Annotated in this window: 47 protein-coding genes and 1 pseudogene (1 of these 48 cut by a window edge); 11 read left to right on the top strand and 37 right to left on the bottom strand. The window is 52.3% G+C overall.

The genetic code is table 11. From position 1 onward, the window contains the following. Positions 1–77 precede the first annotated feature (77 nt). On the top strand, positions 78–1,163 hold the full coding sequence (locus G5B42_RS07270) for a mechanosensitive ion channel family protein (protein ID WP_231133333.1): 1,086 nt from the start codon (positions 78–80) through the stop codon (positions 1,161–1,163). A gap of 93 nt (positions 1,164–1,256) precedes the next feature. Here the strand turns inward: G5B42_RS07270 and ychF are convergent, their stop codons facing one another. Further along, complete coding sequence (ychF, locus tag G5B42_RS07265; protein ID WP_181339788.1) at positions 1,257–2,354, bottom strand: redox-regulated ATPase YchF; 1,098 nt, start codon at positions 2,352–2,354, stop codon at positions 1,257–1,259. A 451-nt stretch (positions 2,355–2,805) separates the two neighbouring features. On the opposite strand from ychF, the gene G5B42_RS07260 reads away from it, so the two are divergent. Continuing rightward, positions 2,806–3,582, top strand: coding sequence for a PHP domain-containing protein (locus G5B42_RS07260; RefSeq protein WP_181339787.1), 777 nt, complete (start codon positions 2,806–2,808; stop codon positions 3,580–3,582). On the opposite strand, the gene fabZ is transcribed toward G5B42_RS07260, so the two are convergent. Further along, positions 3,561–4,007, bottom strand: a complete 447-nt coding sequence (fabZ, locus tag G5B42_RS07255; RefSeq protein ID WP_231133332.1) for a 3-hydroxyacyl-ACP dehydratase FabZ — start codon at positions 4,005–4,007, stop codon at positions 3,561–3,563. The two genes, G5B42_RS07260 and fabZ, sit on opposite strands and share 22 nt — an antisense overlap. A gap of 456 nt (positions 4,008–4,463) precedes the next feature. On the opposite strand from fabZ, the gene G5B42_RS07250 reads away from it, so the two are divergent. The 5 genes from G5B42_RS07250 to G5B42_RS07230 all read left to right on the top strand — a co-directional run bounded on the left by G5B42_RS07250 (position 4,464) and on the right by G5B42_RS07230 (position 11,042). Beyond that, a complete protein-coding gene (locus tag G5B42_RS07250) occupies positions 4,464–6,476 on the top strand; it encodes a methyl-accepting chemotaxis protein (RefSeq protein WP_181339786.1) in 2,013 nt (670 codons plus the stop codon). 15 nt (positions 6,477–6,491) lie between these two features. Then, the gene (locus tag G5B42_RS07245) at positions 6,492–7,028 is read left to right on the top strand and encodes a chemotaxis protein CheW (protein ID WP_231133331.1); all 537 of its coding nucleotides are present in this window, start codon (positions 6,492–6,494) and stop codon (positions 7,026–7,028) included. Positions 7,029–7,126: 98 nt separating this feature from the next. Continuing rightward, complete coding sequence (locus G5B42_RS07240) at positions 7,127–9,112, top strand: chemotaxis protein CheA (RefSeq protein WP_181339785.1); 1,986 nt, start codon at positions 7,127–7,129, stop codon at positions 9,110–9,112. Positions 9,113–9,135: 23 nt separating this feature from the next. Further along, positions 9,136–9,975, top strand: a complete 840-nt coding sequence (locus G5B42_RS07235; protein WP_181339784.1) for a CheR family methyltransferase — start codon at positions 9,136–9,138, stop codon at positions 9,973–9,975. After that, positions 9,975–11,042 carry a protein-glutamate methylesterase/protein-glutamine glutaminase gene (locus G5B42_RS07230; protein ID WP_181339783.1) on the top strand — a complete coding sequence of 356 codons (1,068 nt, stop codon included), beginning with the start codon at positions 9,975–9,977 and terminating at the stop codon, positions 11,040–11,042. The genes G5B42_RS07235 and G5B42_RS07230 overlap by 1 nt, the downstream gene beginning before the upstream one ends. Positions 11,043–11,110: 68 nt before the next feature. Here G5B42_RS07230 and G5B42_RS07225 read toward each other — a convergent pair whose 3' ends face one another. The 9 genes from G5B42_RS07225 to G5B42_RS07185 form a co-directional block, all read right to left on the bottom strand. Beyond that, positions 11,111–12,454 (bottom strand): uracil-xanthine permease family protein, encoded by a 1,344-nt coding sequence (locus G5B42_RS07225; RefSeq protein WP_181339782.1) that lies wholly within the window; start codon positions 12,452–12,454, stop codon positions 11,111–11,113. Positions 12,455–12,640: 186 nt separating this feature from the next. Continuing rightward, entirely contained in the window at positions 12,641–13,189 is a 549-nt protein-coding gene (gene pyrR, locus G5B42_RS07220) for a bifunctional pyr operon transcriptional regulator/uracil phosphoribosyltransferase PyrR (RefSeq protein ID WP_181339781.1), read from the bottom strand. Between the two features lie 182 nt (positions 13,190–13,371). Then, on the bottom strand, positions 13,372–13,911 hold the full coding sequence (locus tag G5B42_RS07215; RefSeq protein WP_181339780.1) for a hypothetical protein: 540 nt from the start codon (positions 13,909–13,911) through the stop codon (positions 13,372–13,374). Positions 13,912–14,083: 172 nt separating this feature from the next. Continuing rightward, on the bottom strand, positions 14,084–14,623 hold the full coding sequence (locus tag G5B42_RS07210; RefSeq protein ID WP_181339779.1) for a 2-oxoacid:acceptor oxidoreductase family protein: 540 nt from the start codon (positions 14,621–14,623) through the stop codon (positions 14,084–14,086). After that, a complete protein-coding gene (locus tag G5B42_RS07205; protein WP_181339778.1) occupies positions 14,613–15,371 on the bottom strand; it encodes a thiamine pyrophosphate-dependent enzyme in 759 nt (252 codons plus the stop codon). Before G5B42_RS07205 ends, G5B42_RS07210 begins: the two co-directional genes overlap by 11 nt. Beyond that, a complete protein-coding gene (locus tag G5B42_RS07200) occupies positions 15,368–16,432 on the bottom strand; it encodes a 3-methyl-2-oxobutanoate dehydrogenase subunit VorB (RefSeq protein ID WP_181339777.1) in 1,065 nt (354 codons plus the stop codon). Before G5B42_RS07200 ends, G5B42_RS07205 begins: the two co-directional genes overlap by 4 nt. A 42-nt stretch (positions 16,433–16,474) precedes the next feature. Further along, positions 16,475–16,675: a 4Fe-4S dicluster domain-containing protein gene (locus G5B42_RS07195; protein WP_181339776.1), complete on the bottom strand. Its 201-nt coding sequence runs from the start codon at positions 16,673–16,675 to the stop codon at positions 16,475–16,477. Positions 16,676–16,712: 37 nt separating this feature from the next. Beyond that, complete coding sequence (locus G5B42_RS07190; protein ID WP_181339775.1) at positions 16,713–17,390, bottom strand: P-loop NTPase; 678 nt, start codon at positions 17,388–17,390, stop codon at positions 16,713–16,715. Between the two features lies 1 nt (position 17,391). Next, the gene (locus G5B42_RS07185) at positions 17,392–18,732 is read right to left on the bottom strand and encodes a bifunctional folylpolyglutamate synthase/dihydrofolate synthase (RefSeq protein ID WP_181339774.1); all 1,341 of its coding nucleotides are present in this window, start codon (positions 18,730–18,732) and stop codon (positions 17,392–17,394) included. 158 nt (positions 18,733–18,890) lie between these two features. Between G5B42_RS07185 and trmL the strand changes: the two genes are divergently transcribed. After that, entirely contained in the window at positions 18,891–19,349 is a 459-nt protein-coding gene (gene trmL, locus G5B42_RS07180; RefSeq protein ID WP_181339773.1) for a tRNA (uridine(34)/cytosine(34)/5-carboxymethylaminomethyluridine(34)-2'-O)-methyltransferase TrmL, read from the top strand. A gap of 19 nt (positions 19,350–19,368) precedes the next feature. On the opposite strand, the gene G5B42_RS07175 is transcribed toward trmL, so the two are convergent. From G5B42_RS07175 to G5B42_RS07145, 7 genes and pseudogenes are all read right to left on the bottom strand, one after another. Further along, positions 19,369–20,304, bottom strand: a complete 936-nt coding sequence (locus G5B42_RS07175) for a diacylglycerol/lipid kinase family protein (protein ID WP_181339772.1) — start codon at positions 20,302–20,304, stop codon at positions 19,369–19,371. A gap of 238 nt (positions 20,305–20,542) precedes the next feature. Continuing rightward, entirely contained in the window at positions 20,543–20,770 is a 228-nt protein-coding gene (locus tag G5B42_RS07170) for a NifU family protein (RefSeq protein WP_181339771.1), read from the bottom strand. Positions 20,771–20,915: 145 nt separating this feature from the next. Then, positions 20,916–22,211, bottom strand: a complete 1,296-nt coding sequence (locus G5B42_RS07165) for a homoserine dehydrogenase (protein WP_181339770.1) — start codon at positions 22,209–22,211, stop codon at positions 20,916–20,918. A 360-nt stretch (positions 22,212–22,571) separates the two neighbouring features. Continuing rightward, a pseudogene (pyk, locus tag G5B42_RS07160) lies at positions 22,572–23,987 on the bottom strand (pyruvate kinase); the annotation flags it as partial. A 151-nt stretch (positions 23,988–24,138) separates the two neighbouring features. Next, on the bottom strand, positions 24,139–24,996 hold the full coding sequence (ytxC, locus tag G5B42_RS07155; RefSeq protein ID WP_181339768.1) for a putative sporulation protein YtxC: 858 nt from the start codon (positions 24,994–24,996) through the stop codon (positions 24,139–24,141). A gap of 119 nt (positions 24,997–25,115) precedes the next feature. Then, positions 25,116–27,371, bottom strand: a complete 2,256-nt coding sequence (locus tag G5B42_RS07150) for an alpha-amylase family glycosyl hydrolase (RefSeq protein ID WP_181339767.1) — start codon at positions 27,369–27,371, stop codon at positions 25,116–25,118. Positions 27,372–27,461: 90 nt separating this feature from the next. Next, complete coding sequence (locus G5B42_RS07145; protein WP_181339766.1) at positions 27,462–27,689, bottom strand: hypothetical protein; 228 nt, start codon at positions 27,687–27,689, stop codon at positions 27,462–27,464. Between the two features lie 208 nt (positions 27,690–27,897). On the opposite strand from G5B42_RS07145, the gene glgP reads away from it, so the two are divergent. Further along, entirely contained in the window at positions 27,898–29,511 is a 1,614-nt protein-coding gene (gene glgP, locus G5B42_RS07140) for an alpha-glucan family phosphorylase (RefSeq protein WP_181339800.1), read from the top strand. A gap of 113 nt (positions 29,512–29,624) precedes the next feature. Beyond that, a complete protein-coding gene (locus G5B42_RS07135) occupies positions 29,625–29,792 on the top strand; it encodes a hypothetical protein (protein ID WP_181339765.1) in 168 nt (55 codons plus the stop codon). A gap of 61 nt (positions 29,793–29,853) precedes the next feature. On the opposite strand, the gene G5B42_RS07130 is transcribed toward G5B42_RS07135, so the two are convergent. The 8 genes from G5B42_RS07130 to ruvC form a co-directional block, all read right to left on the bottom strand. Continuing rightward, entirely contained in the window at positions 29,854–31,182 is a 1,329-nt protein-coding gene (locus tag G5B42_RS07130) for a glycine--tRNA ligase (protein WP_407926905.1), read from the bottom strand. Positions 31,183–31,246: 64 nt separating this feature from the next. Next, entirely contained in the window at positions 31,247–31,873 is a 627-nt protein-coding gene (locus tag G5B42_RS07125) for a stage II sporulation protein M (RefSeq protein ID WP_181339764.1), read from the bottom strand. 57 nt (positions 31,874–31,930) lie between these two features. Continuing rightward, on the bottom strand, positions 31,931–32,704 hold the full coding sequence (gene recO, locus G5B42_RS07120) for a DNA repair protein RecO (protein ID WP_181339763.1): 774 nt from the start codon (positions 32,702–32,704) through the stop codon (positions 31,931–31,933). A gap of 4 nt (positions 32,705–32,708) precedes the next feature. Then, positions 32,709–32,936: a DUF2905 domain-containing protein gene (locus G5B42_RS07115; RefSeq protein ID WP_181339762.1), complete on the bottom strand. Its 228-nt coding sequence runs from the start codon at positions 32,934–32,936 to the stop codon at positions 32,709–32,711. Beyond that, on the bottom strand, positions 32,936–33,532 hold the full coding sequence (locus tag G5B42_RS07110) for an epoxyqueuosine reductase QueH (RefSeq protein ID WP_181339761.1): 597 nt from the start codon (positions 33,530–33,532) through the stop codon (positions 32,936–32,938). The genes G5B42_RS07115 and G5B42_RS07110 overlap by 1 nt, the downstream gene beginning before the upstream one ends. Positions 33,533–33,585: 53 nt before the next feature. Continuing rightward, positions 33,586–34,623, bottom strand: coding sequence for a Holliday junction branch migration DNA helicase RuvB (gene ruvB, locus G5B42_RS07105; protein WP_181339760.1), 1,038 nt, complete (start codon positions 34,621–34,623; stop codon positions 33,586–33,588). A gap of 23 nt (positions 34,624–34,646) precedes the next feature. Next, the gene (gene ruvA / locus G5B42_RS07100; RefSeq protein ID WP_181339759.1) at positions 34,647–35,246 is read right to left on the bottom strand and encodes a Holliday junction branch migration protein RuvA; all 600 of its coding nucleotides are present in this window, start codon (positions 35,244–35,246) and stop codon (positions 34,647–34,649) included. Beyond that, on the bottom strand, positions 35,243–35,743 hold the full coding sequence (gene ruvC / locus G5B42_RS07095) for a crossover junction endodeoxyribonuclease RuvC (protein ID WP_181339758.1): 501 nt from the start codon (positions 35,741–35,743) through the stop codon (positions 35,243–35,245). Before ruvC ends, ruvA begins: the two co-directional genes overlap by 4 nt. A 205-nt stretch (positions 35,744–35,948) precedes the next feature. On the opposite strand from ruvC, the gene G5B42_RS07090 reads away from it, so the two are divergent. Then, positions 35,949–37,091, top strand: a complete 1,143-nt coding sequence (locus G5B42_RS07090) for a M28 family metallopeptidase (RefSeq protein WP_181339757.1) — start codon at positions 35,949–35,951, stop codon at positions 37,089–37,091. Here the strand turns inward: G5B42_RS07090 and G5B42_RS07085 are convergent. The 11 genes from G5B42_RS07085 to G5B42_RS07035 form a co-directional block, all read right to left on the bottom strand. After that, the gene (locus G5B42_RS07085) at positions 37,088–38,830 is read right to left on the bottom strand and encodes an ATP-binding protein (RefSeq protein ID WP_181339756.1); all 1,743 of its coding nucleotides are present in this window, start codon (positions 38,828–38,830) and stop codon (positions 37,088–37,090) included. The two genes, G5B42_RS07090 and G5B42_RS07085, sit on opposite strands and share 4 nt — an antisense overlap. Before the next feature lie 133 nt (positions 38,831–38,963). Then, entirely contained in the window at positions 38,964–39,635 is a 672-nt protein-coding gene (locus tag G5B42_RS07080; RefSeq protein ID WP_181339755.1) for a TraR/DksA C4-type zinc finger protein, read from the bottom strand. Positions 39,636–39,656: 21 nt separating this feature from the next. Next, on the bottom strand, positions 39,657–39,947 hold the full coding sequence (locus G5B42_RS07075; protein ID WP_331274069.1) for a DUF5665 domain-containing protein: 291 nt from the start codon (positions 39,945–39,947) through the stop codon (positions 39,657–39,659). A gap of 87 nt (positions 39,948–40,034) precedes the next feature. After that, positions 40,035–41,036: a glycosyltransferase family 4 protein gene (locus G5B42_RS07070; protein ID WP_181339753.1), complete on the bottom strand. Its 1,002-nt coding sequence runs from the start codon at positions 41,034–41,036 to the stop codon at positions 40,035–40,037. Further along, positions 41,033–43,066: a hypothetical protein gene (locus G5B42_RS07065; RefSeq protein ID WP_181339752.1), complete on the bottom strand. Its 2,034-nt coding sequence runs from the start codon at positions 43,064–43,066 to the stop codon at positions 41,033–41,035. Before G5B42_RS07065 ends, G5B42_RS07070 begins: the two co-directional genes overlap by 4 nt. Before the next feature lie 111 nt (positions 43,067–43,177). Then, entirely contained in the window at positions 43,178–45,193 is a 2,016-nt protein-coding gene (locus tag G5B42_RS07060) for a DUF3794 domain-containing protein (RefSeq protein WP_181339751.1), read from the bottom strand. A gap of 131 nt (positions 45,194–45,324) precedes the next feature. Next, a complete protein-coding gene (locus G5B42_RS07055; RefSeq protein WP_181339750.1) occupies positions 45,325–47,838 on the bottom strand; it encodes a DUF3794 domain-containing protein in 2,514 nt (837 codons plus the stop codon). Between the two features lie 285 nt (positions 47,839–48,123). Further along, positions 48,124–48,531 (bottom strand): hypothetical protein, encoded by a 408-nt coding sequence (locus G5B42_RS07050; RefSeq protein ID WP_181339749.1) that lies wholly within the window; start codon positions 48,529–48,531, stop codon positions 48,124–48,126. Between the two features lie 66 nt (positions 48,532–48,597). Next, positions 48,598–48,789, bottom strand: a complete 192-nt coding sequence (locus G5B42_RS07045; RefSeq protein ID WP_231133328.1) for a hypothetical protein — start codon at positions 48,787–48,789, stop codon at positions 48,598–48,600. Positions 48,790–48,845: 56 nt separating this feature from the next. Next, positions 48,846–49,460, bottom strand: coding sequence for an MgtC/SapB family protein (locus G5B42_RS07040; protein ID WP_181339747.1), 615 nt, complete (start codon positions 49,458–49,460; stop codon positions 48,846–48,848). A 173-nt stretch (positions 49,461–49,633) separates the two neighbouring features. Next, positions 49,634–49,686, bottom strand: the final stretch of a protein-coding gene (locus G5B42_RS07035) for a zinc ribbon domain-containing protein (protein WP_181339746.1). 328 nt of this gene lie beyond the right edge of the window; the window shows 53 of its 381 coding nt (coding positions 329–381); the start codon falls outside the window, past its right edge — the gene reads right to left on this strand; its stop codon occupies positions 49,634–49,636.

Here is a 49,686-nt window from a genome sequence, read left to right as displayed (position 1 = left end):
TACAGTGTCTTGACACTATCACTTGCGGGTGTCCACAACCGCTTAATTATGATATATTATATAATATATTAAATATGTTGAAATCAAAACGGAACGGAGAAGTGATTGTTTTGTGGGCAATCCTGACCGAACGGCAGATCTTCCACAACAGTATCCTCGATTATCTGCTTTCGCTCGCCATCTTTGTGGTCGGCTCCTGGTTTCTGCGCCTGATCAAAAAATTCCTGCTGGCCAGATTAGGCCGCTGGGCCAAACGCAGAAAAAAAGAGTTTCTTTCGTTCTTAATTAACTGCGGGGAACAGAATCTTTTGCCCCTGATCTACTTGGGCGTCTTCTACCTAAGTATCAATCGCCTAACCCTGTCGCCGCTTTGGCATAAAATCATCAATAGTCTCTGCCTCGCTTTACTGGTGTTCTTCGTGGTCCGGTTTTTCCTCACTTTACTCAACCGCGGCTTGGATTATTATCTGATCAAACATGAAACGGCCGCGAGTAAACGCTACGCTTTCCGGATCGCCTCCAAATTCTTTTCCGTCCTGATCTGGCTGTTAGCTTTTATCGTTTTCCTCGACAACCTGGGGGTGGAAATTTCCGCTCTGGTTGCCGGTCTCGGGATCGGTGGTATTGCCGTCGCCCTCTCCGCGCAAGTTCTCCTCAGCGATCTCTTCAGTTACTTTACCATCTACTTCGACCGCCCTTTCGAAGTCGGTGATTTTATTATCGTTGACAACTTCTCCGGAACCGTCGAAAATATCGGGTTAAAAACCACCCGGATCCGCAGCCTGACCGGCGAAGAACTGGTCTTTTCGAATACCGATTTAATCAGCTCCCGCCTGCGTAATTACAAAACAATGAAACGGCGGCGCATCACCTTTACCATTGGCGTTAGCTACCAGACCGACGCCGCGCTGGTCAAAGAGATCCCGCAAATCCTCGCCGATATCGTGAACAGTATTCCCAATACCGAACTGAACCGGTCCCACTTCAGCGGTTTTGGCGAATACAGCTTCCGGTTTGAAGTAGTCTATTATGTCCTTACCAACGACTATATCAAATACATGGATATCCAGCAGGAGATTAATCTGAAAATAATCGAGGAGTTCGGTAAACGCGGGATTAAGCTGGCCTATCCCACCCAAACGCTTTACCTGCGAAACGGCTGAACAAAAAAGTCCGGCGGGGTCATCCCGACCGGACTTTTTCCTCTTTCAACCTAGCGATTTGATCTTGCGTGAAATACTTAAATAAAAACCCTGTTAAACATTAAAGCGGAACAGGGCCACATCCCCGTCTTGCATCACGTAATCCTTGCCCTCCAAACGGACAAGGCCTTTTTCCTTCGCCACGGTATAGGAACCGCAAGCCATTAAATCATCATACGCAACAATCTCAGCCCGGATAAAGCCACGTTCAAAATCACTATGGATTTTACCGGCCGCCTGCGGCGCCCTTGTCCCTTTTTTAATGGTCCATGCCCGCACTTCTTGGGGCCCGGCGGTCAGAAAACTAATCAAACCAAGGAGATCATAACCGGCCTTGATCAACCGGTCCAGTCCCGATTCTTTCAGCCCCAAGTCCGCCAGGAACACCTTTTTATCCTCCTCGTCCAACTGGGCGATCTCTTCTTCGAGGGCCGCACAGATCGGGAGCACCTCCGCTCCTTCCCGCGCCGCCAAGGTTTTAAGGGCGGCCACCCAGGGATTCTCTCCTCCTGCCGTCGCCAGTTCCTTTTCGGAAATATTGGCGGCATAAATCACCGGTTTTTCCGTTAGTAAAAAGAGCTCCCGGACCAGTTCCTGCTCCTCCTGGCTGAAGGATAGGGCGCGGACGGGAAGTCCCTCTTCCAACCCCTTCTGAATCTTCAGGTATAAATCCAATTCATCCAGGAATTTCTTATCCCCGGACTTCGCCATATTCCTGGTCTTTTCAATCCTTTTCCCCAGGGTTTCCAGATCGGCCAAGATTAACTCCAAATTGATAATCTCCACATCTCGCCGGGGATCAATGGAACCTTCCACATGAACAATATTTTCTTCGGCAAAACACCGGACAACGTGTAAAATGGCATCGACTTCGCGAATATGGGCGAGGAATTTATTCCCCAACCCTTCCCCCCGGCTGGCCCCTTTCACCAAGCCGGCAATATCCACAAATTCAACGGTGGCCGGGGTCACCCTCTTCGGGTTGTACAACGCCGCCAAGCCCGCCAACCGCTCATCGGGAACCGCAACCACCCCCACATTCGGTTCAATCGTGCAAAAGGGATAGTTGGCGCATTCGGCCCCTGCTTTCGTAATTGCATTAAACAAAGTGCTTTTCCCAACGTTAGGCAATCCGACGATTCCAATCTTCATTCCGGCCTTCCCTTCCTGTATAATCCTGAACGCTTAAACATTTTCTTATAATAGCAAATACCATAATTTTTATCAATCAGACCCACCGCAAAAAAATATAAAAATTTTGCTATAACCTGTTGCATTTGGATAAATTCTATGGTAATATAAGAGTACATTCTTCAGAGGTCACTGCCCTGAAGAATGGAGAGCGCCTCAGGCGTAAGGGCCCAACGACTGGAGCAGCTCGCCTCCCTCTTGACCACGCCGGCAGTCAGAGAGAGTGACCAACAACTATTATCCCTAATAATTCAGATAAACTTTAATTTTCGCCACCGTTTCGGGTGGCTCTTTTCTTTTTCTTCACATTCCTCCAAAGATTTTCCAAAACGAAGAAGCTTAGCTTCCGTCCCTCATATTTTCCCCCGGATGGCCAATAATAAAATAAACCTCTGTGCCATAGGAGCGAATCATGAAGTCATTTCGGATTGATCTCCATGTCCACACCCGGGAATCGAGCTTTTGCGGCCGCACCGAAGGGCGTTTGGTCGCCCAATTATATAAAAAAGCCGGTTATGACGGAATTGTCATAACCGACCATTATAATCGGGGATTTTTCCGCAAGTTTCCCAAGTCCGTACCCTGGCCGGCACGGGTTGACCACTTTCTGCAGGGTTACCGCGGGGCGCGGGAAGAAGGGGAAAAAATAGGTTTAACCGTTTTATTGGGCATTGAACTAAAGTTTATCGATTCCCCCCGGGAATATTTGGTCTATGGTATTGACGAATCATTTCTCAAAAAATACCCTGAACTATACAGGATGGGAATCGTCGAATTCCGGCGCTTGAGCAAACAGTTACCCCCCACCTCGGAAATTCTGATCTACCAAGCCCATCCTTTTCGCCCGGGCGTCACCCCGGCCCCGTTGGAACTTATTGACGGAATAGAGGTCTATAACGGTAATCCCCGCCAAAACTCCAACAACCAATTAGCGCTGGCCTTTGCCCGGCAGAACAACTTGCGCATGATCTCCGGTTCGGATTTCCATCGTCTCCCGGACTTAGCCCGCGGCGGCCTGATTCTCCCCGGACCTGTTGCCAACTCCCGGGAACTGGTTCGGGTCTTAAAGGAAAACGAAGGGATCCGCTTGATTACCAACGAACACCTCCCTTTCTCCTTTTTACGGCTGGTCACCGGGGCCGGCAATCTGATTAAAAAGTTGTATTACTACATAAAGGAGGATTTTTGATCCGGGGCCAGCATACAACTGAAGACCGCTTCACAAGTCTTCTTATCGCCGATGTAACAACAGCCTTTAAACTTGCCGGCACGCGCCCGTAAACGCACCAGTTCCACTTCAATACGGAGTTGGTCGCCGGCTAATGCGGGGGTGCGGAAGCGGACATGTTCAATATTGGAGAAGTAAGCAAGCTGTCCTTTGTTCTCTTCCGAGTTGAGAATCAAAAAGGCCGCCGTCTGCGCCATGGCTTCAACCTGGAGAACACCCTGCATGGGATAGAGTCCCCCGTAGTACTCCTGGGAAAACACTTCATTGACCGTAATATTTTTGATCGCGACCACCCGTTTCATCGGTTCCACCTCGATCACACGGTCAATCAGCAAAAACGGAAAACGGTGTGGTAAGACTTTTTTGATCTCTATGATATCCAGCAAATCATTCTCCCCCTTTGACAATCATGGTTCCCCTTCTTAGATGCTCGTATGAAAAGAGGATTTATATTAGTACTAGTTCTTGATACCAGGTTCTAATTCCTCTTTTTTCTCGAAATTTTAGTCCTCGCTTTTTACCCGCCGTTCAAATCTCCCCACTGCCGCTTGAGAAATTACTTGTCGTCCCTCGTTGTCCGTTATTCTTCCCTCGTTGCCCGTCATTTGTCCTTCGAACGTTTTGGTTATCCCTTCGTGTACGGACGGTCAACCGGTGGGCGCTTCCTGGCGCTCTATTTTCCGGCCGGATCGGACGTTAATTTTGACGAACTGGTATAAAGTATGTTCTGTAAAGACCGATATTATGTTGTAAGATGTCGATTATTATCCTCATTTTCCCCTGTAATGATTTATCCAGCTCAGATGCTTTTAACCTTTTATAGGCAAGGGGGTTGCCGGGAAATGTTGTTAAATAAAAAAAAACTAACCCTGAGGTCCAAGTTCATTCTGATCTTCTTGTTGATTGGCCTTGTTCCGGTCACCATCTTAGCGACAGTCGCACTGGTCTCCGCCAATAATGTGCTCAACGTCGAAATTGAGACCAAATTCAACATCTTCACAACGGAAAAAGAAAAGCTCCTGAAGACCTGGTTCACCGAACAGCAAAAAACCATCAGCCTCATTGCTTCGGTTCAAGATATTTATGAAAACCTAAACCTGTATTACTCTTTACGCGGTGGTTCCGAATGGCGAGATCAGAATGAAACCGTTGTCCTCCCCCTCCTCCAGCGGGTAAAAAACGAAAGTGGCTTTCGTGATCTATTTATTACCAATAAAAATGCCGAAATTATTAGTGCAACCAACCAAACCCACCTTAATCTGAACTTGGCAAACCGTGACTACATTCAACGCAGCTTAAGAGGGCAGGTTACCAATTCGGAAATCCACCCTTCAGAGCTGGCCGGCAACAATATCCTTGCGATCAGCGCACCAATTTACAAAGACCACACCAAGCGGGAGATTACCGGAGTCATCTGCGGTTACTATGACAGTAACCAGATTACCGAAATGACCCTAACCGGCCTTAATAACATTGGAACAACCGCCGATTGTTTTCTGATCAATGAAAACGGACAGCTCTTAACCCAGCCCAAACTGGGATACGGAATGGAAGTCCTAAAAAACAGGGTTGAACACGAAGGAATCAACAACCTCACCGCTGCCCTGCGCCGAAAAGACCTGAATTTCAGGGCCAATTTAATCTTCCGTAACCACTTGGGGAAGAAGGTTCTCGGAAACCTGAAAACCTTCAACCTGGGTACTTTCCCGGTCGGAATTGTTACCGCCATCGATTACGACGAGGCTTTTGCCGCCGTCAACAACTTTCGCACACTCTTTACCGGTATTTCCCTTATCATCAACCTCGGTATTTTGGTCCTCGGGCTCTTGTTTGCCAATTCGTTATCAAAACCGATTTTACGCTTAAATGCTGGCATAAAACGGATTAGCCAGGGCGATCTGACCATCCAATTCGATGTCAAACGCCATGATGAAATCGGGCTCCTGGCCAACCAGCAGAATAATATGGTGCAGCAAACCGCCCAACTGATTACCCAGATCGCTGATTCTTCCAAGCATATCAATCAATCTTCCCAGCAAATCGCCGTTGGTACCCAGCAACTGTCGCACCGGACCCAAGAACAGGCCGCCACTTTGGAAGAGATCTCCTCCACCATCGAAGCCATGAACTCCTCCATTCAAGAGGTGGCGGTCAACTCGGAACGGGCGGATGAACTTTCTCAAAGCACTTTACAAGTGGTAAACAGCGGAAAACAGAAGATCCAAGAGACCATCCGCGCAATGGCGGAGATCACCAAAAGTAGCAAACAAATTGCCGAGATCATTAAAGTTGTGAACGATATTGCCTTCCAAACCAATCTCCTGGCCTTGAATGCAGCGGTCGAAGCGGCCCGCGCCGGGGAGCAGGGCCGGGGGTTTGCGGTAGTCGCGGCCGAGGTGAGGAACCTGGCCAGCCGGACCGCTGAATCGGCCAAAGAAATTGAGCAACTGATCAATGAAAGCGTCAACCGGGTTGAGATCGGCAATGAACTGGTCAACAGCTCCTCGGAAATGCTCGAACAGATTGTGATCAACAGCAAGCGAACCTCCGACGTGATCATGGAAGTAGCAGCGGCAATGCGTGAACAGTCCAGTTCTTCCCAACAAATTAAGGCTTCGCTTGCACAATTAAACCAGGTAACCCAGGAAAATGCGGCCTTGGTTGAGGAGTTAACCTCTTCCTGCGAAGCGTTGTATGCCGAGGCTGAAACTCTCCGCCGGCAAATTGACTTCTTCAAACTCGAGGTGGACCACCAGGACGAAATTGAGTCTGACCGCCTCCCCAATCAGCGCTCTATCTTTCGAGCGATAAAAGACCGATTGTTTTTTAAAGAAGATAGTATTGCACATTTTTAATTGGGGGTGTACACCATGGCCAGAACAGATAACACCATGGATATTTTAAACTTGCAATTCACCAGCTCCGAAGCGGAGGAACAGCTTATTATCTTTTCCGTTGGCAACGAGGAGTATGGTCTGGACGTGCTCCGGGTACAAGAAATCATCCGGCATGTCACCCCGACCAAAATACCCCATGCTCCCGATTTCGTGGAGGGCGTCATTAATTTCCGTGGTGATGTGATCCCCACTATTTGCTTACGAAAAAGGTTCGGTCTTCCCCCCCGCACCGACCACGAATTCACGGTGATTATTGTTATTGAGATGAACGGGAAGATTGTTGGGCTTACCGTTGATCAAGTCTCCGATATTCTTAACATCCCCGCCGAACAGATCCAAGTCACCCCGGAGCTCTCCGCCCGTCCCGAAACACAGTACCTCAAGGCCATGGGAAAACTGGGCAACCGGCTGATTCTGATCCTTGATTTGGACAAGATCATGTCCATTAACAGTCAAGAGCAGTTGGAACAGATCATTGCCGAAACCAACCCGTCCGTCACCCAAGATTAATCTTTTCATTCGATAAGCATGCTGAACGGCCGATTGGTTAACCAGTCCGGCCGTTCTAAGTCCCGGAAGAAAGGGCAATGTTAAGGGGTTGAAATGAGATGACCGACCAGAGAGATGCCAATTTTATTGACAGTGATCTTTTAGCGGCCTTCATCGCCGAAACCAGCGAACAAATTGAACGCTTGGTGACGATCCTGCTCCAAATCGAAGCTGATAAAGAACGTCAATCCGAGTTTATTGACGAAATGTTCCGGCTTGCCCATAACATTAAAGGGTCCTCCGGATTGATCGGCCTCACTGAAGTAACAGAAGTTATGCACGAGATCGAGAACCTTTTTTCCGCCGTCCGCAATGGGCAGTACGCATTGGACAACGAAGCTGTTGACCTGTTGCTCTCTTTTACCGACGAGTTCAGTAATTATCTGACGAAAAATGTCATGACTACTCCTTTTGCGGGCGAAAAATGGTTGGAAAGAATAAAATCCCTTACGAACAAAGAATCCTCCACCCGCGAAACCAACCAGAAACCGGTCCCCCCGCTCATCCTGAGCGAAGAAGAAAAAGCAAAGGTCAATGCATGGCAGGAAGAAGGAAAATGCGTCTACGAGATCGACCTCAAGTTTTCATCCGACGCGCAAATGCGGAGTGTTTCCGCGGTCATCTTTCTCCGTTATCTTCGTACCCTCGGCAATGTGCTGACCACCGCGCCAAGTGAAGATTTAATTCCAGAAGAAAACTACGCGTCCTTTCGGGTGGTTCTGTTCACCGAAGACCAGTTGACACCGGAAATGGAACAGTCAATCCTTAATTACCCCCTAAATAACGGGGTCCAAGAGATCAATATCCGTAAATGGAATTACCGAAATGATGACCAAAAAGGGATTGACCCCAGTGCCGGCGATAGTTTGTCTGCCGGTCAGACCATCCGCGTGAAAGCAGAACGCATAGATAATGTCATCAATCAACTGGGCAAGCTGCTGACCATCAAAACCAGCCTCTCCCACCTTTACCAAAGTGGCTACCAAGGGAAACCAACCTGGGAACAGTTGGCCAAAATCCTCCAGGAGCTTGACCAAACCGTCTCCACCCTCCAAATTGGGGCAATGGACTTAAGGATGATCCCCGTCCGTCAGCTGTTTTCCCGTTTCCCCAAAATCGTACGGGACATCACAAAACTACTTGGGAAAAAGGTAGAGCTGCATTTTGTCGGAGAAGATACCGAGATCGATAAACACATCGGCGAGGAGCTGATTGATGCTTTAACACACCTCCTTCGCAACGCGGTCGACCACGGGCTTGAAGACATGGAGACCAGAAAAAAACTGGGCAAGGACCCCACCGGCCATATCACCCTTGGTGCCCGCCAGGAAGGTAGTCACATCGTGATCAGTGTTTCCGACGACGGACGAGGCCTTGACTTGGAAAAGATTAAAGAAAAAGCCATCGCCACCGGATTAATCAGCGAAGATAATAATTTGAGTGACGAAGAGATAATCCGTCTCATCTTTACGCCCGGGTTTTCCACCTCTTCACAAGTGAGTGAAATTTCCGGACGGGGCGTTGGGATGGACGTGGTCAAAACCAACCTGAAAAGACTGCAAGGCGATATTGATGTCCAAACCGAACCCGGCCGCGGGACAACCTTTTTGCTGCGTGTGCCTTTAACGTTGGCCATCATTCAATCGTTTATGGTCAAAGTCGGTGGCCAAATCTTTGGGATTCCCGTGACCGACGTGGTACAAAGTATAATCATTAAAGAAGAGGAGATTCATACGGCCGGTGACCAACTGATCTTTTACCGTTATCCCGAAACGATTCCTTTGGTTGATTTAGGCGAACATTTCCGCTTCCCCTTTGCCCGGGATAAAATGCGCATTCCCGTCGTGATCATCAACAGCGGCCGCGGTCATGTCGGTTTCATCGTCGAGGAACTGATTGGACTTGAAGATATTATGATCAAACCAATCAACAAAGCCATGGGTGAAGTCCAACAAATTGCCGGCGCAGCTCTGCTCGGCAGCGGGCAGATTGGTCTTATCCTTAACCACCAACTTATTGCCCAACAATTGTTGAACATAGATTAATCATCAGGCACGAGGGATCTCCTATGCTTAACAAATCTGTTTTACCTCCTACGGACCAAGAGATAAAGAAGATCTGCGGTATTATCAATGAAACACTGGGCTTTAATTACACGGCCCAAAAGAAATATCTGATTGAGAACCGTTTAAACAAACGCCTTCTCCAACTGGGGTTCGATAATTACCGATCCTACCTTGACCTCTTACAACAGGATCCGGAGGAACGGAACATCCTCTGCGAACTCCTGACCACCAATGTGACTTCTTTCTTCCGTGAACCGGTCCAATTTGAATATTTGGCTGGAACCGTCCTGCCCCGTTTTTCCGCCGAAAAAAAAGGCCCGAAAAAAATCCGGTGCTGGTCCGCCGGCAGCTCTTCCGGAGAAGAAGCTTATAGCATTGCCATCACCTGCCACGAAACCCTGGGACAAAGCTGGGATATAAAAGTATTGGCCACGGACGTCAGTGTCGAACAGCTGAAGATCGGCAGTTTAGGCAGTTTCCCCCGGGAAAAATTGGCCTCCGTCCCTGCCCACTGGCGTGTTAAGTACTTCCGCCCCGATAAAGCCAATCCCGACCATTTTTGCGTAGTTCCTGAACTGAGGAGAGACGTTCTCTTTCGCGCGGCCAATTTGTTGGATGTCAATTCACTCCCCTCCCACATCCGGATGGATATCATTTTCTGCCGGAATGTCTTTATCTATTTATCAAAGGAGGCCCGGGCGCAAATCCTCAACCACTTTTATTTTCGATTAAACGACGGTGGATATCTTTTTCTCGGCCATTCCGAATCGATCGATACCGCTTCCGACCAACGCTGGCTATCGCTGGGAAAATCAATTTACAAAAAAAGGCAGGTATCTTAATGAAGAAAAGAACATGCCGTGTTCTTGTGGTTGATGACTCGGCTTTTATCCGTCAGTATCTTAAGGAAATTATCAACCAGACCGAAGATCTGGAAGTCGTCGGGACCGCCGCGGATCCCTTAAAAGCCATCCAAATCCTGAAAAAAACGGATGTCGATGTGATTACCCTCGATGTGGAGATGCCCAACATGGACGGGCTGGATTTCCTCCGTTATCTGATGAAGTTCCGTCCCCTCCCCGTTGTCATGATCAGCTCCTGGACCCAAGCCAACAGCGACATCGCCGTCCAAGCCCTTGCTTTGGGGGCGGTTGACGTTGTCGCCAAACCGACCCTGGGTTTGCTCAGCGGGATGGAGAAAATCAAAACTGAAATCATTGAGAAGATCCGCACAGCGGCCCAGGCCAGCATCGTCCGTTCTCCTCTGGTTGCCGAACCGCCCGCTTCTCCTGATTCTACGGCCCTCTTGGTGAAGAGTGACGGCCTGAAGATCACAACCGATAAAATTGTCGCCATCGGCGCGTCCACCGGAGGAACGGTCGCTTTAACCGAGATCTGCAAGCAATTGCACCCAGACGTTCCCGGCCTCTTGATTATCCAACACTTGCCTGCCATGTTTACGTCGTCTTTTGCCAATTCCCTCAACCAGATTGCCCGCATCCGTGTAAAGGAGGCCGAAGACGGCGAACTGATCACTTCCGGTCTAGCCCTGATCGTGCCGGGAGACCGCTCCCTGACCATTCAAAAAAGCGGGGCGAAATATGTGGCCAAGCTTGGCCCGAAACTGAAAGATTCGATCTATAACCCTTCCATTAACCACACTCTCTTTTCCGTCGCCCAAGTCGCAGGGGTGAATGCCATGGGAATCATTCTTACCGGGATGGGCGATGACGGCGCGGCCGGGTTAAGAGCCATGCGGGAGAAAGGGGCTTACACCATTTGCCAAGACGAAAAGACTTCGGTCATCTACGGTATGCCCCAGAAAGCCTGGGAAAATAAGGCGGCGGTTAAACAAGTCCCTCTCTCCAAGATTGCCGAAGAAATCCACCGCTGGGCAGGGATAAAGTAAAAAAAGCGGCCATTATCAGGCCGCTTTTTTTATGCCTATTATTCAACTCTGCGCCGCCGTTCTTGGCTTTAGCTGTTGGTATTACCCTCCTGTTTGGCCTCGGCGGCCGCCTTCTCCTCTTTGTGGTTCAAGGTTTTCGGCAAAACAAGATTGAGAATGATTCCAACCAAAGCCGCCAAGGCGATCCCTTCCAAATTAAAGTTTAACTGGTCGGTCAAGGGGAAAAAGAGCTTACCGCCGCCGATCCCAATTACCAAAATAACGGAAGAGATGATCAGGTTTCTTTTGTCACCATAGTCAATCCCGCTCTCCACTAAGGTACGAATCCCGCTGCTGGCGATGATCCCGAAGAGCATCATGCTGATTCCTCCCATCACCGGCACAGGAATAGTCTGAATTAAGGCACCGAACTTGGTAAAAAGGGAGAGGATAATGGCAATGACGGCGGCCCCGCCGATCACCCAAACACTATAGACCCGGGTGATGGCCATGACACCAACGTTTTCCCCGTAGGTCGTATTGGGCGGACCACCAAAGAGAGCGGCCAAGCTCGTCGCCAGACCATCGCCGGCCAACGTCCGGTGGAGACCCGGATTTTTATAGAAGTCTTTACCTACTACTTTACTGGTGACCAAGGTATCGCCTAAATGCTCCGCAATGGTCGCCAGGGAAACCAAGGCAAAGGTCGCAATCGGCACAAACCCAAACTCCGGCTTGACTAGTCTGGGAAAGCCAAACCAAGGCGCCGTCGCCACCGCCGAAAAGTCAATTAAAGCGTGTTCCGGAAAGAACCAGCCGGTAAAGAGGGCAAACAAGTAACCGCCAATGATGCCGATCAAAACCGGAATTACAGTAACAAAGCCCTTAAAAACCACCGAGGCAATGATGGCGATGGCCAGGGTTACCGTCGCCACCAAAACATAGTAAAGGTTGTACGTGTCCCCTGACCCCTTCATCGCCATGTCCATGGCGGTCGGGGCCAGATTGAGACCGATGGTAACGATAATCGACCCGATTACAACCGGTGGCAAAATCTTGTCCAACCACTGCAAACCAAAAAACTTGATGATTAAGGCAAACCCTACATAAATCAAGCCCACAAAGAAGGCGCCACCCATGGCGTAGGGAAAACCATAAGCCGTCGAAATCGAGATTAAAGGCGCAATAAATGCAAAGGACGACCCGAGATAAGCGGGGACTTTTCCTTGCGTAATCAGGATGTAAAGCAAGGTCCCGAGCCCCGAGGTAAAGAGCGCGGTTGAGGTCAACATGACGGTATGTTCCGGAGTGTTAAGCGTCACTAGAAACGGAACCAAAACCGTCGCGCCAAACATCGCAAAGACATGCTGCAGACTGAGCGGAATCCATCTCCTGAGCGTTGGTTTTTCTTTTACATCGATAATTTTTTCCATACAGATCCCTCCGTTATTCTTTTTTAGAATCTAATTTCATCAGCTTCCGCCGGTTTACCCTACACTTTTACATTGGTAGTATTCCTATCTACACCAAAAAACCCCTGATTTAAGGCCAATCAGGGGTAAAGTTAACCTTTTCCGCCTTATTGACCTCGCTGGATCAATTTAAAGTCGGTTAATCTTCTATTCTCTCGTCAATTCTTCAATTATGACCCGATCTTCCCCGTCGGTTTCATTTAATCGAACCTGAACCACTTCCCGTTGCGACGTTGGGACATTTTTCCCGATATAGTCGGCACGGATCGGGAGTTCCCGGTGGCCGCGGTCGATCAATACCGCCAGCTGAATCATGCTGGGCCGGCCCAAATCCATTAAAGCGTCCAAAGCCGCTCGAACCGTCCGGCCGGTATAAAGCACATCGTCCACCAGCACAACCTTTAGTCCGTTGATATCGAAGGGAACGTCGGTCCGGTGTAAAACAGGCTGAGGAGAGATTAAGGTCAGATCATCCCGGTAAAAGGTAATGTCCAGGGTGCCGACGGGGATCTCGGTCTGTTCGTGTTCACCGATCAATTTCGCCAGCCGCTGGGCCAACGGTACGCCCCGCGTCCGGATCCCAATCAGGACCAGATCCTCGACCCCTTTATTCCGCTCGGTAATCTCATGGGAAAGCCGGTATAAAGCCCGGCGGATATTTTCGCCGTCCATGACCTGTGCTTTTACTTTGCTCACCCCATTCACCTCCTACGAAAAAAACCTTCCCACCGTAAGGCAGGAAGGTTCTGTTCTTATCCTTCAATTCCTAAAGCATAAGAATTATTCCTTACCGGCCTCACGGGACCAGTTTAAAGGGAATCTTTTCTTAGTAAGAATAGCAAAAGAAACAACCCGTGTCAACACTTTTTTTCCCTGTTTTACTCCGTCGCAACCTGCACCGGGATGGCCAGCAAGGGATGGGCATCAAAGTAATAGGTTTTTCCGGCCACCTCCTGGTTCAACACCTGCCGCGCTTTCGCCAGTGCTTCCTGGCCTATTTCTTCGACATAAGGAGTTAAATCTACCCGCTGCAAAAATTCGAGCACCGCCTCCACGGCCAACTGTTGAAACTTTTCCCGCGCAACCACCCCGATCTCCCGCGGCAGACTGACTGCGCCATCCTCGTAGGGAATGAACAAACTTTCCGGCGCCTGAAAAGCCCGTTTCAGCGCGGCCGGCAACTCCAACTTCAATTTTTCAAGTAAAAGATTGAACTCGGAAAAAGCCTCTGCTTTGATCTGGTCCCGCATAAAAAGCGCCGGCCGGTCCTGGTCCAATTGGATCCGAAAGCCGCCCACACTTAAATAAGTATAAACCAGCACCGTGGCCAGAAAGAGCGAACAGAAGACCCCGAGGCAGAGTCCGGACCAAAAACCGTTCTTTTGCGGTTCCGTATTGGTGCTTGGTGTCTTTTTCATCCCTTGTCCCCCTTCAGGAAATTTTAGGCTTATTATTCCTAAACCGGACAAGGTTTATGTGTCATGAAAAAAGCAGTGGCACGTTTGCCACTGCCTCTTGTTCAGGCTTCTTCAGAGTTCTTCTGTTTCCTTCAGGCTTTTCTTCAGACTTCTGTACGTTTCTTCAGACTCTTCATCCTTCGACCAGACTGAACCCTTTACGCAAAGCAGCGCTGTTTAAGGGGATCAAATGTTGCCGCCGGGCGGGTAAGACTTGCTGCAAGGCGGTTTCGATGCTGGCCACGGCCACCGCTTTCGTGAGCCCTAAAAAGGCCCCTAAGACCACCATGTTGCCGATTTTATCGTTCCCAAGTTCCCGGGCCAGCTCATTGGCGGGAACGGCACAGATCCTGACCCCGGGCCGCTCCGGAACATCGCTGATCAAAGAAGAATTGTAAACGATCACCCCGCCGGGTTTCACCGCGCCTTTAAACCGTGCCAGGGAAGGACCATTCATTGCAAGCAAACCATCGGGTTCGGCCACAATCGGTGAGCCGACCGGCTGGTCGGAGATGACCACCGAACAATTGGCCGTCCCACCCCGCATCTCCGGACCGTAGGACGGAAACCAGGTCACTTCTTTCCCTTCCAGCATCCCGCCGTACGCTAAAAGTTGGCCGATCAACATCACGCCTTGTCCGCCAAACCCAGCACAAATAATCTCATGCGTCACCGCCGGTCACCTCCTCCGGGGCACGGTATACACCCAGTGGATAATAAGGGATCATCGTTTCCTTGATATGACGGAGCGCTTGCACCGGGGTCATTCCCCAGTTGGTCGGGCAGGAAGACAAGACTTCCACCAGGGAAAACCCTTTCCCGGCGACTTGCAGGGCAAAGGCTTTCCGGATCGCCCGCCCCGCCTTCAGAATGTGCTGGGGATCGTGGACGCTGACCCGTTCCAGGTAAGCCGGGCCATCCAATGTGGCCAGCAGTTCACAGACGCGGATCGGATAACCAACGGTCGCCGTATCCCGCCCGTAAGGAGAGGTAGTGGTCTTCTGCCCCGGTAGGGTCGTCGGGGCCATCTGGCCGCCGGTCATCCCGTAGACGGTGTTGTTGACAAAGATCACCGTAATATTCTCACCCCGGCTTGCGGCATGAATGATCTCGGCCATCCCGATCGAGGCCAGGTCCCCGTCGCCTTGGTAGGAAAAGACGATCGCGTCGGGATGGACCCGCTTTATACCGGTGGCCACGGCCGGTGCCCGGCCATGGGCCGCTTCCTGAAAATCGACGTCAAAATAATCGTAAGCCAAAACCGCGCAGCCCACCGGAGCAATCCCCACCGTCCGTTCCTGAATCCCCAGTTCATCAATGGCTTCCGCCACCAAACGGTGAATAATCCCGTGGGTGCAGCCGGGACAGTAATGGGTCCGCTTTTTGGTCAGGGCGCGGGGGTAGGCAAAGATCTTCTTCATCCTTCTCCTCCTTCCGACAGCAAGGCGCCGATCCGGTCGTAAACCTCACGGACCGTGGGCACTGTACCGTTCAGCTTTCCGAAAAACGTCACCTTCGCCCGGTCGTTCACACTAAGGATAACATCCTCCACCATCTGACCGGCGCTCATTTCCACCACGAAAAACCGTTTCCCCGCCGCCGCGAGCTCCGCCAGGATTTGCTGCGGAAAAGGCCATAAAGTAATGGGGCGTAACAGCCCGACTTTCTTTCCTTCCTGCCGCAAACGGGTGATGGCCGACCGTACCACCCGGGAGGTGGTCCCGTAGGCCACCACGACCAGATCCGCTTCTGTCACCCCGTCGGCCTCATAGCGCACTTCGTCCGCGGCCATCCGCGCATATTTCGCCTGGAGTTCGGTGTTGATCCGCTCCAGGTCTTCACCAACCAGCCCAAGGCTGTTAATGATGTTGGGTTTGGTGCGCCCGCGTTTTCCCGTGGTCGCCCACGGTTGGTCCGGCGCCACTTCCCTAAGCGGGGGCAGCACAACCGGTTCCATCATCTGGCCCATGATCGCGTCGGACAAAATCATAACCGGATTCCGGTATGCTTCCGCTTTGTCAAAGGCCAAGCCGATTAAATCCACCATCTCCTGGGTGTTGCCGGGGGCATAGACCAATAAACGGTAATCACCGTGGCCGCCCCCTTTGGTCGCTTGAAAATAATCGGCTTGGGACGGGTTAAGCCCGCCCAAACCCGGACCGCCACGGGCGATGTTCACAATGACGCAGGGAACCTGCGCCCCCGCCAGGTAAGAGATGCCTTCCTGTTTCAAACTGATTCCCGGACCGGAGGAGGAAGTTAAAACCCGCGCGCCTGCGCCGCCGGCCCCGTAGACCATATTAATGGCGCTCACTTCACTCTCCGCTTGCAGGAAAACACCGCCTACTTCCGGCATCCGCCGGGCCATGTATTCCGGGATTTCATTCTGGGGAGTGATCGGATAGCCGAAGAAGAACCGACAGCCGGCGCGAATCGCCCCTTCGGCCAACGCTTCGTTCCCCTTCATCATAACTCGTTCCAAAAAGACCCTACCTCCTGTTCTATACCACTAATTGGGAAGCCTCTATTTATAGACCTCAATCACCACATCCGGGCAGATCCGGGCACAAAACGCACAACCGATACAATCGGTGCCAATTGTTTCGACAAAATGATACCCTTGACTGTTGAGCCGCTCCGACATGCCAAGTATCTTTTTGGGACAAACCGAAACACATAATTCGCACCCTTTACAACGCTCTTCATTAATGGTAATCCGCGCCAAAACGCCATCTCCTCTCTCCAAACTTGTTATGGCCAGCTTACTCCTCTTCCCAGGGGGGGAGCATGAACAACTTTAGCGAAAAAACCTGCTCTTGCCCGGCCCGTTCCGCCTCCGACAGCAAGGTTTCGTCAGTATAGGTGCGGAAAACCACCGGTATCTTTAACCGGTCGGCCGCGGCCTGCACCGGCACCGCTCCTTGTACCCGCACTTGCCGGTCGGTTAATTTCCCCAAATTACTGTTGTCGATGAGGCCGGTAATCTTAAGGCGGGAAGCCGCCTCCACCTCCCGGGCCAGGCCGATGATGCGCGCGGGGTCTTCGTAACCCGGACGGTAAGGGTTGACGACCAGCCACAGCTGATACGGGTTGGCCTGAAAATAGGGTTGAAAGCGGCCCAAAACCCGGGCCCCGACCGGATCGCCGCCGACGTCAAAGATCACCCGGTGGTCCGGGCTTTGCAAAAAACTGAAAATCCGGGGTGAAAGGGCGGGCAGATCCGCCATCTCCAGGCCGGGGTGGGTCGAGACCAGTTCAATCCCGTCCTCCTTTAAACGCTGGGTTAAAGTGCGGGAACGAAAGTAGGGATTGACGATATCCAAATCAATCAGTCCAACTTTTTGTCCTTGCCGCCTGAGCTGTAAAGCGTAATTAACCGCTACTTCCGTTTTACCGCTGCCGAAGGGTCCGGTGAAGATGGTGATTCTGTTCGCTTGCACACTACTTCCCCCCGGACGTTTCCGCAAAAAGGTCAACAATAAAGGGGCGTAAATAGCCCACTAAATATAGGGAACCGGTCACCACCAATAATTCATCGCCCTCCGTCTCCGCCAGGGCGGCTTGGAGCGCCGCCAGCGGATCGTCAATCGCCACGGTCTCTACCCCCAAATCCTGAAAACAACGGGCCAACCGGGTGCTGGGGGCTGTTTTTCCGTCCGGTACGGTTGTGGCGTAAACCCGGTGCAAATTGTCACCCAAAACGGAAGCCAAAAGCGTCCCCATCGTTTCCACCGGCCGGTTGTTGAGAATCCCCATGACCAGCCGGATCCGGTGTTCGGGAAAGATCTTCGTTAACCCGTGGGCAAGGTTAATCACCCCGTCCGGATTATGGGCGCCGTCCAGCAGAACTGAAGGTGGCCCCGGAAAATATTCCATCCGGCCGGGCCAGGTTACCGTGTTAAAGCCCGCCACCAAGTGTTCTTGACTCCAGGGTAAGCCCTGCGCTTTCACCAATTGTAGCAGGCCGAAGGCTACTGCCGCGTTAACCGCTTGGTGGGCGCCAAGAAGGTTGACCCGAACCGCCAGCGGCGGTTCCTCCTGCCACTGAAGCTTTAGATGGGTCCCGGATAAATCCGCCCGGGTAAGTTGACAACCTATCTCCTTCCCCACGCGATAATAGGGTGCCGACAACGACCGGGCAGTCTCTTCCAAAACGGCATTTGCTTCCGGAGCTTGTTCCCCAAACACCACCGGGATTCCGGGTTTGATGATCCCGGCTTTTTCGCGGGCGATGGAAACCAGATCCGCCCCTAAATACTCCTGGTGATCAAGGGCAATATGGGTAATCCCCGCCACCAAAGGAGTCAAGACATTGGTGGCATCCAGACGGCCGCCCATCCCCACTTCCACCACGGCCACATCCACTTGTTCTTCGGCAAAGTATTTTAAGGCTAAAAGGGTACCGAATTCAAACTCGGTCGGATGGCCAACCAGCGGATCCAGGGCGGCTGTTTCCACCACCGGCTGAACCGCACTGACCAGCGCCGCGAGCCTTTCCTCGGGAATCGGTTTCCCGTTAATCGCCAGACGCTCACAATAGGAACTCAGGTGCGGGGAGGTAAAGACCCCTACCCGGTAACCGGCCGTCTTCAACACAGAGGCCACCAGCGCCGTCGTTGAACCCTTCCCGTTGGTCCCGGCGATATGAATCACCGGGTATTGGCGCTGGGGCGCGCCCAAGATCGCCAGGAGCGCCCGCATCCGCTCCAGCCCCAACTTAATGCCAAACCGGTTACGGCTGTGTATATAGGCCAATGCTTGCTCGTACGTCAAAACCAGCACCTCTCGGCTTCCATTATAACATTTTAAGACCGGGTCGGGACCCGGTAAATCCTGTTCCTCCTCGGCGTATCACTCTTTACCAAAAACTAACATAGAAAGATTGCCAAAGGGTAACGGGAGAGTTAAAATTATAGAAAATAAAAAAAGGAGACGCTACCGTGAACGTCGTTTTGTTTCAACCCGAAATTCCGCAAAACACCGGCAATATTGCCCGTCTTTGCGCCGCGACCGGCTGTCGCCTGCATCTCATCGAACCCTTCGGTTTTATTTGGGACGACCGCCACTTACGCCGGGCCGGCCTTGATTACTGGGCGCTCGCTGATATTCATAGGTATCTTGATTTTGAAGCGTTCCTCCGCGCCAACCCGGAGGGCAATCACTTTTACCTGACTACCAAAGCCCAACGGTGCTATACCGAAGTCCGCTTTCAACCCAATGACTACCTCATCTTCGGCCCGGAAACCCGCGGCCTGCCGCCGGAGATTCTCGCGTTAAATCCCCACCATAACCTGCGCATTCCCATGCGGACGGCCGCCCGTTCCCTCAATCTGGCCAATTCCGTGGCGATTGTGCTCTATGAAGCCCTCCGTCAGCAGGGTTTTCCTGGTTTGGACTGAACTTGGGTTGCAAGTTTTTTTAAGCTTCTTGCACCCGGGCCGGTTTTTCGGCGGCAAAATCAAACCCGCCGGCCGGCTCCACTTGGGCCCCTTTGACCGCCAGTGCCCGCGGGATCAGACTAAAACGGAGGGTTTTATCGGTCAATATTTCGCCATCCACCTGATAGTAAAAGGATTCATTGCTTTCCAACGTGATATTGCGTCCTTTCATCATGCGGACCTTTTTTAAACTCCGGTGCCAGCCGGGAAACAGCAAGGGTAAACAGGCCAAAATCTCCGGCTTGCTCATATACTGGACGGCGCAGACATCAAATAACCCGTCGTTGATCCGGGCCTCCGGATTGATCTTCAAGCCCCCGCCGTAGGTGGGCGAGTTAGTAACCGCCACCAGCAAACTGTTGAATTCCATCACCAACCCGTCAATGGTTAATTTGATCCGCCGGGGCCGGTAAGAAAAAAGGGTCTTAAAAACACTGCATAGATAGGCCGCTTTGCCCCGGATCCAACGAAAACCCTGGTTGGTATGGAAAGCAACTTCGCCGTCAAAACCAACACCCACCGATGAAACAAAATAACTCTGGTTAACACGGCAAAGATCGATCTGCCGGGTCACGCCGCCCATAATCTGCCGGACCGCCGCCACCGGGTCGGCCGGCATCCCCAAAGCCCGGGCAAAATCATTGCCTGTGCCACAGCCAATTACCCCGAGGGGGATCCGTTCCTCGCCCATGCCATTGACCACTTGGTTGATCGTACCGTCACCACCCGCCACCACAATCAGATCAAAACCAGCCCGCACCGCTTGGCGGGCGATCTCCGTCGCATGGTTGATTCCTTTGGTCTCTTCCAGATGAAGCTCCACATCATACTCCAATAAAGCCTTTAAGATCTGGGGTTTCGCCTTTAAAGCCCGTCCGCGGCCGGCCACCGGATTCATGATGACTTTGACCTTCATTGTATCACCCCGTAATCTTCTTCGTCCCTTAGCCATGTTAAGCTTCATTGCTAATATAACTATCATAATATTCTTTATCCGAAAAAACAAGCATAAACAAGAAACCGGGTTGCCGAAAATCACGTCGGGCAACCCGGTTGTTATGACTAAAGAGGGGCGGTTAAACAGTTTCGAAAAAAACCGCCCAGCCTTTCGGCTAAACGGTTTTTTAACGGTATGGACTACAGGGCTAGAGGGGTTAGAAGACCTGCTCGACCGCTTTCACTTCCGGGATCTCCTCTTTCAAATACCTTTCGATCCCGTTTTTCAAGGTCATCATCGACATGGGACACCCGGCACAATGTCCTTGCAACCGTACTTGGACCACGCCGTCCTCCGTCACCCCGACCAACTCCACATCTCCGCCGTCCGCCTGTAAGGAAGGACGGATCTTGTTCAGTACTTCCTGGACCCGTTCTTTATTCATGCTCTCTCCTCCTCGACTTTATTTATACAACACTCCACTCGCTTTTCTTCCTTGCCCTTACCCAGCTTGTCAGCGTAGCCGACTGCCGGAAAAACCTTCTTTGTTGCTATTATAACCCGAAAACCCGGCCCTTGTCATGAAAACCTTATTTAAAAAGTCTTAATCTTAAGATATCCGGCCGGACAAACGGGAACTCCTTAATCGCCATGATCGCTTTCGACATGGCTTTTTCCGACGCCTCATGGGTCAGCAAAACAATCGGGACGTAGTTATCTTCACCATGGGTTTCCAACTGCACAACCGAAGAGATGGAGATGGCGTATCTCCCGAGAACACCGGCAATCTGCGCCAGGATGCCCGGTTGGTCCAGGGTAAACAGGCGCAGGTAAAAACGGTTAGTGATCTCTTCGAGGGAGAAGAGGGCCACCTGCTTTTCCGGATTGATCGTGGGGATCGAAGCCGGTTTCCCGCTCTGAATGATCTGGGCCAGATCCACCAAATCGCTGACGATCGCGCTGGCGGTCGGGGTTTGCCCCGCGCCCGGACCGTAAAACATCGTGTCGCCCACATAATCCCCGGTAATAAAGACCGCATTCAACTCGTTATTGACCGCCGCCAACAGGTGATCCCCCGGAACCAAGGTGGGATGAACCCGCAGATCGAGTTTTTCTTCACTAAAACGGTAGATCGCCAGTAGTTTTACGACATAACCGAAATCCTTGGCAAAATTGATGTCCAACGCCGTCAGCTCGGTAATTCCTTCTACGGGAATGGCGTTAAAGTCAACAAACCCACCCGCGGCTAAAGAAGCGAGGATCGTCAGTTTATGAGCGGCATCACCACCACCGACATCAAGCGTGGGGTCGGCTTCGGCAAAGCCTCGGGTCTGGGCCTCCCGGAGGGCGGCGTCAAAATCCAGTCCGTCCCGGTGCATCCGGGTTAAAATGTAGTTGGAGGTACCATTGATAATCCCGTACATGTTGATGATCTTGTTGGCCACCAAGCCTTCCCGTAAACTCTTGATAATCGGAATTCCCCCGCCGACACTGGCTTCAAAGCGCAGCTCAACCCCGTGCGCCTGGGCTTCCCTGAAGAGGGTTTGTCCCTTCAGGGCAATCAAGGCTTTGTTGGCGGTCACCACATGTTTCCCGGCGGCCAGTGCCCGCCGGACCATGGTGAAAGCCGGTTCGATCCCGCCAACCGTCTCCACGATAATATCAATCTCCGGATCGGTCACGAGCACTTCAAAATCGGTGGCGGTTTGCACCCCCGTCAGGTCCACTCCCCGCTCCCGTTCCCAATCCAGGTCAACAACGGTTTTTAAAACAAAGCGTGTACCGGTGCGTTCACTAAGCAAACGGCCTTGGTTGAGCAGAATTTTGGCCACACCGGTGCCAACCACACCCATGCCCACAATACCAACGTTAATTACTTTCTCCATTTCCATCACCTCAACCCAGTTTTTCGAACAGAAAACCCTCCATCCCAGCAAAGGACGGAGGGTTCCGCGGTTCCACCTTTTTTCACCGGGTCCCGATAACGGCACACCGGTGCACTTTTTTGGCGATAACGGTGCCACCGGGCTGCTCATCACAGCCGCTCCGGGGTGGTCTTCCCCACGGCTCCTCTCAGGCGGCTTCCAGCTATAGCCCCCTGTCTCTGGCAAAGGCAATCCGGGGTACTCTTCCCATCCTCACGTTCGACCGGATTAATTTGAAAACAGTATACCATTGACCGCGGGGAAAGTCAATCTTCATCGGTCTCCCCGTCCTTACGTAAAATCTTACTTTGCCTCATGGTTGCCGACGATATTTACCTTCATCGTGTTGGTTGTCCCGCTGACCCCAATCGGGACACCACCGGTGATCACAATCAAATCGCCGTTTTTAACATAACCGGATTCTAAAGCTTTCCGCTCCCCGATTTCAAACAGGGCGTCCGCCGTAAAAACTTCATCCACCAGAAAAGGAGAAACACCCCAAGACAAAGCCAGCTGGCGCCAGACCTTGACCACAGGCGTAATCGCAATGATCTCGCAGTCCGGGCGAAAACGCGAGATCATCCTGGCCGTATGGCCTGATTGCGTAAAAGCAACGATGGCCGCGGCATTTAAATCCATCGCTGTCGTACAGGTGGCGTGGCTAATCGCATCGGTGATGCTGTCCATGACCCCGCACTTCGATTGCGATATCGCGGCCCAATAGTCAATCGCCTTCTCCGCCTTCTCGGCGATCTTACCCATTACGATCAAGCTTTCGAGGGGATATTTCCCGATCGCCGTCTCTCCGGAGAGCATAATCGCGCTTGTCCGGTCGTAGATCGCATTGGCGATATCACTGGCTTCCGCCCTGGTGGGCCTGGGATTCCTGATCATCGAGTCCAGCATCTGAGTCGCTGTAATCACCGGTTTACCGTAGCGGTAGCACTTTTCAATCAGGGCCTTTTGCACAATTGGCACTTCTTCAACGGGAATCTCGACCCCCAAGTCGCCGCGGGCGACCATAATCCCGTCCGCCACCTTTAAGATCTCATCAAAATTATCGATCCCCTGCCGGTTTTCGATCTTCGCAATGATTTTTAGATCGGCCCCGCCGTACTCTTCCAGGACCTTCCGGATATTGAGTACATCCTCGGGTTTGCGCACAAAGGAAGCGGCAATAAAATCAAAATCATTTTCGATTCCAAAGATAATATCCTTAATATCTTGCGGGGTCAAGGAAGGCAGATTGATGTTGGCATCCGGCACATTGACCCCTTGGTTGTTCCGAAGAACGCCGCCATTGAGCACAACACAATGGATCTCTTGATCCTTGATCTCTTCCACCATAAGTTCAATTAGTCCGTCATTGAGCAAAATCCGGCCGTGTTTTTTAACATCCTTATATAAATCTTTGTAGGAAACCGTGGTTCTGGTCTCATCCCCAATGATCTCCTCACTGGTCAGGATGAAGCGCTGGCCCTTTTTTAAGGTGATCTCGCCGCTTGCGAACTTCCCAATCCGGATCTCCGGTCCCTTCGTATCCAAAAGCAGAGGAATCGGCAGTTTCATACTGTCTCTTACTTTTTTAAACCGGTCGACCCTCTGTTTATGTTCTTCGTGGGTCCCGTGGGAAAAGTTGAGCCGCGCCGCGTTCATCCCGTTGACCATAAGTTCCCGCAGGATTTTCTCGTCATCCACGGCCGGCCCCAAAGTACAGATGATCTTGGTTTTTCTCAAGAAAAAAACCTCCCTGTCGGCAAGTTTAAACAAAATATACCATTCCTTCCGCCATGACCAGGTTTAGTTATTTCGCCGTCGGGCTTGCGATCCCTTCCGTTCCGTGTGGAACCTCCGCCTTCCCCCCATAAAAAAACCCCTTGCGGGGTCGTTAATGCTTCTCAATACTACGGCACAGTTCGCAATCGCGGCAAAAGGTGACTCTTTCCGTAAAGACATTCAGGATGGTATTGACAATGTTGGTCTTCTCCGAATGGTGGAGGATAATCCGCTGGGGGGAAAGGGTAATCAAGGCGCTGAGCAGCAAGTCCTCATATCTTAGCCCTTCATCCTTCAGATCACCAAGGACCTTTAAGAGATACTCATGTTCCAGAGGTTTTTCCTCTTCATCCAAAAGGCGGAATTTTTCCTTCGAATAGAAGAGGACGTGGACCTCCAGAATCTTGGGTTCCTGAATCTCCACAAAATAACGGAGGAGTTTGATAAATTCCTGGTATTCTTTGTCCGCCAGGAGCTGATCGATGGCCTCTTCCAGGTTTTCCTTCAACTCATGTACATAATCCTTGAGCCGAAAGCGGAAAAAACCCTCCAAAAAAATGGCCTCATTTTCGCGGAGAAAACTACTGACTTCGTTCTGGACCCGGGAAACCCATTCTTTCTTCTCCACCGCCGACAAAGTTGCAATGACCTTCTGGGAAAGGGCATTTGCCTCTTCCGCGGTAAGATAAGGGTGGTCAATCCGGATCATGCGCCGCAACAGATTTTGGGATACTTGCCCCAAAAGCAGGTTGGTGACCACCAGCGCCAGATTATGCCGGAAAATCGCTTCTTCTTGTTTCGTGGTTTCCCGGCCGGATTTCCCCAGGGTCAGATTGAGGAACTTAAACTTCCCCATTTTTTGCTCTTGGACCTGAAACTTGAGGCCTTCCTTTTCCCAGCGGGTAAGCTCTTTTTCAAAACTTGATCTTAAATCAAAGAGGGACCCGGTACCGATCTGGATCGTGGACAAAAGTCTTCCCCCCTCGCAAAAGTATTATATGAGGAGAAGAAGAGGGGATATACAGTCCACTAAAAGTAAATAAAGCATAAACTCCCTGGGTTTTATGTTGACCGCCCGCCACCCGTCACTTAATCAAGGGCCGCTTCCCATTTATAGATGAACCCGCTAGAAGATGGCAGGAGAAAACCGCCGAAGTGGCCGCCGGTTTTAATGGTGGTCGGGTGGTTGATGGAATTGTTCCCCTCGGGGGGTAGATCATTGACTCCGTCGATATCCGCCAGTTTCACCCAGTAACCGGGGAGTGGAAACTCCAGATCGACCATGACCTCATAGGGCTCAAAATTTAAAAGAACAACCATCCGTTCCCACGGGTTACCGTTGGGATTGGTCGTCCACCCGATCACGTTTTTCCCGCCGCCGTATTTCTCGTCGAGCCAGGGCCCCAATAACCAGGCAAACTTCCCTTCCGGTTCAGGGTCATAACCGTAAACCCGCAGTCCGGGATAGCGGCGGCGTAAACGGATTATGCCAGCAGCCCACTGGTAATAGTGGTGCTTGCGCAAGAAAACCGGCCAATCCAGATCAATCCGGTTCCGCGGACGTTCCACGCCAAATTCCTGTCCCATGTAGATCATGGGCTGCCCCAACGCCACCATCGTGGCAAGCAGACCCAGCCGGGCTTTGCGTTCCTTCGCCGGGGCCCAGATTAAGCCATCACCACTAGTCGCCACCTCATAGGGGACGCTGTTTTCATCATGGCTTTCACAGTAGTTGACCACATTGTTGGTGTGGGCCGCAAAAAAGTCCTTACTAAAGTAAAAAATACTCCCTAAGTGGGTTGGGGAATTGTCCGTCCAGTCCCGGAAGATCCCCTCGCGCAACAAAGCTTTGATCTTGTCGTGAAAAGCATCGCACCACTGGGCATACCCGTTATACCCTTGGAGGTTCAGATCGGGCTCGTTCGGCAGGTTCTCGGCAATGAGAATGCAATCGGGTTTAAAACCCTTGTCCTTAATTTCATAGGCCAAGCGCCGGAGGAAGGTATGGTCCATCCACGAACTGTGGGTCGCATCAAAGCGAAAACCGTCGATCCGGTACTCCTTGATAAACATCTTACAGGCGTCGATCAACATATTTTGGACTTCTTCCTTCTCGGTGGCCACCCGGTTCCCCCACGGGGTCGACCCGGAAAAATAAAAGCCGCCTTCCGTCCCGTCGTGGATCAACTGCCAAAGCGGATTGAAATAGTTGGAGGTATGATTGAAGACTTGGTCGACAATGACCGCCAGCCCATGCTGGTGCGCGGTATCAACCAACGCCCGGAAATCGTCACAAGTACCAAAGTCCCGTTCAATCGTCATGAACCCGCTGGGGTCGTAACCCAAACGGTTGTCGCTTAAGGCCGTCGGCGCTTCCGAGGTCGGCATCAAGGCCAAAGCGGTAACCCCTAAATTATTGAAATAGCCTTCCTTAATGCGCTGGATGAGACCCCGGAAGGTCCCTGCGATCTCCGCGGGCAGGTCGGGCGCCTGGTCGGTAAAGCCGTACACGTTCAGCTCATAGAGGATTAAACGGTCCACCGTCGGCGTCCGCCAACCCGCATCCTGCCATTGGTAAGCCGAAGGATCGATGACTACACAGTTATTCCGGTTATAATCCGGCCCGTAGCGCCGGGCATAGGGATCCTGCGCCATTTTGACCGGTTGTTGCTTGTTGTTGAGGGGAACCCCGCCCACAACCAGGAATTGGTAGTTATTCTTCCTGGGGTCGGCCGGATCGGGCAAAGCGGTCCGGAGCGCCCAAATATTGGGCAGACCATGATAACCCCGGTATAACTTCATCGGCAGAAATTTGGCCGGGTCGGGCCGCCGATGGTAGGGCGATTGCCAGTCGTTAAAGTTACCGACCAAATAAACCTGAGCCGCCCGCGGATGGAAAAAGCCGAAAAGGGTCGTCCCATCCTTCAAATAAGTGGCCCCCAGCATGGAGACCACCCCCTGGCCACTGACATCCGTATCGGGCAAGTACTGGTTCTCTCGCAGTAAAGGGAAGATCTCGGCGTAAAGATCATTGATCGAGCCGGCCACATCCGCCGGTCGTTGGGGATAGACCTCATTATGGACGGAAACCGTCCAGACCTCCACCCCCAAGTGCTGACCGTAACAGCGCTCCAAGTCCTCCCATTTGATCTCCGTGCCGCTTTTGTCACCAAACTTGAAGCAGAAATAGTTCCGGTTGATGTCCAGCTCAAAGACGGGCCCGTAATCATCCCAGGATGAAACCGGGTACTCCTGGAAAGACTCACTATGACCCGGGTACCACAGGTGCAAAAAGGGATTTTGGAAGTTCAGACTATACGGGGCATGAATCTTCACATGGTGCATGGGCGAAAGCTCCTTTGCGCGAATGGATCAAAATGCAGAATTATCTTCAGTATGCCCCGAATAACGGCCAACCAATGCTAAAAACAATGCTTAAAAAGGCGGTCGGTCCCGGACCACCAAAGTGGAATGGTGCATCAGCCAGTAAATGAAGAAACCCCATAAAGGAAAGAAGAACGTCACCAGCGCCCACAAGCCGGGCGGCAGATTTAGTTGGCCAAATCCCCGTCTTTTCGCGTCCACGTAAACGGCGGCCGCCAAAAACAGATTGATGAAGACGAGGGCCAGTCCAACAAGGGTCAACCAAAAGCGCCAAACCATTCCGGCAACCTCCCTTTTTCTACTGAAAAATTTGTTTATGTTAAGCTGGAAATATTTAATCCTGTATTTAGCACGGTTTTTATGTTATATTAAGAAACGGTTACATTTTTATGTTACCCGTTTTATCGTTTTTCTCCATTCATAAAATTATATTTTCGTATATTTTTTGAAGGAGGCTATCTAATTGGGTACGAAAGGAAAGGTTCCCATGGTCGCCTATTTTTGCATGGAATTTGGGCTCCACCCTGATTTCCCCATTTACTCCGGGGGTTTAGGGGTGTTGGCCGGTGATTATTTAAAAGCGGCGGCCGACGATGGTTACCCCGTGGTCGGGGTCGGCATTCTCTGGCGGAAAGGATATACCGCCCAGTATATTAACGAACAAGGCTACCCCTACGATCTCGCCCCGGAGTTCAATAACTTATCTTTTCTCAAAGATACCGGCGTTAAGGTCCAAGTGACCATCAAACAACAACCGGTCACCTGTAAAGTCTGGCTGGTGGACCATTTTAGCAATGCTCCCCTCTATCTTCTGGACGCCGATTTACCGGAGAATAAAGAGCCTTGGCTGACCCACTCCCTTTACCGGGGTAATGGCGATGACCGCATCGCCCAGGAAATCATCCTCGGGATCGGGGGCGTGCGGGCCCTCCGCGCCCTTGGGCTCGCCGTCGACATCTACCACTTTAACGAAGGCCACGCCGTGCTGGCCGGAATCGAGCTGATCCGGGAGAAGATGGCGGCCGGACTCTCTTTTCACCAAGCCTTAAACGCGACACGCCGGCAGATTGTTTTCACCACCCACACGCCGGTTCCGGCCGGCAACGAAGCCCATCACCATGGAGCCCTCGCCTACGTCGGTGCTTATAACGGCCTTTCTTACGAACAGATGAAGCAGATCGGGGGCGACCCGTTCAACATGACCGTGGCCGGACTCCGCCTCTCCACCCTGAGCAACGCCGTCTCGGAGCTTCATGGGGAAACCGCCCGGAAGATGTGGCACCAGGTTGGTGACGCTTCGCCCATCATCGCGATTACCAACGGGGTGCACCAAGATACCTGGCAGGCACCGGATATCGCCTTGGCTGCCGCCCGCCGGGGAAACTTGATCGAAGCGCACCAGGCCAACAAACAACTGCTACTGGCCGAGATCCAACACCGGACCGGTCAAATTCTGAACCCGGATGCGCTTTTAATCGGGTTCGCGCGGCGCGCCGCCACCTATAAACGGGGCGATCTGATCCTCCAGCACAAAGAAGAACTCCTGCCCCTGCTGGAAAGCGGCCGGATTCAACTGGTTTTCTCCGGCAAAGCCCACCCGCAGGATGAAGGAGGCAAAAACATGGTGGCGAAGATTGTCGCCATGGCCAAAGCGTTCCCGGGTAAAGTGGTTTTTCTGGAGAACTACGACATGGCGCTCGGGCAGATTCTAACCCGCGGCTGTGACATCTGGCTGAACAACCCCCAACGGCCGCTGGAAGCCAGCGGAACCTCGGGTATGAAGGCCGGGATGAACGGTGTGCTAAACTTCAGTACGCTGGACGGCTGGTGGGTAGAAGGTTGCCGGCACGGAATCAACGGTTGGCAGTTCGGCGACGGTTATGTCGGTCCCAACCAGGACTATCACGATTTAAACGCCTTGTACCGTGTCTTGAAAACCGAAATCCTTCCCACCTTTGAACAGGACAAAGCCAAATGGGCACAGATGATGCACGCCAGTATTGAGACCTGTACGCAGCAATTTTCAGCCCGCCGTATGCTTAAAGAATACTATGATCGCCTTTACTGGCCTCTTACCGCGGCGGAAGAAAAAATATCCTAAAGGCCACTCGCCAGCGGCCTTTTTTTTTCGCCTCCCGGCGGCCGGTCTCCCGTCAAAAATTGGTCCGCATTTCCTGCCGCCTGCGGGGGAAAATAGGTATGGGAGGTGTTAGCATGAAGAGCACCACCACCGGCTGGATTGTAACCGGACTTGGTGCGGTGGTCTCCGGGGTGGGAGCTACCATGCGCCGGAGCCGTTTCGGAACCGGACTTCTCGGTTTTGGCCTGGCCCACATGGTGTTAGGGATCCTGGACATGGTCCGCCCCCTGCCCGAAAAGTAACATTTCCCAAAAAAACAAAGTGGCCTGCCACTCCGCCACTTTGTTTTTTATTTGGTTATTCTTATCTGTTATCTAGTTTCTCCCGGAGATAAGGCACAAGCTCCGCTACGGAAAGCCGCGTCTGCTCCATGGTATCCCGGTCCCGGACCGTCACGGTCTGGTCCTCCGGCGACTGGAAGTCGACCGTCACACAGAAGGGCGTTCCGATTTCATCCTGACGGCGGTAACGCCGGCCAATCGACTTGGCATCATCATACTCGGTGTTCCAGTGCCGGCGCAGTTCCTGGCTGATCTCTTTCGCCATGTCGGTCAAGGGCTCTTTCCGGGAAAGCGGCAGGACGGCCACTTTAACCGGAGCCAGCTCCGGATGGAAGCGCAGCACAACCCGGATCTCGTCTTTATCCGGTTCTTCGTGATAGGCGTCGAGCAAAAAGGCCAAGGTGGCCCGGTCCGCCCCGGCCGACGGTTCAATCACATAAGGAACGTAATGCTCGTTGAGTTCCTGGTCGAAATACTCCAGTTTATTCCCGCTATACTCCGCGTGACGTTTCAGATCATAATCGGTCCGGTTGGCAATCCCCTCCAGCTCGGACCAGCCCATCGGGAAGTAGTATTCAATATCGACGCAGGCTTTTGCATAATGGGCAAGTTCGTCTTGGGCGTGGGGGCGGAGGCGGAGGCGTTCCGGACTGATCCCCAGCTCTTTATACCACTTGTACCTCGTTTCGACCCATTTGTGGAAATGCTCCTCATCGGTACCGGGTTTTACAAAGTACTCGATCTCCATCTGCTCAAATTCGCGGGTCCGGAAGGTAAAATTCCCGGGGGTAATCTCATTCCGGAAAGATTTACCGATTTGCGCAACCCCGAAGGGCAGTCGTTTTCTGGTTGTCGTCAAGATATTGTTGAAATTGACGAAAATCCCCTGGGCGGTCTCCGGCCGCAGGTAAACCACGGCCGCCTGGTCTTCCACCGGGCCCATGAAGGTTTTGAACATGAGGTTGAAGTTCCGGGGTTCCGTCAACTCGCCGCCACACTCCGGACAGGTCTTCCCCGTCACGTGGTCGGCGCGGAACCGTTGGCGACACTGCTTACAATCGACCAGCGGATCGGTGAAGCCTTCCAGATGGCCGCTGGCTTCCCAAACCCTCGGGTGCATCAGGATGCTGGCGTCTTGCCCGACCATGTCATCCCGTTCCTGCACCATCCGCCGCCACCAGGCCCGTTTCACGTTATTCTTCAGTTCAACCCCCAATGGACCGTAATCCCAGCAACTATTTAAACCGCCATAGATCTCGCTGCTTTGGAAGATAAAACCTCTTCTTTTCGCTAACGAAACAATCTTTTCCATGGTCGTCGTTGCCGTGGGTGTTTTTTCATTTTCCATCATTGTTCCTCCTTCTCGTCAGGAATTCCGTATTTAAACACTTTGACAGGCGGGCTTGCTTGGTTGTTTAAACAAAACTGGGCAGGTTAAAGATGAGGGGAGTCACTAAAACTTCGACCAGCGCGGCAATGATCAGCAAGGCGAGGATTAACGGAAAAAAAGCCAGACTTGCTTTGGCGTGGGCCGCCCAGGAAGTTCTCGCCTTTTCACCCCTGAAAATACTCCGCCAGTTCCGGACGCCCCAGAGCACACTGATCGTCACCGCCAGCAAGATAGCGGGAATCTCAAAAAGGCCATGGGGCAATAAACTAAGGAAAAAGGTGCTTTTCGGTACCCCCAGCTCATACTCGTAAAGACCGGCCAGCAAGCCAATGACAAAACCATTGGGCAGGATGCCCACCAGTAACGGGACAAACGGTAAAAATGCGCCGCTAACAATGATTAAAAGGGTCGCTTTTAGGTTATTGAGCAAAATGACCAGGAACTGCCCCCACCAGTTAAGATCGGCCATTTTTTCAATCAGGACCATAAACTGTTCATTAATGACCTGTTCCATGGTCTGTTTCGCCAGCACCGGGTCGGCCGCCCAGGTGCCGTAACCCAAAGCCACACTTAAGAGGAGCACAAAGCCGGAAAAGGCAAGAAGCATCCGGTAAGACCGGGAAAAAGTCGGCAACAAGTAGAGTTTAGCCACGGATATCATCCTCATCATAATTCAATTTTCAAGTATAGCAAAGTCGGGAGAGGCCTGTCAATTTAAATCCGCCTCCGGTGGCTTCCAGGCCAGCAACGACTGGAGGAAAGACAAGGATTTCAACGTTTTCTCCGCCCGGAGCTGGATAAAGGTGAAGAGGAGATGGCCCAATTCGTTCCCCAAGGCCGGGTCGACCGGGCGCCGGGCCAGGTCACGAAGGTCCGTCTGGTATAAAGAACGGAGAAAAGAGACCGCGGCCGGCCGGACCGGAATCAACTGCGCGCCGCTGGCACCGGCACAGGAGCGACAGAGGAGCCCGCCTTCGGACGGAGCAAAACCGGCAAAAGACCCGGCGGCATTTTGGCAGCCTACGCACCGGTCCAAGACCGGTTCATACCCCAAATATTTCAACAGGCGCAGTTCAAAAGCGCGGGAGACCAACATCGGGTCGGGAACCCTCTCCAACACCACCAAACCGGCCAGCAAAAACAGGAAGACATCACTGTTCACCTCATTTAAAGGTAGAAAAACATCAAGCAGCTCCGCCCACCACGTGGCATAGGCCATTTTCAATAGTTCGTCCCTCAGCGGAGCAAAAGACTTGATAATCTCGGCCTGGCTTAGTTGGTCCAGGTTTTTCCCGGTAAAAACCAACGCTTTAATGTACGAAAACTGCTGGGTAACCCCGACCAAACGGTTCCGCGGGCGCCGCGCGCCCCGGGCCACCGCTTCGATCTTCCCCTTTTCCTTGGTGAAAAGGGTCACGATCCGGTCGGCCTCCCCTAAACCGCGGGTCCGCAAGATGATGCCTTCACAATGGTAGAGCCCCACCGGGTCACCTCCGGTTCAACAGCGCCAGGACCAAACTTAAAATGATGCTCAGCAGCACACAGGTGCCGAGCGGAAAGTAAAAGGTGAAATTACCCCGGCGGATTAAAATATCTCCGGGCAAACGGCCCCGTTGGAAGATTTTCTCCCCAAACTGGAGCAATCCCCCCAATAAGACGAGGAGAAGACCGGCGATGATCAGCATGCGACCCACCGGTCCAAAAGGATTGGTCATCACTGCCCTCCCCCTCCTTTCCCAGGGCTTTTTACGTGGTCATTCGTTTTATCGGTCCCGGTCCGACCCGGTTTATAATAGCGGTCCCGCTCGCTGAAGATACAACCGCAGTACCCCTGCCGGTAAAGTCCGTATTCCCTGGCCAATTGCTGACTACGCCGGAAACCGGGTCGTAAATCAAGGTCGCAGAAGAGAAGCTGATAGGCGGCGGCCAACTCGCCGCCGATCTGGCAGATTAAATCCCGGTTTTGGTAAGGCGAAATCAACAAGGTCGTCCCAAAGGCGGGAAACCCCATTGCCTTTGCCTGGCGGGCGGTTTTTTCCAGGCGCATCCGGTAACAGATTCCGCACCGCTCCTTTTCATGGGGGACTGTACGCTGTAGGAAGGTGGAAAGTTCATACTCTTCCTCCAGAATTAAAGGCAGTCCCTTGCGGGAAGCAAACTCCGCCAGGCTTTCCTTGCGCCGCTCCCACTCTTTATAAGGGTGGATATTGGGGTTGTAGTAATACATGGTTGGCGCGTAGCCCTGTTCCTGCAGAAATTCCGTGGAATAGGTCGCACACGGCCCGCAGCAAGTATGAAGTAACAGTTCCAAAGCCCATGCCTCTTTTCTTTCTTAGTGATCCGTATAAGAAGCCGGACCGGTTTTCAGCCCAGTTCCAACTCCCCCTGGTTAGTCTCGTCCTTCTTGTTGTATTTTAACCCCAGATGTTCCCAGGCCAAGCGGGTCGTCACCCGTCCGCGGGGCGTCCTCTGTAAGAAACCGATCTGCATCAAATAGGGTTCACAGACATCTTCGATGGTCTCAACCGCTTCCTGCGTGGCCGCCGCCAAGGTCTCAACCCCCACCGGCCCGCCATCAAATTTACCTATAATCGTTTCCAGCATAAGCCGGTCGACCCGGTCCAACCCTTTTTCGTCAACTTCCAACCGGTTCAGGGCGGCGGCGGCAACTGCAGCGGTGATCACCCCATTCGCCTTGACTTCCGCATAATCCCGGACCCGCTTCAGCAAACGGTTGGCAATCCGGGGGGTTCCCCGGGCGCGGCGGGCCAACTCGTTGGCCCCCTCGGCGTCGATCGCAATCTTAAGGATCCGGGCCGTCCGGGTAATAATCTGCACCAAATCCGCGGTCGAGTAAAAGTCCAGCCGGTTAATGATCCCAAAGCGGTCCCGCAGCGGGGCCGATAAAGCCCCCGCCCGCGTGGTTGCTCCAACCAAGGTAAATTTGGGCAGATCGATCCGGAGCGAGCGGGCGTTGGCCCCCTTCCCGATGATGATGTCCAGGGCGTAGTCTTCCATTGCCGGGTAAAGGACCTCTTCAACCGCCCGGTTGAGCCGGTGAATTTCATCGATAAAAAGAACATCATTCTCTTCCAAATTGGTTAAGAGGGCGGCCAGATCGCCGGGCCTTTCAATCGCCGGGCCCGAAGTCACCCGGATCTGAACCCCCAGTTCGGCCGCGATAATATGGGCTAGCGTCGTCTTGCCCAGTCCCGGCGGCCCGTAGAGTAACACATGATCCAAAGCTTCACCGCGCTTGCGGGCGGCTTCGATAAAAATCTTCAAATTCTCCTTGACCTGCGTTTGCCCGATATACTCCTCCAGCTTCCGGGGGCGAACGGTCCGGTCGAGTTCCGAATCTTCCTCTCGTAACCGGGGCGTAACCAACCGGGAATCTTCCATATAAAAACCCTCTCTTCTCCTGCTTATTCCTTCATCAACAGGCGCAAAGCCCTTTTAATCACGTCCTGGAGCTCAAGCTCCGGGCTGGCGGCCCGCACGGTTTGCACCGCCTTCACGGCCACGACTGTTTCATACCCCAATGCTTCCAAGGCGGCCACGGCATCATCACCCGTTGCGCCTCCCACGGACGGCTGGCCGGGGGCGACATTGAATGGTGCGGCCTCTTTCGCCAAGGTATTTTTCAGCTCAAGAATCAACCTTTGGGCGGTTTTATGCCCCACGCCCGGGGCCTTGCTCAAAAGCTTGACATCTTCACTAAGCACCGCCCGGCAAAACTCGTCGGCGGAAAAGAGCGAGAGAATACCCAAGGCGGTCTTCGGTCCGACACCCGATACACTGATCAGCTTAATGAACAAATCCTTCTCCGTCTGGTTAAGAAAACCGTACAACAGCATCGCATCCTCTTTATGGGACAGGTAGGTGTGGATCAACACCGTGTCCCCGATCCTGACCTGTTGCAATGCGGAAGTGGTCATCATAATCCGGAAACCGATCCCGCCCACCTCTAAAAAAACGGCTTCGTCGGAACGCTCTCGCACTGTTCCCCGTAAGAAAGCGATCATCCTTTTCCCCCCATCAATAACCCGGCCCGGCACCAGGAATGGGCAAAGCAGATGGCAATCGCCAACGCATCGGCCGCGTCGTCCGGTTTCGGGAGCGTTTTTAAACGGAGCAAAAGCCGCACCATCTCCTGGACCTGCTTTTTTTCCGCCCGACCGTACCCAACCACCGCCATCTTCACTTGCAGCGGAGTATATTCGGCAACCGTCAACCCCTGCACCGCCGCAGCCAGCAAAATAACACCCCGGGCTTGGCCGACCGCCAAGGCAGTCCGGGTGTTTTTATTGAAAAACAATTCTTCAACCACCAGCACGTCGGGTTGGTACTCCTGAATCAAAGCCGTGATCCGGTCGTAGATCTGTTTCAGCCGTTCGGACAAAGGGCACCCGGCTTGTGTTCTAATTACCCCATAGTCATGGGCCGTCAGCCGTTGGCCCTGCTGTTCAACCAAGCCATAACCGGTAATCGCCGTGCCCGGATCCACCCCTAAAATTAACATTGTTCCACTCCTGTCTTCCCGTTCTAAGCACTTTCTTCTGCAACCGGCCATTTTAATCCTTCAGATTTCCGCTTTTCCTTTATTAATTTTCCTTAACAGATAATTAAAGAAGGAACGCCTTTCGCCCTGTCGTATAGTTTTAGGGAAAGGATTGCCTTCCGGCAATTGCTAATCAACAATGAAGAAAAGAACGGGGGGGTTTAATATGTCCCAAGCCTACCGGCATGTCCAGTATTTAGCGGAAACAATCGGTCCCCGTGGTTCTTGCACCGAAGCAGAAAAAAGAGCAGCGCACTATCTTAAAAAGGAGTTAGCCCAGTTTAATCTGAACCTGACGGAAGAGCAATTCAAAGCCGTCAGTTCTTTTTCTTGGGTTTTTGGCCTCATCGATCTCCTTTTGATTAGCGCCGCCCTCATCTTCCCCAGCCGGCCTGAACAGGGTTTGGCCCTTGCTTTCTTCGCCTTCATTGCCTTTATTCTCGAGTCAAACACCTTCCCCTTCTTGTCACGCCTCATTCCGAAAAAAAACAGCCAAAACCTGGTTGCGCAGATTCCGGCCCGGAGTAAACCCATTCGCAAGGTGATTATCACCGCGCACTATGACAGTTCACGGTCGGCGATTAATTTCTCACCAAAGCTGGTGAAAGGTTTCCGCCGGAGTTATCTTTTGCTGGTTGGGGCCATGGCGACCGAAGTCCTCTTGTACGCCTTGGCCGTCTTTACCTCACTTTCCCCGCTCCTTTTATGGTATTTATCACTCCCCGGTGTCCTTTACATCCTGGTTACTTTCCTTACCCTCTTACACCGTGAGCTTGCCGGCCAGTATACCCCCGGAGCCAACGATAACGCCTCCGGGGTCGCGGTTCTCTTGGAAGTGGCCAAAATCCTCACCCGTTTCCCCTTGATCACGACCGAGGTTACTTTGGTCGCCACCGGGGCTGAAGAATCAGGCACCAATGGCGCCCTCGCCTTTCTCCGCCGCCACCGTCCGCCCAAGGATACATATGTCATCAACCTGGACAACCTTGGGAGCGGCCACCTGACAGCCGTTACCGCCGAAGGGATTCTCGGGACCAAGGCGGCTTCCGCCGAACTTCTCAGTCTCGCCAAAACTGTCGCCGCTGAGAAAAATCTGTCCCTTCGTTTCGCCCCGTACAAACTGTTAACCACCGATGGAACCGTCTTTTTAATGCGGAATTATCCCACCGTTTCGCTGATGGCCTTTGACGACGACGGGCTGTTGCCCAATTGGCACTGGCCAACCGACCGGGCGGCGGCCGTTAAGCCGGAAAATTTGGATGCGGCCAAAGAATTGGTCCTTGGCATCCTGCGTAAACTGGAGAGTTAATTGGCACTGAGCGCCGGCGCAAGCAGATTCCTTATTTTTTCACACAACACTTCGACCTTAAAAGGTTTAAAAACAACGTCGCAAAAACCGAATTTCCAGGGTTCCAACATAACCGGATCATTGTAATACCCGCTGGAGGCAATTACTTTTGCCTTCGGCTCCACCGTTAAAATCTGGCGGACTGCTTCTTTGCCACCCATGCCCCCGGGGACCGTGAGATCGAGAATCACCACGTCAAAGGGGGCTTTTTTCTTTTTTTCTTCCTGGAAAAGCTTCACTGCTTCCAAGCCGTCCTTCGCTTCAACCGCTTCATAACCGTAAGCCTCCAGATACTCCCGGAGGGAAGTACGGATTAAGGATTCATCATCCATCAGGAGAACCTTGCACTTCCGCTTCGGCAGTACCGATTTCTTCTGGTTGTTCTCCGCCAACGGTTCTTCATCGGCGGCTGGCAGGTAAAAGTAAAAAATGGAGCCAATCCCCGGCTGCGAGAGAACCCCCATGTAACCGTCGTGGTTTTGAATAATAAAATAGCTGGAGGAAAGGCCAAGCCCGTTCCCTTCCTTTTTGGTCGTGAAGTAAGGATCAAAGATCTTCGTTAAGTTTTCTGGGGGAATCCCTACCCCTTGGTCTTCGATCTCGACCCGGACATATTTCCCCGGCCGCAGCCGCATCCAATTCTGTTCCGAAACGGTGACATTACGGGCGGAAACTTTGATCACACCACCATCCGGCATCGCATGATAAGCGTTGAGGATTAAGTTGTGGATCACCTGACTGATCTGGTCACCATCAATGGCCACCGGCCATAAATCAGCCGGTAATGAATAACGGCATTTGACGCTGGCCCCGCGTAAAGCGAATTCGGCCGTCTCTTTAATTATTTCCCCAAGCCGGGCCGGCTGTTTAACCGGAGCGCCTCCTTTGGCAAAAGCCATTAATTGTTGGGTGAGTTTGGACGCCTTCAAGGCGGCCTTCTCCACCGATTCCAGATCCTTGATCCCATTCAGCCCTTTTTTCCACTTAAAAACGGCTAATTGTACATTGGAAAGGATTGCCGCCAATAGATTATTGAAATCATGGGCAATCCCGCTGGCCAATATTCCTAATGACTCCAGTTTTTCCATTTTCAGTAGTTCTGCGCGCTCCCTTTCGGCCGCCAGTTCCCGGATGGAAGCCTGCAACGCATCTTGGGTTTGGCGGTAGAGGGTAATGTCCCGGTTCGTTCCGCTTAATTTTAATGGTTTCGTCTCGGCATCTTCATCGTTCCCAAGACAAAAGCCCCGGCTGGAGACCCATTTCCACTCGCCGGCTTTCGTCTTTATCCTGTACTCCATTTCAAAGTATTTACCCATCCCATCGAAGCATTTTTTTAAAGCCTGCTCCAACAGCGGCCAGTCGTCAGGATGGACATTCTCCCGAAACCATTCGTTGTTAAAGACCATTTCGCCCGGCTCACCTTCCGCTTTTGCTTCCTCAACAATGCATTGCCACCTCGCTACCATCTTCTCGGGAACGAAAACACCATCCGGATAGTAAATATCCTGCGTCCGGGCAACAAATAAACAACGGTTCGGGTCATGCCCGCCGGTGTCGATCTTTTCCCGCTGAAACCAGTCAAGAATCTCCTCTTTCGTCACTGAATCCAGCAAACAGATGACTTTTTCGCCGTTACGGATCCCGGCTCCTAAATAACTTAAAAGCATCCGGTTCTTGCGCGTATCGTCCCGGTAGAACATACAAACGTGGGATCCGGCCGGAAATTATTTACCGAATATTAATGTCTAATTATGTTAGTTCCCCCATTATAAGTAAGGCGGCCGTTCATCCAAGCAATAAAAAACGCCGTTTCCGGCGTTTTTTGGTAATTCCCTATTTTTCACCCCGGTCGAAGGCGGTTTTCCGCGCCAGGATGGTCTCCGCCAAACCTTCCTCCCGGACCTGTTCCTGCTCGACGTCGGCCACAACCCCGCGGGGTTCATCGGAATACATTTCTTCATAAATGACGTCTCCCCCGAGATCCTGGGGCGACTCGGCGGTGCCCATCTGGGCCACCGCCTGCCAGGCGTCTTCCCCATCAAAGGCCGCCTGGTCATCTTCATCCGTGGTGAAAGTCCGGGCAAAAGGCGGAAACAGCAGCTCCTCCTCGATCGGCCGGTAGCGCAGTTCATTGGTCTTTTCGGCTTCACGTTGACACTCGATACAAGTAGCGACGTACGGTAAGGCCTCCAACCTTTCTTCGTCAATTGGACGCCCGCAGTCCCGACAAACCCCATACTTCCCCGTCTTGATCCGGTCAAGGGCATCCTCGATCTCAGTCTGGCGGACCCGAAAGGCATTATTAAGGCCCAAATCTTTTTCCCGTTCATAAGTTTCCGAACCTAGATCGGCCGGGTGGTTATCGTAAGCGGACAATTCCTTCGTCGCGTCTCGTAGACTCCGTTCCGTACCCAGATCGCCGGTTTCCTCCAAATCTCCTTTTAACTCCGTAAGCATTGCCTGGAGGCGTTTTTCGAAGTACCGGATCCTCTTTTTACTAAGCATCAAACCACCTTTTCCCCTTTATTAGTACGGAAGCTGTTCGTTGACCAGCTGGACAAGGCGGGCAATGAAACTACTGATAATTGGCAGGTTCAGGCTGGCCACCTTCGCCAGGATGGCCAAGAAGAGGGCGCTGACCAAGGTCAGACCAACAGCGATCCCAAATCCCCTGGCGATTCCGGCTAAAAAATTCAAGTAGACCAAGCGTCCCGGCCGGGAGAGCAGATCGAAGATCCCTTCGATGTTATATTTCACCATCAATTTGTTCAAAAGCAAAACTTGGCGCAGGAAGGGACTCGTTTGTCGTTTGTTCACCTTAAACCGGTCGTGCACAATCTTTTCCCCTCAGTTAATGTGCCTGCTTTCACCCTTCTTTAATACGGAAAAGGATGGGGACAAAGTCTAGCGCAGCACCTCCTGGTAGGCAGCGAGCGTCAAACGAGCCACCCGGTCCCAGGTGTAATTGGCTAAAATATGTTCCCGCAGCCCCGGCAGCGGCGGTGAATACAACGCCTTGCGGAGGGCGTCCCGCACCGAAATCGGATCCGGCGAACAGTACCATGCCATCTCGCCCAGGTATTCACGGGCCGTCCCCCGGTCGGTGGTCACCACTTTGCAACCGGCCAGCCCGGCTTCGAGGTTGACGAGACCCGGGGTCTCATACCAACTGGGTAAAACATGAACGCTGCAGGCTGCGTAAGCCGAGGCAACCCAGCCTTGGGTCAGACCGCCTAAAAAACGGACCTGGCCTTCCCCTTCCTGCCGGCATTCTTGATAGTACTGATAATCATTGATCGGCCCGATCAAGACCACCTGTTGGTTGAGGGACCGCGCGGCCTTGATTAAAGCCAGTTGGTTCTTGCGCCGGCAAATCCGGCCGACACAAAGGACAAAATCTTTGGTCCCGAATCTTCTGATAAATTTATCCGGATTGGCATAGTAAAAAAGCGGATCCACCCCGTTCGGGATTAAACGGGCCGGTGTCATCAGCTTATACTCTTTCTGTAGTAATTCCAGTTCGACCAGGCCGTTGGGGAGTAAAAGGTCAACCCCGTCCAAAATCTCCTGGCGTAATGCATTGGTCTTGCCCCACCAAGTCAGAAAATGATCCTTCCGTTCGTTGGTGATGTTGATCAGAAACTCCTTCGGATCCCAGTAGATTGGGGAAAGTACAATCGGAATTCCGTATTTCTTGGCCCTTTGGTAAAACTGGTAGGTTTCTTCGATCGGAATAATATTAAAGAGATGGACCAGGTCATAACCGGAGAAATCGGAAGTCGGTTGCGTCTTGATCTCCACTTCGATCCCAAGCTGCCGCAACGCCTCTCGCGTCTTGTTCATTTGCACACTATCGCCGGCCACCATGCGAAACACGGAAGAACGATTCTGCATCAAGACTCTCATCCCTTCACCTCCTTACCCTTTCTTGATTGCGGCGCGCAAGCCAGCAAATCGATGGTGATTTCACACCACACCCCTCCCTTTTCCCAGTTCCATTCAGTCAGCGGATAACAGTTCCACCCGCTGAGTACCGGAATCAACACCGGTACCGCACCATATTCCAGGGGTAAATTAGCCCAAAGCTCCTTCCTGATCTGATGATAGCGGGTAACCCCGTCTTTCCCCAAATAGGTTATTTCCCCCCGCACCTCCCCTTCCAACAGAAACAGCTCCTCTGTCTTGACCCGCCGAAACCCCCCTAAAAAAAAATGGGCTGTCGTAATCTCCCGCACCGCAAAAGGTAGTTTTTCTTCCCACTTCAAAACGGTCCTTTTCTCCACAGATGGCAGCGGTTTTTCCGCTTTTTCCGGTTCCCCGCCGAGGGCCACGGCCGGCAGCGCTTCCCTGGTTACCGTGAACCGGCCGTTCAGGAGGAGCTGTACTTTCCAATTTTCCCCCGTTTTCTCTTGCAGTTGCAACCGGAGGGCTTCCAGCCGCACATCGGCCCGGTCACCCGGGAGCGTCGACGGGGCCGCTTGAAACCAAGCCAAAACGGGACGGAACTCGACCACTTTTAGCCTGTGCTCCGTATTTCGGTACTGCCAGACAATCGTCGGTTGAGCCTTAAGAAAAACCCCACCCTCCTCTGCTCCTCCCGCCATTTCCCCGTCTCGCCACCATAACCGGTGGCTTGCTAGAAAATCGGGAGGGCGCTGGACGGGGATCTCTACATAATACTCAAAATCCTCTTCCGTAATGATTTTTTCCGCCAAAATCACAGCCGTCGGCACCGTATTTGTTGGTTTGGTCAATCTCGCCTTTTGCTTTTGCGCGGCGGTTAAAACGTATTCCACCTGGAGAAAAAGGGATAAATCTTCCCCGTTCAAAAATTGGATCTGCTCCCCTTTCACCCGCGAGAAATTGATTTTATACTTCGTCTCCGCTTCCGCCGCCCCGACCGCGCCGTCATTGACAGCCAACCAGTCTTTCCAGGGCAGATGGACCCGGTAACACTTTTCATGACCGGTACTGTTCACATAGTAAAGATCGAGGATAATCCGGCCCAGACATAAAAGCCCGTTTCGGACCTTGACCACCCGGCTCTGAACGGCGGATACGGTCATTTCCCCAATGATTTTCGCCTTCTCCGGCAGCTTAACTGAGGTTTGCCCGCTCCAAAGCCGGGCTTCCTGGTCCAAAAGGCGCCAGAGCAAAAAATCTTCTCCCTGCCCCTCCGGGGCCAGTAGGATCGGGAGCGTTTTCTCTTGGAATAAGCGCCAGTCAAGTTTAACCGCCAGCAGTACTTTGCCGGGTTCGACCACTTTTAAGGCCTGTACCTTCGCTGTACCGGTCAGGATGCTGTTGGCTGGAACCTTCCGCGGTAATAACACCGAAAGGGGCTCCTTTTTCCGGACGCCTTTTCCGGAAGCGAGTTGAAGCTCCCCGCGGAAATGGATGCCTTCGGGGGTAAGGAGGAAACTTTCTCCGGTCAACACTGCCTCCGTTGGTTCGTCGCCCGGCGTCAGGGCCGGCCAAAGGACAGTTTCCGTATGCAAGTAGCTCTCCGCGGCCATCAGTTGTTGCCCGCGGACCATTAAACTGTTTTCCGGTGGCGGCCAGACCACGGCCGACGGCTCCAGTTCCCACCCGGAGAAGCGTAGCCCAATTCCGTGTTCCAAAGCGGCCGTTCCTTTCTGGTCTTGGACCAAACAATAAAGGGTGGTTGCCGTCGCCTGCAGCGGTTGTCCGCGGATTAAAGCGGGGGGACGGGGATGATCCTTTTGGTATACAACCTTGTCCGTCCAAACCATCACCGTCCCGGCCGGGGTTACGTAACGAATCGTCCGTCCGATTTCGACGGTGATATGCACCGTACACCGTTCCCACCGGACCGCCAGGTCGGTGATGGATAGATCAATGCGGTGGACCTTCGTTCCGAACGGCCAAGGAATTTTCACGATCACTTTGCCGGTGCCCAGCCACCGCTTGACCATGAAATTTGCCCCTCCCGGTAAGCATTCACTTTATAATTTATATGTAAGGGCGGGACAAAAAAAAATACAGGCCTGTAAAAATCGAGGCCTGTATTCCGGGGGAAAAGTTGTTTAGAAGTAGTATGGGCCGTAGGGCGCGGCGACTTGCACCTGCAGTTGTTGGGACTCGGTCACCTTGATAAACAGCTCCACGACCACCTTCTGCCGGAGCGTGGTGGGATCCAGCAACTCGAAGAGGACCGTCTCGATCACCGGCTTAATCCGCACATCCATTCCCGGCACCGCTCCGGGAATATCCACAAACGTGCTGAAGGGTACATCTTCGCTCTGGTGGATCTCCAGATTATCTTCGTTGATAAAGAAGATCTGTTTGTGCACAATACCCTGGACAATCACTTTATCTTCGATCACTTCTGCCATTAACCGCTCAACTTTAGCCACGATCTCCCGGATCTTAATGGCCGGTTGGGAAAGGGTGGTTGTATTTTCCACCAGCAATTGTTTGGTATCTTCACCAACCACCGTATCCAGCTTCAGTAATGCACCGGGACCAAGGGCTACATTCATTTGGATGCTTTCCGTCACTTTCACGAAGAACTCAACCACAATCTTCTGGAGTAAAGTGTTTTGGTCCAATAATTCAAAGTGGATGAATTCGATTGTTGGTTCGACCACCACATCCATCCCCGCCGTCGCTCCGGGGATATCCAGGAAGGTGCTGAACTCCAAATCTTCGCCTTGGTGGTATTCGATATTGTCTAAACCGATAAAGAAAATCTGCTTGTGGATAATCCCTTGAATAATGACCTTATCGTCGATCACTTCAATTGTTAAGTCACGGATTTCGGCGGTAATATCGTCGATCTTCAGGGCCGGGACGTTAAGCGTAATGGTATCTTCGATCAGTTCCTGTTTGGTCCCTTCACCAATCACTTGGTCCAAACGGACCAACGGGCCGGTACCTTCCACCAAATTAAGCTGGTTGGACTCGGTAACCTTGACGAAAAACTCAACAACAACCTTCTGATGGAGTAGGGTTGGCCTGATTAAGGAGAACAGAATCGTCTCAATAACCGGTTGAACCTGGATATTCATACCCGGCTCGGTCCCGAAGATGTCGATAAAGGTGCTGAACGGGACGTCTTCCGACTGGTGATGGACGATATTATCCTCACCCACGAAGAAAATCTGTTTGTGGAGCACGCCTTGGATGATCACTTTATCCTGGATCAATTCAGTCGTCAAATTCCGGATCTCCGCCGTAATGTTTCGAATCTTGATCGTCGGTCGGTCTAGAGTAACATTTGTCTCAAGCAGCAGTTGCTTGGTGCCTTCGCCAATGACCACCTCTGCCCGCACCAAAGGATCCATTAACCTATCTCCTCCTTCCAATCTTTCTGCCGGAACCGCTTCCTCGGGGTCAAGTTGAACGCACATTGTTTCCGGTTTTTCCACCGCACCATCTTTTTTTTTTCGAACGAAAACCCTTGCCCCTTTCTCCTTTTCGTTGGGAAAACGGACGGATGGCGCCGCCAGGATTCCGGGATCGCCCTCACCTTCCTGCGCATGCTGGTCGATCTCTACGGGCTCTGCAGCCCTTGGTTGTTCTTCCGCTGCTGGCTGTTCTTCCACCCTTAACTCTGCTTCCGTTCTTAACGGCTCTTCCGTCCTCGGCGGTTCTCCCACCCTTAACTCTTTTTCGGTCCTTGGCGGTTGGTCCGCCCTTGGTTGTTCTTCCGCCCCTTTCTGGATCGTCAAGGACAACAGCTTTGTTTTCGGATCATCTTTTTCCTGATTAAACTCGGTTTGTTCGTTTCCATCGCTCTCCTTTTCTTGTGACTGCTGTCCATCGGGGACGGTACTTTGCGGCCATACTACTTCATCGTCCAGCATATTAATAGTAGTAGATAAAAGAAGCTTCTTCCCCCGGTTTTCTCCGGATACGCACGGCCTAATCGCAAGCGGCGCCGGCGCCGGAGAAGAAAAATCTTGGTCCGCTACTGTTGGGACGATGTCGTGGTCAGCCAAGACCAGATAACGACGGTGAAGGTGGAAAAACCAGAATGTGCAGAGGGCAATCAAAGCGGCAATCGCGAGAAAAGCGCCAATGACCAATACCAACTCCATGCTCATGCCCCCTTTAACCTCTCCCCGCGGATGGCTAATATAATATATGAACCACGCCTGGATTGTGCTCATTTCTTAAAAAGGAAAAATGGGCGAAAACGCCCATTTCCCCAAAGGTTTTACCACACCGATTATGCCCGCGCGGATAACAATGGAAGAGGGGTAAAGATCACGTCAGTCACTACTTCAATCGGTACCGGGTTCGGGTTTCCGTCATTAACCACATCCAGAAGGACAACGGCCTTTTCCACCCGCTCGATGCCGGGACCGGACACCTCGGTCACCACCGGAAATTCCCGGACTTCAACCCCGGTCGGGGTCTGAATCGGGGCCCGGACCAGAACCGTCTCCGTCACAATTCCCGGCCCGGTCACGGAGGTGACAACCTGGAAGGGCGGGGGTGCCGGGGTTTCCCCGGTCACTTCGGCATTCAAAACAATAATCTGACGGAGGAAGCGGCCATCGGGCGAGAGAGTAAAGGAGATGTTCTCAATCTCGACCGTCACGGTAAAGGGAGTATCCGGGGTAATGCCGGGAACATTCACCAGGATGGAGAAGGGAATCTGCTCCGTCACCGAACGCACAATCCCGTCTTCGCCGACGAAGAAGACCTGTTTATTGATGATCCCATCGACCAGGACCGCGCCGTCGAGGATCACCCGTGCCCGCAGATCGGTGATGACCCCTTGTACTTCCTTAATTTTTACCGCCGGTTGCGGCAGTTTGACGACATTCTCCACGATAATCTGCTGCTGACCGGTGACAATACCGGCTGGTGGAACCACAATTTCCACCACTACATTGCGGACAATCGGGACCGGAATCCGTTCCCGCCGTTCAACCAGGATTTGCCGGAGTCCTTCCCCGATCACCTGCTCCAATTTGAAGAGGGCGAAATCACCGGTCACCAGCGGAACTTGAATCGTCTCCGTCACCACCGCATCAAAGAAGACAATTACTTTCTGCCGGACAGTGGTTTCGGTTTCCAAGTTAAAGAGGATCGTTTCAATCCGGGGCCGGATCGTGACGTTCAACCCGGGCAAAGCACCGGGCACGTCGATGAAAAGACTGAAGCGCAGATCTTCCGCTTGATGGTATTCGATATTGTCCGTGCCGATGTAAAAGATTTGCTTATGGATCACACCCTGGATAATCACTTTATCCGGAATCACTTCCGCGACCAAATTCCGGATCTCACCGACAATCTCCCGTACCTTGAGGGCGGGACGTTCCAAAACAAGGACCGACTCGTTTAAAATCTGCTTTTGTCCTTCCCCAACCACCTGCTGGACTTTGTACAGGGGTCCGGTCCCGAGGGCGACCCGCTCCTGGATTGCTTCGGTTGCTTTGACGAAAACCTCGACGACTACCTTCTGCCTTAATTCCGTACTGGACAATAACTCAAAGAAAATCCCCTCGATTCTGGGGTGAACCTGAAGATCGACCCCCGGACTTACCCCGGGTAGATCCAGGAATAAACTGAAGGGTACATCTTCGGCTTGGTGACGGGCGTTATTTTCCAGGTCCACGAAGAAGATCTGTTTATGGATCACGCCTTGGATGATCACCTTGTCGGGGATGACTTCGGTCTCCAGATCGCGAATTTCACCGCGAATCTCATCTACTTTCAGGGCTGGAACGGCCAGCGTCAACAGACTCTCAACAAGCTCCTGTTTAACTCCCTCGCCGATCACCCGCGGTAAAAGCAGTAAAGGACCGGTTCCCAGGGCCAGGCCAACTTGGACAAACTGGGTGACTTTGACAAAAATCTCAAGAATGATCTTTTGCTGGACAAAGAAACCGTCATCGGTCAAATGGAATAAGATTTTCTCAATCCTGGGGAGCACCTGGACATTCATCCCTGGTTCCGCACCGGGGATATCAATAAAGGTGCTGAAAGAGACGTCTTCAGAGAAGTGACGGACAATATTGTCAAGGCCTACAAAGAAGATCTGTTTATGGACGATGCCTTGGACGATGACTTTGTCTTTAATCACTTCGGCCGTGACATTGCGCACTTCACCGGTGATATTGCGGACCTTCAGGGCCGGGCTCGGCAACTGGGTGGGACGAACCACCGGTTGTACCCGGGCCACCCGCTCCCCAACCGTCACCTCCGCCCCTTTCAACTGTTGGACGACCCCTTGGTCCCTGGGGATTTCCGCCCGTGCTTGCGCATCGTTCACCCGAATCCGGGTTACCTGCGGGTTAAATTCCTCCGCCCAGGACGGTACCACCGGTTCGGTTGGGACTTTAAACTGAACCCGGTCGGGCATTACCAAGGTCGTATCCGTTTCCGGCTCAAACGGAAAAGAGCCGGCCAGTCCTGCCTCGGTTGCCTTTTCATCACCACTATGCTCGCCCCGACTACCCTCCTGGCGATCGGTTTTTTCTTCACCCTCTTCCTCGCTACCGGTTCGCTTTGCTTCGTGTTCGGCTCCGACCGTCTCTTTTTCCTGGCCACCACCGGACATTGTTTCCCGTTCTTCCTCTGCTGCGGGCCCGGTCGCCTCCGGACCGGTCTTCTTGCTGCGCGTGGCCTTTTTCTTCTTTTTCCCTTTTGCCGCTTGCTCAACTACCTGCTCTTCTTCCGTTGTCTGCGTCAATTCTTGTTTTTCTTCTTCCCGGTTGACTTCATAATCCATTATCTCTTCGGCCTCCTTTCTCCGACCAACTCCCCGTCCACGGGGAAAACCGCACCGTTCCTAAACCAAAGTTTAGGACTAGTACAGTATATGCTGGTCCGCAGAAAGGTGCTTACCGTGGCGGAAAAAAGTAAAACAAGCCACAAGAAAAAATCCGCCTCCGACGAACGGCGCCCCAAAAGTCAGACCCCTTTCACGCAAAGGGAATAGGAACGGGACGCTGTTCATCATGGCGGCAGACTATACAGTAGGCTATGGCCGACGCGGTTGATCTCCGTTTTCCCTTTAAAGCTGCTCCTGGACCAGCCGGGCTTCCGGCTCGAAAAGCACGTCCGGTCCTTCCCATTCAACGTTTCGTTCCTGGAGCCATTTCCCCAGCCGCCCGGGCGAACAGCCGATGATTTCAAAGAACAGCTCCAGCGCTTGTCTGGTTCCCTCCTGTTCCGGGTTGCGCTCCTTTGTATTTATTAAGCGGTTTCTTTTATAGGTTTTTAAAGCATAAACGCACGCCTTTTCCACACCGGAATTTTCAACCAGCTGGATCAGTCTGGTGTACTCCTTCCGGCGGGCTTCGGCGTGCGTTCTCCAGAAAGACGGGTCGTTCGTCCGTTCACTGGCGAGAAGGTCTTGCTTGGCCAGACTTTTAAAGCGTTTCAAAGCCCGGATCAGATCTTCTCCTTCCACTTGGCACATGGGCGGATCCCCCCCCTTATTTTAATTTGTCAGCTCCTTCGGACTTTTCTCCTTCCCTCCTTTCTCCTATTCTCGCTCTGGTGTCGTCAGATCGAAGACATAATAGGCTTGGTTGTCGAACTCCATCCGGTAGCAGGAGCAAGGGAAGCCGTTCTGCTTGAAAACGCCAATCAGCTCGGCCTCCCCGGCTAAAATCTTCTCCCGGATTACTTGGTCGGTTAACTCCCTTCGTTCAGCATCAGGATCTTTCTTTCTCACGGGAAAAGGGATAATCTCTCCCACTACTTCTTCCTCCCTTTTTCAACAGCCCCGAGTTAATTCCATTTTACGCTGTAGACTCCCGGCAATAAACTTATTTCTTCAATTATTTTTTCCTTATCAATATTATGTCCTCTGATCTGAAGATAAATATGGGCGATTTTGTTATCGCTATCAATTTTCATCTGAATTTTTTTAATACTGATCCCATGGTCGGTAAAGATTTGCGTAAAAGCAGACAACGTCCCTGGTTGATCCGCCACTTCCGCCCGGACGCGGACCGCGGAAAAAGCTTTGAATTTTTGCTCAAGATCATCCAAGAGCACCAGCACCAAGAAGGCAACAATGGTGGTGACCACCGCCGCCAAATAAAAACCGGTTCCGCAGGCCAAACCGATCCCCGCAACCACCCAAAGGCTGGCCGCCGTCGTCAAGCCCCGGATGCTGGTCCCGTCCCGCAAAATTGTTCCGGCCCCCAGAAAACCAATCCCACTAACCACCTGGGCAGCCAACCGGGCCGGATCCCACTCGGCCATCCCCGGAAAACCATAGATTGAAATGAGCATCATGAGGCAGGAACCCAGGGCAACTAAAATGTGGGTCCGTAAGCCGGCCGGACGACCGTGTTTTTCCCGCTCCCAACCAATAATCGAACCGAGGAGCGTAGCCACCGTCAAACGAACTAAAATTTCAAAGTTAATTGTAACCCTCCCCTTTCCACACTTAATCTATACAAAATGACCACGGGGTAAAATTCCGCTTCTTTTGGTCTGACGATATTCCCGGATATTAATTCTTTAAACACAAACAGCCGCCTTGGCGGCAGCTGTTTTTTTTTACGTCTTTAGAATTTAGTTAAATTCATTGACCCGCAATGGGGGCAACGTTCCGCATCCC

The sequence above is a fragment of the Capillibacterium thermochitinicola genome, assembly GCF_013664685.1.
GTDB lineage: Bacteria > Bacillota > UBA4882 > UBA10575 > UBA10575 > Capillibacterium > Capillibacterium thermochitinicola.
Note: the sequence above shows the minus strand (reverse complement) of the source record. Positions and strands in the feature narration are given on the sequence as shown.

Bases quoted from the DNA above. Each gene is read 5' to 3' on its own strand.
- G5B42_RS07260 (WP_181339787.1), top strand. From the start codon at position 2,806: ATGAAGTCATTTCGGATTGATCTCCATGTCCACACCCGGGAATCGAGC.
- G5B42_RS07250 (WP_181339786.1), top strand. From the start codon at position 4,464: ATGTTGTTAAATAAAAAAAAACTAACCCTGAGGTCCAAGTTCATTCTG.
- G5B42_RS07235 (WP_181339784.1), top strand. From the start codon at position 9,136: ATGCTTAACAAATCTGTTTTACCTCCTACGGACCAAGAGATAAAGAAG.
- ruvB (WP_181339760.1), bottom strand. From the start codon at position 34,623: ATGGAAGATTCCCGGTTGGTTACGCCCCGGTTACGAGAGGAAGATTCG.
- G5B42_RS07205 (WP_181339778.1), bottom strand. From the start codon at position 15,371: ATGAAGAAGATCTTTGCCTACCCCCGCGCCCTGACCAAAAAGCGGACC.
- G5B42_RS07150 (WP_181339767.1), bottom strand. From the start codon at position 27,371: ATGCACCATGTGAAGATTCATGCCCCGTATAGTCTGAACTTCCAAAAT.
- ruvA (WP_181339759.1), bottom strand. From the start codon at position 35,246: ATGATCGCTTTCTTACGGGGAACAGTGCGAGAGCGTTCCGACGAAGCC.
- G5B42_RS07055 (WP_181339750.1), bottom strand. From the start codon at position 47,838: ATGGATTATGAAGTCAACCGGGAAGAAGAAAAACAAGAATTGACGCAG.
- G5B42_RS07070 (WP_181339753.1), bottom strand. From the start codon at position 41,036: ATGAGAGTCTTGATGCAGAATCGTTCTTCCGTGTTTCGCATGGTGGCC.
- G5B42_RS07065 (WP_181339752.1), bottom strand. From the start codon at position 43,066: ATGGTCAAGCGGTGGCTGGGCACCGGCAAAGTGATCGTGAAAATTCCT.
- G5B42_RS07215 (WP_181339780.1), bottom strand. From the start codon at position 13,911: ATGAAAAAGACACCAAGCACCAATACGGAACCGCAAAAGAACGGTTTT.
- G5B42_RS07145 (WP_181339766.1), bottom strand. From the start codon at position 27,689: ATGGTTTGGCGCTTTTGGTTGACCCTTGTTGGACTGGCCCTCGTCTTC.
- ychF (WP_181339788.1), bottom strand. From the start codon at position 2,354: ATGAAGATTGGAATCGTCGGATTGCCTAACGTTGGGAAAAGCACTTTG.
- G5B42_RS07245 (WP_231133331.1), top strand. From the start codon at position 6,492: ATGGCCAGAACAGATAACACCATGGATATTTTAAACTTGCAATTCACC.
- G5B42_RS07090 (WP_181339757.1), top strand. From the start codon at position 35,949: ATGTCCCAAGCCTACCGGCATGTCCAGTATTTAGCGGAAACAATCGGT.
- G5B42_RS07115 (WP_181339762.1), bottom strand. From the start codon at position 32,936: ATGACCAATCCTTTTGGACCGGTGGGTCGCATGCTGATCATCGCCGGT.
- G5B42_RS07080 (WP_181339755.1), bottom strand. From the start codon at position 39,635: ATGCTTAGTAAAAAGAGGATCCGGTACTTCGAAAAACGCCTCCAGGCA.
- G5B42_RS07130 (WP_407926905.1), bottom strand. From the start codon at position 31,182: ATGATGGAAAATGAAAAAACACCCACGGCAACGACGACCATGGAAAAG.
- G5B42_RS07225 (WP_181339782.1), bottom strand. From the start codon at position 12,454: ATGGAAAAAATTATCGATGTAAAAGAAAAACCAACGCTCAGGAGATGG.
- G5B42_RS07240 (WP_181339785.1), top strand. From the start codon at position 7,127: ATGACCGACCAGAGAGATGCCAATTTTATTGACAGTGATCTTTTAGCG.
- glgP (WP_181339800.1), top strand. From the start codon at position 27,898: ATGGTCGCCTATTTTTGCATGGAATTTGGGCTCCACCCTGATTTCCCC.
- G5B42_RS07050 (WP_181339749.1), bottom strand. From the start codon at position 48,531: ATGTGCCAAGTGGAAGGAGAAGATCTGATCCGGGCTTTGAAACGCTTT.
- G5B42_RS07170 (WP_181339771.1), bottom strand. From the start codon at position 20,770: ATGAATAAAGAACGGGTCCAGGAAGTACTGAACAAGATCCGTCCTTCC.
- G5B42_RS07135 (WP_181339765.1), top strand. From the start codon at position 29,625: ATGAAGAGCACCACCACCGGCTGGATTGTAACCGGACTTGGTGCGGTG.
- G5B42_RS07085 (WP_181339756.1), bottom strand. From the start codon at position 38,830: ATGTTCTACCGGGACGATACGCGCAAGAACCGGATGCTTTTAAGTTAT.
- G5B42_RS07230 (WP_181339783.1), top strand. From the start codon at position 9,975: ATGAAGAAAAGAACATGCCGTGTTCTTGTGGTTGATGACTCGGCTTTT.
- ruvC (WP_181339758.1), bottom strand. From the start codon at position 35,743: ATGTTAATTTTAGGGGTGGATCCGGGCACGGCGATTACCGGTTATGGC.
- G5B42_RS07060 (WP_181339751.1), bottom strand. From the start codon at position 45,193: ATGGAGTTGGTATTGGTCATTGGCGCTTTTCTCGCGATTGCCGCTTTG.
- G5B42_RS07165 (WP_181339770.1), bottom strand. From the start codon at position 22,211: ATGGAGAAAGTAATTAACGTTGGTATTGTGGGCATGGGTGTGGTTGGC.
- G5B42_RS07175 (WP_181339772.1), bottom strand. From the start codon at position 20,304: ATGAAGGTCAAAGTCATCATGAATCCGGTGGCCGGCCGCGGACGGGCT.